Annotated in this window: 47 protein-coding genes and 1 tRNA gene (1 of these 48 cut by a window edge); 20 read left to right on the plus strand and 28 right to left on the minus strand. The window is 56.3% G+C overall.

Going from position 1 to position 57,671, the window contains the following annotated elements; all coding sequences use genetic code 11:
• Positions 1-290 (minus strand): AF_1327 family membrane protein (locus B3K78_RS14270; RefSeq protein WP_286695966.1); only part of this gene is annotated, 290 nt, incomplete at its 3' end.
• 214 nt (positions 291-504) lie between these two features.
• Between B3K78_RS14270 and B3K78_RS14275 the strand changes: the two genes are divergently transcribed.
• Both B3K78_RS14275 and B3K78_RS14280 read left to right on the plus strand, forming a co-directional pair.
• Positions 505-1,545, plus strand: a complete 1,041-nt coding sequence (locus B3K78_RS14275; protein WP_286695967.1) for an AraC family transcriptional regulator — start codon at positions 505-507, stop codon at positions 1,543-1,545.
• Between the two features lie 107 nt (positions 1,546-1,652).
• Positions 1,653-1,901 (plus strand): DUF2970 domain-containing protein, encoded by a 249-nt coding sequence (locus B3K78_RS14280; RefSeq protein ID WP_204996035.1) that lies wholly within the window; start codon positions 1,653-1,655, stop codon positions 1,899-1,901.
• A gap of 44 nt (positions 1,902-1,945) precedes the next feature.
• Here the strand turns inward: B3K78_RS14280 and B3K78_RS14285 are convergent, their stop codons facing one another.
• From B3K78_RS14285 to B3K78_RS14315, 7 genes are all read right to left on the minus strand, one after another.
• Positions 1,946-4,324: an efflux RND transporter permease subunit gene (locus tag B3K78_RS14285; protein ID WP_286695968.1), complete on the minus strand. Its 2,379-nt coding sequence runs from the start codon at positions 4,322-4,324 to the stop codon at positions 1,946-1,948.
• Positions 4,317-5,489 (minus strand): WD40/YVTN/BNR-like repeat-containing protein, encoded by a 1,173-nt coding sequence (locus tag B3K78_RS14290; RefSeq protein ID WP_286695969.1) that lies wholly within the window; start codon positions 5,487-5,489, stop codon positions 4,317-4,319. The genes B3K78_RS14285 and B3K78_RS14290 overlap by 8 nt, the downstream gene beginning before the upstream one ends.
• Positions 5,490-5,498: 9 nt before the next feature.
• Positions 5,499-6,887 carry a DUF1329 domain-containing protein gene (locus B3K78_RS14295; protein WP_286695970.1) on the minus strand — a complete coding sequence of 463 codons (1,389 nt, stop codon included), beginning with the start codon at positions 6,885-6,887 and terminating at the stop codon, positions 5,499-5,501.
• A gap of 12 nt (positions 6,888-6,899) precedes the next feature.
• The gene (locus B3K78_RS14300; RefSeq protein ID WP_286695971.1) at positions 6,900-8,786 is read right to left on the minus strand and encodes a DUF1302 domain-containing protein; all 1,887 of its coding nucleotides are present in this window, start codon (positions 8,784-8,786) and stop codon (positions 6,900-6,902) included.
• 337 nt (positions 8,787-9,123) lie between these two features.
• Positions 9,124-10,140, minus strand: coding sequence for a hypothetical protein (locus B3K78_RS14305; RefSeq protein ID WP_286695972.1), 1,017 nt, complete (start codon positions 10,138-10,140; stop codon positions 9,124-9,126).
• 364 nt (positions 10,141-10,504) lie between these two features.
• Entirely contained in the window at positions 10,505-11,005 is a 501-nt protein-coding gene (locus B3K78_RS14310) for a hotdog family protein (protein ID WP_204996805.1), read from the minus strand.
• A 77-nt stretch (positions 11,006-11,082) separates the two neighbouring features.
• The gene (locus B3K78_RS14315) at positions 11,083-11,562 is read right to left on the minus strand and encodes a hypothetical protein (protein WP_286695973.1); all 480 of its coding nucleotides are present in this window, start codon (positions 11,560-11,562) and stop codon (positions 11,083-11,085) included.
• Between the two features lie 139 nt (positions 11,563-11,701).
• Here B3K78_RS14315 and B3K78_RS14320 point away from each other — a divergent pair, with 139 nt between their 5' ends.
• A complete protein-coding gene (locus tag B3K78_RS14320) occupies positions 11,702-11,833 on the plus strand; it encodes a hypothetical protein (RefSeq protein WP_275587354.1) in 132 nt (43 codons plus the stop codon).
• A gap of 228 nt (positions 11,834-12,061) precedes the next feature.
• On the opposite strand, the gene B3K78_RS14325 is transcribed toward B3K78_RS14320, so the two are convergent.
• A tRNA-Arg gene (locus B3K78_RS14325) sits at positions 12,062-12,138 on the minus strand.
• Between the two features lie 105 nt (positions 12,139-12,243).
• The gene (locus B3K78_RS14330) at positions 12,244-13,338 is read right to left on the minus strand and encodes an SMP-30/gluconolactonase/LRE family protein (RefSeq protein WP_286695974.1); all 1,095 of its coding nucleotides are present in this window, start codon (positions 13,336-13,338) and stop codon (positions 12,244-12,246) included.
• Positions 13,339-13,510: 172 nt separating this feature from the next.
• Between B3K78_RS14330 and B3K78_RS14335 the strand changes: the two genes are divergently transcribed.
• The 4 genes from B3K78_RS14335 to B3K78_RS14350 all read left to right on the plus strand — a co-directional run bounded on the left by B3K78_RS14335 (position 13,511) and on the right by B3K78_RS14350 (position 17,006).
• Positions 13,511-13,939, plus strand: coding sequence for a hypothetical protein (locus B3K78_RS14335; protein WP_286695975.1), 429 nt, complete (start codon positions 13,511-13,513; stop codon positions 13,937-13,939).
• A gap of 67 nt (positions 13,940-14,006) precedes the next feature.
• Positions 14,007-14,483: a DUF411 domain-containing protein gene (locus B3K78_RS14340; RefSeq protein WP_204996801.1), complete on the plus strand. Its 477-nt coding sequence runs from the start codon at positions 14,007-14,009 to the stop codon at positions 14,481-14,483.
• Positions 14,484-14,493: 10 nt separating this feature from the next.
• A complete protein-coding gene (locus B3K78_RS14345; protein ID WP_286695976.1) occupies positions 14,494-16,329 on the plus strand; it encodes a copper resistance system multicopper oxidase in 1,836 nt (611 codons plus the stop codon).
• Complete coding sequence (locus tag B3K78_RS14350; RefSeq protein ID WP_286695977.1) at positions 16,326-17,006, plus strand: copper resistance protein B; 681 nt, start codon at positions 16,326-16,328, stop codon at positions 17,004-17,006. The genes B3K78_RS14345 and B3K78_RS14350 overlap by 4 nt, the downstream gene beginning before the upstream one ends.
• A 139-nt stretch (positions 17,007-17,145) precedes the next feature.
• Here B3K78_RS14350 and B3K78_RS14355 read toward each other — a convergent pair whose 3' ends face one another.
• A complete protein-coding gene (locus tag B3K78_RS14355; RefSeq protein WP_286695978.1) occupies positions 17,146-19,605 on the minus strand; it encodes a TonB-dependent receptor in 2,460 nt (819 codons plus the stop codon).
• Between the two features lie 274 nt (positions 19,606-19,879).
• Between B3K78_RS14355 and B3K78_RS14360 the strand changes: the two genes are divergently transcribed.
• A complete protein-coding gene (locus tag B3K78_RS14360) occupies positions 19,880-20,899 on the plus strand; it encodes an AraC family transcriptional regulator (RefSeq protein ID WP_286695979.1) in 1,020 nt (339 codons plus the stop codon).
• Here B3K78_RS14360 and B3K78_RS14365 read toward each other — a convergent pair.
• The 3 genes from B3K78_RS14365 to B3K78_RS14375 form a co-directional block, all read right to left on the minus strand.
• Positions 20,896-21,765: an alpha/beta fold hydrolase gene (locus B3K78_RS14365; protein WP_286695980.1), complete on the minus strand. Its 870-nt coding sequence runs from the start codon at positions 21,763-21,765 to the stop codon at positions 20,896-20,898. The genes B3K78_RS14360 and B3K78_RS14365 overlap by 4 nt on opposite strands.
• 14 nt (positions 21,766-21,779) lie before the next feature.
• The gene (locus B3K78_RS14370) at positions 21,780-23,324 is read right to left on the minus strand and encodes a flavin-containing monooxygenase (RefSeq protein ID WP_286695981.1); all 1,545 of its coding nucleotides are present in this window, start codon (positions 23,322-23,324) and stop codon (positions 21,780-21,782) included.
• A 121-nt stretch (positions 23,325-23,445) separates the two neighbouring features.
• A complete protein-coding gene (locus tag B3K78_RS14375; protein ID WP_204996795.1) occupies positions 23,446-24,084 on the minus strand; it encodes a DUF2959 domain-containing protein in 639 nt (212 codons plus the stop codon).
• A gap of 180 nt (positions 24,085-24,264) precedes the next feature.
• Between B3K78_RS14375 and B3K78_RS14380 the strand changes: the two genes are divergently transcribed.
• A complete protein-coding gene (locus tag B3K78_RS14380; RefSeq protein ID WP_204996794.1) occupies positions 24,265-24,741 on the plus strand; it encodes an Lrp/AsnC family transcriptional regulator in 477 nt (158 codons plus the stop codon).
• A gap of 25 nt (positions 24,742-24,766) precedes the next feature.
• On the opposite strand, the gene B3K78_RS14385 is transcribed toward B3K78_RS14380, so the two are convergent.
• The 5 genes from B3K78_RS14385 to B3K78_RS14405 all read right to left on the minus strand — a co-directional run bounded on the left by B3K78_RS14385 (position 24,767) and on the right by B3K78_RS14405 (position 35,278).
• On the minus strand, positions 24,767-26,116 hold the full coding sequence (locus B3K78_RS14385; protein ID WP_286695982.1) for a class II 3-deoxy-7-phosphoheptulonate synthase: 1,350 nt from the start codon (positions 26,114-26,116) through the stop codon (positions 24,767-24,769).
• 11 nt (positions 26,117-26,127) lie between these two features.
• On the minus strand, positions 26,128-27,201 hold the full coding sequence (locus tag B3K78_RS14390) for a Glu/Leu/Phe/Val family dehydrogenase (protein WP_286695983.1): 1,074 nt from the start codon (positions 27,199-27,201) through the stop codon (positions 26,128-26,130).
• 13 nt (positions 27,202-27,214) lie between these two features.
• Positions 27,215-30,694: an indolepyruvate ferredoxin oxidoreductase family protein gene (locus tag B3K78_RS14395; RefSeq protein ID WP_286695984.1), complete on the minus strand. Its 3,480-nt coding sequence runs from the start codon at positions 30,692-30,694 to the stop codon at positions 27,215-27,217.
• A gap of 173 nt (positions 30,695-30,867) precedes the next feature.
• Entirely contained in the window at positions 30,868-33,444 is a 2,577-nt protein-coding gene (locus B3K78_RS14400; protein ID WP_286695985.1) for an esterase-like activity of phytase family protein, read from the minus strand.
• Positions 33,445-33,565: 121 nt separating this feature from the next.
• On the minus strand, positions 33,566-35,278 hold the full coding sequence (locus B3K78_RS14405; protein WP_204996789.1) for an FAD-binding protein: 1,713 nt from the start codon (positions 35,276-35,278) through the stop codon (positions 33,566-33,568).
• Positions 35,279-35,431: 153 nt separating this feature from the next.
• Between B3K78_RS14405 and B3K78_RS14410 the strand changes: the two genes are divergently transcribed.
• A complete protein-coding gene (locus tag B3K78_RS14410) occupies positions 35,432-36,112 on the plus strand; it encodes a DNA-3-methyladenine glycosylase I (RefSeq protein WP_204996788.1) in 681 nt (226 codons plus the stop codon).
• Positions 36,113-36,120: 8 nt separating this feature from the next.
• On the opposite strand, the gene B3K78_RS14415 is transcribed toward B3K78_RS14410, so the two are convergent.
• The 6 genes from B3K78_RS14415 to B3K78_RS14440 form a co-directional block, all read right to left on the minus strand.
• On the minus strand, positions 36,121-37,974 hold the full coding sequence (locus tag B3K78_RS14415; protein ID WP_286695986.1) for a DmsC/YnfH family molybdoenzyme membrane anchor subunit: 1,854 nt from the start codon (positions 37,972-37,974) through the stop codon (positions 36,121-36,123).
• Between the two features lie 51 nt (positions 37,975-38,025).
• Complete coding sequence (locus B3K78_RS14420; protein WP_286695987.1) at positions 38,026-40,209, minus strand: molybdopterin oxidoreductase family protein; 2,184 nt, start codon at positions 40,207-40,209, stop codon at positions 38,026-38,028.
• Positions 40,210-40,510: 301 nt separating this feature from the next.
• Positions 40,511-41,620 carry an OmpA family protein gene (locus B3K78_RS14425; RefSeq protein ID WP_286695988.1) on the minus strand — a complete coding sequence of 370 codons (1,110 nt, stop codon included), beginning with the start codon at positions 41,618-41,620 and terminating at the stop codon, positions 40,511-40,513.
• Between the two features lie 220 nt (positions 41,621-41,840).
• The gene (gene hda / locus B3K78_RS14430; RefSeq protein WP_286695989.1) at positions 41,841-42,536 is read right to left on the minus strand and encodes a DnaA regulatory inactivator Hda; all 696 of its coding nucleotides are present in this window, start codon (positions 42,534-42,536) and stop codon (positions 41,841-41,843) included.
• A complete protein-coding gene (locus B3K78_RS14435; RefSeq protein ID WP_204996784.1) occupies positions 42,536-43,633 on the minus strand; it encodes an AI-2E family transporter in 1,098 nt (365 codons plus the stop codon). Before B3K78_RS14435 ends, hda begins: the two co-directional genes overlap by 1 nt.
• Positions 43,630-44,706, minus strand: a complete 1,077-nt coding sequence (locus tag B3K78_RS14440) for a DUF2066 domain-containing protein (RefSeq protein WP_286695990.1) — start codon at positions 44,704-44,706, stop codon at positions 43,630-43,632. Before B3K78_RS14440 ends, B3K78_RS14435 begins: the two co-directional genes overlap by 4 nt.
• Before the next feature lie 151 nt (positions 44,707-44,857).
• On the opposite strand from B3K78_RS14440, the gene purM reads away from it, so the two are divergent.
• The 3 genes from purM to B3K78_RS14455 are packed head-to-tail and all read left to right on the plus strand — an operon-like array spanning position 44,858 to position 47,261.
• Complete coding sequence (gene purM / locus B3K78_RS14445; protein ID WP_286695991.1) at positions 44,858-45,907, plus strand: phosphoribosylformylglycinamidine cyclo-ligase; 1,050 nt, start codon at positions 44,858-44,860, stop codon at positions 45,905-45,907.
• A gap of 3 nt (positions 45,908-45,910) precedes the next feature.
• A complete protein-coding gene (purN, locus tag B3K78_RS14450; RefSeq protein ID WP_286696204.1) occupies positions 45,911-46,561 on the plus strand; it encodes a phosphoribosylglycinamide formyltransferase in 651 nt (216 codons plus the stop codon).
• Positions 46,515-47,261 (plus strand): DUF3108 domain-containing protein, encoded by a 747-nt coding sequence (locus B3K78_RS14455; RefSeq protein ID WP_286695992.1) that lies wholly within the window; start codon positions 46,515-46,517, stop codon positions 47,259-47,261. Before purN ends, B3K78_RS14455 begins: the two co-directional genes overlap by 47 nt.
• A 14-nt stretch (positions 47,262-47,275) precedes the next feature.
• Here the strand turns inward: B3K78_RS14455 and dcd are convergent, their stop codons facing one another.
• Both dcd and apbC read right to left on the minus strand, forming a co-directional pair.
• Positions 47,276-47,842 (minus strand): dCTP deaminase, encoded by a 567-nt coding sequence (gene dcd / locus B3K78_RS14460; RefSeq protein WP_027873484.1) that lies wholly within the window; start codon positions 47,840-47,842, stop codon positions 47,276-47,278.
• A gap of 38 nt (positions 47,843-47,880) precedes the next feature.
• Entirely contained in the window at positions 47,881-48,951 is a 1,071-nt protein-coding gene (apbC, locus tag B3K78_RS14465; protein WP_286695993.1) for an iron-sulfur cluster carrier protein ApbC, read from the minus strand.
• Between the two features lie 214 nt (positions 48,952-49,165).
• Between apbC and metG the strand changes: the two genes are divergently transcribed.
• From metG to rsxE, 7 genes are all read left to right on the plus strand, one after another.
• Entirely contained in the window at positions 49,166-51,211 is a 2,046-nt protein-coding gene (gene metG / locus B3K78_RS14470; protein WP_286695994.1) for a methionine--tRNA ligase, read from the plus strand.
• A gap of 145 nt (positions 51,212-51,356) precedes the next feature.
• A complete protein-coding gene (gene rsxA, locus B3K78_RS14475; protein WP_027873481.1) occupies positions 51,357-51,935 on the plus strand; it encodes an electron transport complex subunit RsxA in 579 nt (192 codons plus the stop codon).
• 10 nt (positions 51,936-51,945) lie between these two features.
• On the plus strand, positions 51,946-52,551 hold the full coding sequence (rsxB, locus tag B3K78_RS14480; protein ID WP_027873480.1) for an electron transport complex subunit RsxB: 606 nt from the start codon (positions 51,946-51,948) through the stop codon (positions 52,549-52,551).
• A gap of 27 nt (positions 52,552-52,578) precedes the next feature.
• Positions 52,579-54,960, plus strand: a complete 2,382-nt coding sequence (gene rsxC / locus B3K78_RS14485; RefSeq protein ID WP_286695995.1) for an electron transport complex subunit RsxC — start codon at positions 52,579-52,581, stop codon at positions 54,958-54,960.
• Positions 54,961-54,962: 2 nt separating this feature from the next.
• Positions 54,963-56,012, plus strand: coding sequence for an electron transport complex subunit RsxD (rsxD, locus tag B3K78_RS14490; protein WP_204996777.1), 1,050 nt, complete (start codon positions 54,963-54,965; stop codon positions 56,010-56,012).
• A complete protein-coding gene (gene rsxG / locus B3K78_RS14495) occupies positions 56,012-56,650 on the plus strand; it encodes an electron transport complex subunit RsxG (RefSeq protein ID WP_286695996.1) in 639 nt (212 codons plus the stop codon). The genes rsxD and rsxG overlap by 1 nt, the downstream gene beginning before the upstream one ends.
• Complete coding sequence (rsxE, locus tag B3K78_RS14500; protein WP_286695997.1) at positions 56,643-57,356, plus strand: electron transport complex subunit E; 714 nt, start codon at positions 56,643-56,645, stop codon at positions 57,354-57,356. The genes rsxG and rsxE overlap by 8 nt, the downstream gene beginning before the upstream one ends.
• A 29-nt stretch (positions 57,357-57,385) precedes the next feature.
• Here the strand turns inward: rsxE and B3K78_RS14505 are convergent, their stop codons facing one another.
• Positions 57,386-57,671, minus strand: the 3' portion of a protein-coding gene (locus B3K78_RS14505; protein ID WP_286695998.1) for a nuclear transport factor 2 family protein. The gene runs 155 nt beyond the window's last position; only the last 286 of its 441 coding nucleotides appear in the window; the start codon falls outside the window, past its right edge; the stop codon is at positions 57,386-57,388.

Raw genomic sequence — 57,671 nt, forward strand, 5'->3', positions numbered from 1 at the left:
TCAATATTCAGCCCCGCCAGTATCAGAAATGCCGTGTCACTGGGCGCACCCCAAACCGGCGCGTAACCGCTGAAATGCAGCACCAGGCCGTTCCATATCTCATTTACCCAATCCATTAACCAGAATGCTAAACCACCCAGGATCACTGACCAGCGGCGAGCGTGCCACTGCTCGGAATACAGGTAGATGACCACCACCATCAACGGGATGACATACCACTGAAACTGACTGCTATCGCGCAGAATTTGTTGCGCCGCAGCCGCCGAAGGTGCCAGAGTCGCGTCAACCATAATTTTTATCTGCCTATCTAAATAGCAGCAAGATTACGGTTGTTTAGCAGCCGCTGCTTGCCGACCGCGGCCATTTATTTTTGCAATTCGGCCAACCCCATAGCGGTCGGCAAGATGAGCTAGCTGAGGGATGCCGGTATACTCTTGCCCTACATTGTGGTGTTGGGTGGCGCACTCGCTACCCACTAAAACATGCCGGGCCCGAACAATAACCGTGAACAATAATAAATTACTTGCCGCCTATGATGCCTGCCATCACACCGTATCGGCATCGTATGCCCAGTGTCTTATCGACGTGGCCACCCGCCAGGGCGCCGACCGCTCCTCCCTGCTAGAGGCTGCCGCACTGACTAGTGAAGCACTCGCCACGCCCAGCCAACGACTGCCACTGGGCAAAATGATCGCGCTATTCGAGAGCGCGATTGAGCAGTGCGCCGATCCACTGATAGGGCTGCATATGGGCCAGCAGGTGCAAGCGCGCACTTTCAGCGCACTGGGCTATGCCGCGATGAGCTGCGCAACACTCGGGGAAGCCATCGCGCTGATCCCGCGCTACGAGAGCCTGGTTTACGACGGCGGTAAAACGACCGTCAGCGCCAATCATCAGCAACTCACCGTCAGTTGGGACGCTGGCTTGCCAGCCTCGCTGGAATACCAAGCGCTCAACGAGGTCATTGTCGCTGGCTGGTTGAGTTTTGGCCGCTGGATAACCGGAGAGCAGGGCTGGCTGAGCGAAGTGCGCTTTCGACACAGCGCGCCTCTGGATTGCAGTGACTACGATCGCTTCTTCGGCTGCCCGGTGCATTTCGACGCGGACGACAACGCCCTGTGTGGCCCCGACTATTTCACGGACCTCCCCTTACTGCAGCACGATGGTGAGCTGAATACGCTGATGGCCAGACAAGCCGACTCGCTGCTCACAAAAATACAGGCTAAACAAACACTTGCCGACCGTATTAGCCATCTTCTTGACGACATGCTCCCCAAGGGCAAGCCGCAACCGTCGCACGTTGCCAGTGCGCTACATATCAGCGAGCGCACGCTGCGAAGGCGCCTTCAGCATGAGGGCGTTAGTTTCACACAGCTGCTGAATACCGCGCGGTTTGCCCGCGCTAAGCACTACTTGACCGAAACCCCACTAAGCCTGCTGGAGATCGCGTTGCTGCTGGGTTTCAGTGAACAGAGCTCCTTTACCAGCGCCTTTCAAAACTGGCAGGGCTGCTCCCCCAGCCAATACCGCAAAGATCGCAGCTGACCGCGGCTATAGTCTTGCGCGGCAATCAGGTAAACTCTCTGACAAGATGAGTTTGCCGCAAACTCAAAGGAAGACCGACACCTACTGAGAATCCCCGAGGTCGTATCATGGACAATGCACAAGAGAAAACGGAACCCGCAGAGAACAACCAAAAACCTTTGAGCTTCTTCGAGGTTTTCAAGCAGGCCATTTCGCTAATGTTCGCCCTGCAAAATCGCTCTGGGCAAAAGCGCTTAATGGACTTGGCAGAAACCAATCCCATGCCGCTGATCTTCGCCGGCGTGACGGCGATGGCGATCTTCTTCTTGTTCTGCTTTATCAGCTCGCAAATTGTGATCAGCCTGCTGACCTCGTAATCGCCACACAGGTCTGCGCTGCCAGTGCAGACCAGCCCTCTCGGCTATGCTTTGCCATCTGCCGCGCTCGTGACTTGCTGATGGGGCTTGGCGCCAAACAGCCACGCTAACGCGGGAAGAACCAGTAAGGCACCCACCATATTCCAGAAGAACATAAAGGTTAGCATTAGCCCCATATCGGCCTGGAATTTAATGGGCGAGTAGATCCACGTCCCTACCCCGACGGCCAGGGTTAAGCCCGTAAAGGCCACCGCGGTACCACTGGTTTTCAGTGCCGAAAAATACGCGCTGCGAAGGTCCTGACCCTCGCGCAAGAAATGCGCTAAAGCGGTATAAATATAGATGCCGTAGTCGACCCCAATTCCCACCCCAAGCGCGATCACAGGCAGTGTTGCCACCTTGACGCCAATGCCCAGCATCGCCATCAATGCCTGACCGAGTAAAGAGGTCAGCATCAGCGGCAGAATGATGCAGGCAGTGATTTTTAGCGACCGGAAATTGAGCAGGCACAGCACAATCACCACGCCATATACCCAGATCAGCATACGGTTCTGCGCGGTGCGAATCACAATGTTCGTTGCTGCCTCAACACCGGCATTGCCAGCCGCTAAGCGGAAGCTTATGTGTTCGCTATTGTACTGCTCGGTAAAGCCCTCTGCGGCAGCAATCACTTGATCAAGAGTGTCCGCCTTGTGATCCTCAAGGAATAGAATCACCGGCACCATCGAACAATCGGTATTCAACAAGTTGCTGGGCACGCGGCTCAGAGAGTTATTCAAAATATATTGATTGCGACTCAGCGCATACCACTGAGGGTTACCCTCGTTCATGCCCATGATCACCAGCTTGGAAATATCAACCAGCGACAACGCCGATTGCACCCCCGGCACATTTTCCATAACCGCTTGAAAATGGTCTATTGCCGCCAGCGACTGGTAGTTGCCACATTGCTGAGGCGGGGTATGCGCCATCACAACAAAGACATCGGTACTGGTCGAGTAATTATCGGTAAGAAAAGCGGTATCGAGATTGTAACGAGAGTGCGGGCGCAGCTCGGGCGCGCCGGGGTCGAGATCGCCAATCTTTTGCTGCTGGGCCAACCACCAGCCGCCTGCGAAAAGCACCGTGCAGGCCGCAACAATCAATTTGGCATTGCGCGGTAGACTCGCCGCCGACAGCTGGTGCCAATGACGATATTCGCTGTTGAGTTTGTCATCGCGGTAGCGGTGACAGCGCTGACTGATTCCGGTGTAGGACAACACCAACGGGAGTAAGATCAGGTTGGTTAACACCAGCACCGCGATGCCGGTACTGGCGATCAGTGCCAGCTCTTGAATAACCGGAATATCAATTACGCGAAGAGTAAGAAAGCCCACACCATCGCTAAGCAGGGCAATAAAGCCCGGCTTGCTCAACCGAACGAAGGTCAACTTAGCGGCTTCCCGCGTGTCGACGGCGCTGTGGCTCAGGTGTGCAAATCGGTTGATGATCTGCACCGAGTGGCTGATGCCCACCGCAAAGACCAAAAACGGCACCAGCATCGAATAGGGATCTAAGCCCAGGCCCATAATGGGCAACAGCCCCAGCTGCCAGACCACAGCAACCGTTGAACACAGCAACGCGGCAAACGTGCTCCAATGGCAGCGACTATACAAAAACAGCATCACCGCAGTGATCACAAAGGCAACCGCGAAGAAGGTCCCTACCAGTGACGCCCCGTCGATCAGGTCCCCCACCAGTTTGGCAAAACCGGTAATGTGGATACGCAGGTCTTCTGTCTGATATTTGTCGCGCACCAACGCTTCAAGGTCAGCCGATAGTTGCTGGTAGTCAAGGCGCTCGCCCGTCTTTGGGTCGCGCTCAACCAGCGGCGCCACAATAATGGTGGAGCGGAAATTGTTGGCCACCAAGCGGCCGATCTGGCCCGACTTAAGTGTGTTAGCGCGAAGCTTTTCCAAAGCCTGAGGCGAACCGTCGTAATCGTCTGGAATAACTGCGCCGCCGACAAAGCCCTCTTCGGTCACCTCCAGCCAGCGGACATTAGGCGTCCACAAAGACTGAAGGCCGGCGCGATCGACGCCGTTTATATAAAAAACCTCGTCGGTGATCTCTTGAAGGGTTTGTTGAAATTCCTGGCTAAATATATCGCCGTTTTTATTCTCAACGATGATGCGCACCGCATTACCGAGCCCGGACAGGTCTTCGCGGTTTTCCAGAAAATTAACAATATAGGGATGAGATACCGGGATCATTTTTTCGAAGCTGGCATCCGGTCGCAACCCCCGCAACTGCCAGCCAAAAAATACCGTCAGGATCACAAATAGCAGCATTAGCGGCGCTCTGGCGCGCAGTAACAGTGCCCCCAAAAACGGGCGTAAACGGCCATCCTCTTCCGTTAAGGTCAAGCTTTCTTCGCTACTCACTGGCCTCTCCTTCGGGAAGCGCCGCGGCGCCATTCATACCCACTGCAACGACTCGGCCACTGCCGTCGCCGCTTACCGACGAGAAGCTGCTGCGACTGGGGTGTAGCTTTGACGCGAAGGGGGCGCCCTCTGGGCCAAGCAGATAACCGCCTCCAGCGCCGACCAAAATCACCGTACCATCGGCCAAACGCGTACCGCCATACAGACTGAAAGGCGCAGCAGGCAGAGACTGCCAACGCGTGCCGCCATCTGTACTTTTAAAAATATGGCCGCGCAAGCCGTAGGCCATTACCTCCTCGCCCCGCGTAACAACGCCGAATAGACTGCCATCATAAAACGGCCCCAGGCGCTGCCATTGGCGACCACCATCCAGCGAGCGATACATCAGTCCCGCCTCGCCGCTAAGGTAAAGGCGGCCACTGCGATCGGCATCGACATCGTAATAGTGATAGCGGTCGGGGTTCTCAATTCCCGCCGCAGCGATCACCCAGTTTTCGCCGCCGTCTTCGGTACGAAAAACCATGCCGTATGCGCCAACGGCGACGCCGTTTTTGGCATCACCAAACCAAATATCAAGAAAGGGGTCCACCGGGCCGGTCTGCAACGCGAGCGCGGCATCCTCCAGCGCGTAATCAGCGTCGTCCAGACGATATTCAAGGTCGTCGCGCTCAGCCTGTTGCGAGTCGTCCAGCTCGTCGATTGCCTCGGCCAGCGAATCGCGACGTTGCTGAATAAAGTTCAACCACTGCCGGTTGGCCTGGTTACCGTCGAACTGTTTGTGCCATGTTTGGCCGCCGTCACCGCTGTGCAGGATGATGCCACCATGGCCCGCCGCCCAACCGTTTTGGGCATCGATAAACGTGACCGAAGTCAGCGTATTGCTGTGCGGCACAACGGCCTGCTGCCACGTATTGCCGCCGGTGTCTGAGTACAGAACAACGCCGCGCTCACCCACCGCGACCAGTCGGCCACCCGCACGGGTGATATCGAGCAAAACACGCTTCCCCGCCTCGGCCACGGTCAACGCGGGAAGTGCCTCAAAGTCGTTGGCGTAAGCGCTGCTGCCAGTGACTAAACCAGCCAAACTCAGGGCTAAGGCAGCGCAAACCTGGCGGACGATGCGCGGCCAATGCCGCGCAGTAACTTGTTTATTATTGTTTGTCATAAGCCGGACTTAACGTCGCCCAGCCCGGCGCAAAGCCGCCGGTGTGAAGTCTCTAAATTTACCTTGGTAATTAAAGTCGTACTGGTAGCCCTCTTCCTCATTATCGAGGCCAGTAACCAAATAGCGACCGGAGTTCAGGTCATACAGCGACTCGCACGCCAACCAGGGCACGGCCACTTGATAATGCATCACTTCATGGCCTTCTTTTACCTTCCACAACTCGCCGCGACCGTCGTAATGATCTGCGATGGCGATCTGCCAGGTGTCCTCGTCAACAAAGAAGGTGCGACGAGCATAAATATGTCGGGAACCCTCTTTCAATGTGGCCTCAACCACCCACACCCGGTGCAACTCATAGCGCAAATGCTCGGGATTCATATGCCCCTTGTTGAGAATATCTTTGTATGCCAGCTTGCCGTCTCTCAGGCGATAGCTGTTGTAGGGGATATATAACTCGCGCTTGCCCTTTAATTCCCAGTTGTAGCGATCCAAGGCGCCATTGAACATATCGAGGTCGTCCGAGGTGCGCAAACCGTCCGAGGCTGTGCCCGGGCCATCATAGGCAATGGTCGGAGCCAAGCGCACGCGACGCTGCCCGGCATTGTAGAGCCAGGCGGAACGCGGCTCCTTAATTTGGTCAATATTTTCATGCACCAGCAATACATCGCCCTCTAAGCGCGCTGGCGCCAAAATACGCTGCAAGAACACAAACAGGCGATTGGGATTGGGATTATCCGCGAAGCGGTTGGCAAACAATACCGACTCCTCGAATAACACTGGCGTAAAGCCGCCACTGGCCTGCACCGGGATCTGGGTATAGCGCCGCGACACACCCAGTGGGGTGCGGTAGCGAGTGATATGATTCCAGATAACCTCCTGGCCACTTTGCGGAATAGGGAACGGTACACTGGCCGAGAAATTCACCAAGCCATTCCCGCCCTCGACCATATCGGTTTGGGTAGCCCCGGTTTTAATCCGCTGGTACTCGGTATCGGGCAGGCGAGCGCTACGGTGGCTGGGATAGATATTCATCTTAAAGCTATCGGGATATCGATTGAGCAATGCCAGTTGCCCCGGCGACAGCTTGTCCTTGTGTTGATTGGCATTTGCTGCGGTGATCGCAAACAGTGGCGCTTCCCCGGCATAGGGGTCAACCAAACGCTCACCGGGCTTGTACGCGGCCGGCAATTTTTTTAAGCCGCCCGTCCAAGCCGGAATACTGCCATCGGCATTTGCCGCTCGCTCTGCGCCCATCGGCGTCAGCTGGGCACCGCCTAACTGCGCGGCTTTCTCAGGAGAGACCTTGGCAGAGGCGACGCTCGCCCCCAAGGCCGCAACGACGGTGGTGTAGAACAAGCCGGTCGTGATCGAGCGAATGCTGTGCTTGAAGCTCTGCATAGTAGCCCCCTCTTAAAATGCAACGGAAAAACTCAGCGAGATAAAATCCCTATCCTGCTGATCGTTATAATCGGCACCAAAGTAATTGGTGTATGAAATATCAGCCTGATAGGTGCTCAAGTAATCGGCACTCAGGCCAATACTCAATGCCTGACGGCCTTCAATAAAATTCGGTGGCGGTGAATAACCGCTCACATCGTGAGACCACGCCATATTTGGTGTTAGGTTCACACCCTTGAAAACATCGGAATAGGTCAGACGCGCTCGCACTCGGTAGCCCCAGGAGAAGTCCTCGACAAATCCGTCGTCGGTGCAGTTTTGCGGCTGTGAATTCGGCTGGACACCCGCTAACAGGCTCAACACAGGGTGCGAGTCACAACTCACCGGAATAATCCCCGGTAGCGGCGGTAATAGGTTCAGGATGGCCGGCGGTAGCGGCAGCCCACTGTTTATTGGCTCAAAGTCACCGATGCCAAAGGTTGCCGAACGACCATAGTTAATCGCCTCGTTCATCCCCCCTATCCACACCCCACCTACTTCGGCGGCGATCGCCAAGCGGTCTGCGCCCATTACCTGCTCAAAGAAGCGGATAAAGGTCATCTGCGCCTGGGTGTATTCAACATTATCGAAACCATGCACCACGCCGCCGGGACCAGCGGCAGCACCACGATCAGCAATCCGCGACCACTCGTTAAGCGAACCCAGCGCCAGTGTCTGGCTGATTTCTACGGTATTAATCTGCAAGGGAAGCTCAGGCCGGTAACTGACCTCACCCGACACCGCCCACAGGCCGAGGTTCGTTGCGAAGGTCAGCGCGTAAACTTCGATATCTTCAGGAAACTCGAAAAAGTACTGCGGATTTTCAGGCTGGCCGGTCAGCGGGCTGAAGCTGGTCGCATTAATACCGCTCAATATCGGCGTGCGGCTGTGATAGTTGACGTAATAGGCGCCAATTTCCGTACCGCCCAGCCAGTCAAAGAAATACCGACCCGCAATACCCCACTGCCCGGAATCGCCCGCCTCGTCATCGGCAGCGCGTGGCATAAAGCCCCCGGCAGCGACCTGATCAGCGTCCGGCGCCGCCGTCGACAAGGTCAGCTTGTCGCAACCCCCGCCATAGACATCCGCACTACTCCAGTAGGTGCCGCAGCCTTCAAGAACCGTTCGCTTCCATTCGTATTGATAAAAAGCCTCAATGCTTAATTCCGCGGTAACGCCAATATTGGCGTACAGCAGCCCCACCGGCAGCAGCGCCTCTTTGATCTCAGAGCCGGGGCGGTGCAGCGCAGTCACATCGAAGGGACTAATAATATTCACGCCGTTTTGAATAAACGTGCTTTCCCCCCAGCTCAACACCATATTGCCGGCACGCAGTTCTACGGGAGCGGAGCCAAGCTCAAAATTGCCGTAGAGGTAGTAATCCAAAAACTCAGCGCCCTGGCTTTGGGCCAGGTCATCAAAGCCCTCCGTTTCCAGAGTGCCGTCAACACGGTAATTGTTTGGCACATGGCCGTGAGCGACGTCACCCTCAGCCAAGGCATAGTCATACCAATATTTGAAACGCGTGAACAAACCGATGTTGTCCAGGCTCAACTCAAGGTCGTGCACCCCCTTGAACAACAGGGAATACATATCACCTTTGTCGTAATTTAAATTCCCATCATCGGTGGTACTCACCGACGCGCGCCCCTTACCATCCGTGTTACCCGGACTGAGATAGTCCTCATCCGGGTCCTCCGCACGCCAACTGGCACCGAGAGAAAGGGTCGAATTGAAACTGCCTTCAACCTCCCCCCAGTTAAACGTCAACGCCTGACTCTGGATGGGAACACCCAAGGTCAACGCACTTATACACACTGCTAAATAACGACGGGAACCAACTGCTGAAGTGTTCGCCATGCTTATTCTCCTCGCTTTTTGGAGAGCAAAGTCTCTGCTTATTGCAGTCAGGCTAATGCCCAAGACGAGGTCAGCACTTGTCCTAGATCAAGGAATGCGGCATCGCGTCCGCAGAAGTGAATACACAGGCGCACTAAGACACAGGATCGCCAAATGCCTAAACAATGTCGGCTTAGCGCGAGATTACTATCAAAGACAAGTGCATGAAGAAGGGGGATTTATACATAGAAGGGATGGTCTATGACCTGTTCACACCAACGACATCGTCGCTTTAGTGTGAACAGACCACCGACACACTCAACGCAGATATTGTGCGCCAAGGAAAAGTGTGACCTATTTACTGGGCAAGCAGCCCATTCACAATGCGGTCATTGGCCATATCTATCGCCTTAAGAACACCATATCGGTAATACTCAGGGGTAGCGACAACAGAGATTTCCGTTGTTTTAGCAGAACCTCCGGTGAACAGGCCCACAGCAGAACTAAAGGCATTGGCGGCTTTTTGACTGCCAGAAGTGGTGTCTTCGTTCCGCCCGTAGGCCCCTCCAACTACAATGGGGTCCTTGAGACTGACATAGCCGTTATCTGAAAAGGTCCCACCTAAGTCAACAAGGAACTGCGCGGCAGAACCCGTCGTCACCTGAATACCTTGCCCTACGGCCACCGAGGCGCTCAGCGTGGTGCTTGTGCCGCCACCAAGAGGCACATCCTTAAAGTAATTCACTTCATAGTCTGTATCACTATCAAAGTACGCGAAATGAACATTGTAGTTGATGGCAAATACTGGTGCGCCCGCAGCTTCAGCCAATTCAGCAAAGGCATAAGGCATCGGCTTAACTTGGCTAATTTGATCGGGCACCGAGTATATATTCAGTGAATTCGCGGAGAAGGTCACCTGCTCAGGAGACGATTTCTTCAAAAAAGAAGACAGCCCCGAAGGCGTATAGGGAGCCGCTAGAGGCTTTAATTTTTTCCAAGGTTTTAGCTTTTGCAAATCGCTGACCGGCCTAACATTGAAACCCTTTGCAGTTAAATCAGCGACAAAGTCAGCATATGCCTCGTCGGTAATTTTTTGGAAGGTGGTATCTGGCACGCCGGTTAAATTGGCCTTCAGGGTACTCTTTGCGTATTGCGAGCCACTGCTTTGACGAATCATGGGGCTTACAGACTTCGACGAGCTTGAGTCCTTAGTTACGAAAGAAACCGCAAACTGCGCAACATAGACATCTTTACGCGCCCCGAGCGTAGCAACATTCTTACTTTCGAGGCGATCACCACCGCCACCTCCTCCTACTGAAGCACACCCCACTATCAACGCGGCTATACCGACGACCACAATTAGCCTTTCTTTCATGCCTATCTCCTTGTCAAAATTATTTTCCAACGATAGGAGAAGCGCATAACGCTTGCACCCCCTTGTTCAGGGGGGATATGCAAAGTGTGTGATAAAAAGCTAAATCAAGGGCGTAAGCTACGGCGACGACGGTGACGAGAAATTTATGACGGTGCATTTAGTAATAACTTTTCCAACCCCGGAGGAAGTGGTTGTTGATCTTGATGCGCGAAATAAATACCTGCTCGAACCGAAGGACGAAAACCTATACTGCTGTGGCGGAGTCTCACCGCCATACTTGGTAACTCTTCATTCAGAGAGTTCGCCGTCAGCCGACTAATTATGGCCGGGCTACTGGGGGCAACACCGTAATTGTTCGTTAGCACTACTTCATCACGCGCGCTTGCACAGCAATTTTCTTCCCGCCGTCACACCGCAAATTGCCACTAAACTCCGCTTCATAGTGTTTTCGCGAGCTGTTAATCACCTTCGCCCGCTCGCTGCCATCTGGCTGTAAACGGCAGCTTGTACCGTCTGCTAAGGTAATGTCCAATTGCTTGAGCGATGAAGGCTGGCCCGGAAGTGTCATCACCTTGGCGGAGATCGCGGCGGCACCCATCGACTTCATATCCTCGCTCATACTCGCGCCGCCTACCATGGCAACCATAGATGTCCCGCCAGGAACGACAATACGGCCTCCAACGGTACCACTAAGGTCACCGGTGTAGTTTACCGTCCAGCCCCTCTCTGATTCGGCGCGGGCACTCCCAACACCCCCTATACACACTCCAAGAATGAGTGAAAAAAACGCACGTATCATCAAGTTAGGCTCAGCGCCAACATCTGGCGCCGTAGCGGTCTTGGCCTGCAGGGTGGTATGAATCATCCGTGATCTCCAATACTGTTTTAGGATGGACTTGATACCCGCTGTCCAGCGGAGTATCAACTCCTCATGAGTGGGGTTCAATGAACTCGGGTATATTCAAGGCGCATCAGCTGGTTTCCCTGAACCAAGGTATCTTTCCCCTTAATTCTCCAAGCCTCTTCACTCTCTCCCCGTTTGAAGACTAAGTAGGCGCGATCGCCCGAGTCACGAACAAATATATCATCGTATACCTGGCGGCTGCCGTTCGCTTCGACAAAGTCATGCCCAATGGTAATTTCCTCCACTCCCATTACCGAAGCCATGGATCCAATCAGGCCATCAGCGCGGTCTGCAGCAAGTCTGTATTGCCCTTCATAGCCGTGGTCACCACAGGCATGGAGTATAAGCAGGGCGGTAAAGGAGAAAATGAAGCGTAATAGATTCATAACAACACCTTCCTTGGCTAATGTCATTACGACATAGTAAAGCGCGGAAGCACCTTTTTGGCTAGCCATGACCCTGCCTTTTTGCTGTACCGGTGAAGCGTTCACTTTCGCCAACGCAGCACTTCGTATCACGTCTCGTTCCGAACTGGAGAATCAGAAAAACAAAGACAACGGGAGTATTTGTTTATCTAATTCAGATACTTAAATAGCGATTTGCTTTCAACTACCGCTATAGCGTCAAATGAAATGAACACTATATGTGGAGGTAGACATGGGAGAGTTTACGGGGCTGATTGCAGCGATCGCTTTAGTCGCGTCAGCTATCGCAATTCCTGTGGTGATGTGGCGGTACGGCGACAAAATCGCTCACTGGTTCGACCGTTCTGACAAGGACAAGAATTAAGGATCTTTTTGAAACCGTCTTGCAGACGTCTAAATTTGCCGACCTTAGCCCCAACGACCGAGAAACGGGCTCACATTAAAACTTGAGAGCTACGCAGTAACTGAGAGGTGAGCTTGAGCGAGAGGTCTTCAAAATGTGTCACAGAACCTATCACGGTCGTGCCACAACACCTTTATGGGAGCATAAAAAAACCCGGTGCTGCTTTCGCAATACCGGGTTCTTAAATAGTGGCGCGCTCGGGAGGATTCGAACCTCCGACCGCCTGGTTCGTAGCCAGGTACTCTATCCAGCTGAGCTACGAGCGCGTCGAGGTGGCGTACTATATTCAAGGTGGTTTTAGCTGTCAACGGGATTTTGAAAAAAAGCTTAAAAATCCTCGCGTTGAACGACTTTTAACCAACTCAACCGCGCTATTGCGCGGAATACGGCAGGCGCAGGATCCGGTCGCCAATAAAGGAGCCCACGTACACAGCATCGCCCACCCGCTGGGCAACGGTGCCTGCGCCCATAGGCGGCCCGGACACACTGACCACAACTCGGCTTTGCAGGGTGTCTGGGTCTAGCTCCACGATATCGAATGCCGCGGGGCAGGCTCCCTCCTCAATACTGGGGCACACAATGAAATCCCCCAGCGTGAAGTTGTGACTGGCGATTAGCAGCTTGCCGCGACCATCCCACTGACTGTTGTCCGGATGGCTAATGTCCACTTCCGCAAGCAGCTTGCCTGTGCGGCGATCCAGTTTTTGCAGCGTTGAGCCCGCCCAAAGGTTTACAAACAGGGTTTCGCCATCTGCCGAGATTTGAATGCCATTGGGGTAGTCACCGCTAAACCCTGGCAGTTTGCTAAATTGTTCACCGTCCCACACCCAGATATGGCCAGGGTTAAAGCCCGCCAGAGCGGTAATCTCCTGCCAACCAAGTGTGCCGACCGGCGCGTCGCCGCGGGTATACATGTGAGTGGCCATAAAGCCGCCCTCAGGCAAGGCCACAATATCATTCAAGAAGCTGCCCTCAGGAGGAATAACGCAGCCGCGCCAAAAGGGTTTAACCGCGCCGCCTTGGTCGCGCAACTCGAAGAATTCCACCGACTCACGGCCACCGTGGTTAACCACCAGCAATTGCAGTGTGCCGCTCTCGTGGCGCGAGAGGTGAATGCCGTGTGGCGCGAAGACGCTTGGGTTAGGCGCGGCACAATCGGCATCCCCCCAACCATCGGAAACCGCCACCTCCGCCATCGGCCATACCTGCTTGCTGCCATCCCGGGTATCCAGCAGGGCCAAAGACCCCGCAACGCTGCCGTGACCCGCTGCCATTTGACTGACGACCAAATGGCGGCCGTCGGGCATGAGCTCCATATCTTCGGGCTTCTGCCAACCACACAAAACCTCTCGCTCTGCCACGCCCTGGCAGTCACTAATTACCTGAGGGCGCTCAACGCAGCCAGCCAGCAAGAATGCTGTTATCAATAACGTTTTTTTCACCGTGTTGTCCTTATCGTTATTCACCGCAGTCCACCCTGCCGCAAGCGGTGTAGAAAAACCAGTTGTGTCGCGGTCAGTGTTTTTTCTTGACCCTATAGCAATGAATAGGCTTTAGCGTGGACAATATTGAACACTCTCGACCCCGGCACCTGGCAGCGTAATACCCTGCCTAACCAGAGCTTGTTACACTGTGGCCATGACACAACGATTGCACATTGCCGTATGGATTTTATTGGTGCTAAGCCAACCACTGCTGGCGCTGGAGAGTAGTGCTTTCAGTTTGGCCGGTGAACCCCAGACAAGCCCTACGGCAGTAGCAATGCAGCACTTGGCAAATGCCAACTGCTGCACTCACCCCAATCAGCAAATGGATTGCAAAGGCCACCAGCATTGCCAATCCACCGAAGAAGCGTCGGCCCACCACTCTGGCGATCATGCTGCACTCGACCACAGCCGTTGCTGCGAACAACACTGCGACTGCACCAATAGTAGCTGCGGGCCAAGCCTGCTCAGCCAACTGGTATTAGCGGTTGCAACATCAGGCGACAGTATGATCAACAGCGCCACCGCTGCTTCAGCAAAACGTTACAACGAGCGCCTGTTACGTCCGCCTATTGCTGCGTAATCACTTCCTGTGGCGCGGCAGAATGTACTTTGCCGCAAGTGATTATCGACTTTATAGGACGTTTCCAATGACACTTCGCACTACTATTTTGGCGGGCTTTGCAGCAGCGAGCCTAAGCATTTTAGGCAGCCCCTTACACGCGCAATCAACAAAGGCTGAGCTCACGGTTTATAAATCCCCTCAGTGCGGCTGCTGCACGAAGTGGGCTGACCACATGGATGAAAACGGCTTTGACAGCACCGCGATAAATCGTCACGACATGGCCACACTAAAGGCCAGCCTCGGCGTTCCGAGCGGGCTCCAGTCCTGCCATACCGGCCAAGTGAAGGACTATGTGTTCGAGGGGCATATACCCGCCGACGTAGTAAAACGCTTTCTTGAAAATCCCCCAGAGGATGCCTACGGCCTCGCCGTGCCCGGTATGCCAATCGGCAGCCCCGGCATGGAAATGGGCACGCGCCACCAAGACTACGATGTCATTTTGCTAAAACGCAGCGGCAAGCACGAGGTGTATACCCGCGTTAGTCAGCACAGCGCGCCGTAGGAGAACAACAATGAAACGTGAATATCCACCGGCCAACATCCCGCGCCGGCGCTTTGTCACGGGTGCAGCTAGCGTTATTGCCCTGACAGGCCTTACAGGCTGCGCGAGTCAGGCACCCCATCAGCAGGCGGAACGACGCCCTAGCGCAGAATTACGTGGCAATCGCTTTGACCTGCACATCGACTATCTACCGGTAAACATCACGGGACTCGACAGTCTGGCAACGGCGGTCAATGGCAGTGTGCCCGCCCCTACCCTGCGCTGGAAGGAAGGTGAAGAAGTGCATATCCGCGTGCACAATCACCTGCCACATACCAGCTCAATACACTGGCATGGCTTGATTTTGCCAACGGATATGGACGGCGTTCCCGGACTGAGTTTTGCCGGTATTCCGCCCGGCGGCTACTACGATTACCGATTCCAAGTAAAGCAGAGCGGCACCTACTGGTACCACAGCCACTCTGGGTTTCAGGAACAGACGGGGCTCTATGGCGCCATTATTATTGACCCTGCAGACGACGACCCAGTCGCCTATGATCGCGAGCACGTCATTGTACTTTCCGACTGGAGCGACGAAGCCCCCGAAGCGCTCTATGCCCGCCTGAAAAAGCAGAGCCATTACTATAATCGGCGCGAACGAACGGCCGTCGATTTGTGGCAAGACATTCGCAGACAAGGCATTGCCGCCACTTGGCGCGACCGCGCCATGTGGAACCGTATGCGCATGAGCGACAGCGACATTGCGGATATCAACGGCATCGCCTACACATTTTTAGTGAATGGGCTCAGCCCAGATGCAAACTGGCTTGGCCAATTCTCCGCCGGCGAACGCCTGCGCTTACGGGTGATTAATGCCGCGGCCATGACCCTGTTCGACGTTCGTATTCCCGGCTTGACGATGACAGTGGTTGCCGCCGATGGGCAAAATATCCAGCCGGTCAGTGTTGATGAATTTCGCATCGCACCGGCAGAGACCTACGATGTGATCATTCAGCCCAGCGCCGACCGAGCTTACACACTGTTTGCGCAGAGCATTGATCGCAGCGGCTATGCGCGGGCAACGCTCAGCCCCAATAAGCAGTGGCAGGCCGAAATACCTGCGATGGACCACATTGTGAGGCTCGACCACCGAGATATGGGAATGGCTCACGACAACAGCGCGCACACCTCGATGGCGGGCGACGCTATGCCAGCGATGCAGCACAAACGGCCTTCCCACGAGGCGCATGCTCACCACGGCCATCACGCGATGATGTCTGAGCCGCTGCCAGATACCCCAGCACCTGCTGGCCGGGGCAGCAAGCAAACAATCCAGCATGCCGCCACTGAATTTGGTGTAGGTGTGGACATGCGCGTAGGTATGCCTGCCAACGGCCTTTCCGACCCAGGCATTGGCCTGCGCGAGCACGCCCAGCGCTATGGCAGAAGGGTTCTGCGCTACAGTGACCTGTTCGGCCTTCACCCCACCCGCGACCCACGCGACCCGGAGCGAGAGCTGGCAATCCACCTTACCGGCAATATGTCTCGGTACATGTGGTCGATGAACGGCGTCATGTTCGACGACGCCGAGCCGATCATTCTGCGCCACAACGAGCGCCTGCGCTTTGTCGTCGTCAACGACACCATGATGACCCACCCCATTCACCTGCACGGCCTGTGGAGTGAGCTGGAGACCGGCGACAGTGGCCACATCCCGCGCAAACACACCGTCATTGTGCAGCCAGGGTCGCGTATCAGCTACCTCGTTAGCGCCGATGCCATTGGCCGCTGGGCCTATCACTGCCACCTGATGTTTCACATGCCTGGTATGTTTCGCGAAGTTCGCGTAGTGGGAGGCAAGGTATGAAAAAGCGCTATGTACTGTGCGCCGCGCTACTGGCGGGCCCCGCGTTGGCCGGGGGCAAAGCCGACCCCGTGCTGGCAAAGTTTATGGTCGACGAAGTTGAGCAACGCAGCGACCATCAGCAGGCGTTTAGCCTCCAGGGGTGGCTAGGGACTGACCTCAACAAACTGTGGCTAAAGGCTGAACGCGAAGCGCACGACGGCTCCACAGAGAGCGCGGAACTTCAGCTTCTGTACAGTCGCGCCATCGCGCCCTATTGGGATCTTCAAGGGGGGCTGCAACGAAGCTTCAGTGAAGATGGTAGCGACGACAGCGTGGTTATCGGCATACAGGGCCTTGCCCCCTACCACTTTGAAGTCGATGCCGCGGTGTTTATCAACGACCAAGCCGAGCTCTCGGCCGAGCTGGAGCTTAGCTACGAGCTGAGGCTGACCCAGCGTTGGATTCTGGAACCGGAAATCACACTTGAAGCAGCCGCTCAGGGCGACTCGGAAAATGGGGCCGGCCTGCGCCGGGAGGAGCACGCCTTGCGGCTCTACTACTATCCAGAGCGGGAATGGGCACCCTATATCGGCGCAGTGTGGCAGCAGCTGTATGGCGACACCGCGGACATTGCGCAACGCCGTGGCAACCCCCGCCAGCAGGAACAGTTTGTGGTGGGAGTGCGCGCCTGGTTCTAAGTGGCGAGCGACTATTCCGTAAACCTATAGCCCATAAAAAAGGCCCGCATTACGCGGGCCAACATAACCTGGAGAGGTTATTCGGTTGCCGAAGCACGCAGCCGTGCTGGCGCTTGGCTTAAAACGCTGTGATCACTTCCTAGAAGCGCACCATTAACTCTGCACCGTAGCTGCGCGGCTCACCCGCGAGATACTGGTCGAAACCAAAGCCAGCCTGCAGGTTGATCGCATAGCTATCGTATTCCTCATCGGCCAGGTTTTTGCCCCACACAGAAATACTGTAGCTGTCGTCATTGGCATACCAACTGATGCGACCGTTGTATAACCAGTAGGCATCCTGGCGAATTTCACCGTAGCCATAATCGTCGTTGTAGGCGCTGTACCACTGATCATCCTGGAAGTTGGCATTCACATTGACGCTAAGGTAGCCGTGCTGAGTGACGAGCACATCGTAGTCGGCCGAAATACTAAAGTTGAACTTGGGCGCCGAGATCAACTCATTGCCCGACAGGTCAACCGTATCGTCCTGATTGGCGATGGTCTCAGTATTTGCCAAGGTCAGTTCGGTGTACTCCGTATCTAGATAACCGGCTCCCAGTTGCAGGGTAAGACGCTCCGTCACCCGCGCCCACAGCTCGGCTTCCAAACCCTGAATAGTCGAACCACCGGCATTCTCCAAGAAGTTGGAGATGCCCACCACGTTAATGAACTGCTGATTGGTGTAGTCATAATGGAAGGCCGCGGCATTCAAGCGCATGCTGTTATCAAATAAATCGGCCTTAAAGCCCACTTCGAAGGCGTCGATATATTCTGGCGACGCATAGGCAGTTTCCAGCGGTCGCTCGATGTAATAAGCACCGCCGTTAAAGCTGCCGCTGCGATAGCCTCGGCTCGCGCTGGCATAGACCATCAACTCGTCGCTGAGTCGGTAATCCAGCCCCACTTTGCCCGTCCACTCTTTCTCAGTGGTATCCAGCTCGGGTGCCGAATCCAGGGTATAAGGGCCGTGGGTATAGCCGGTCTGAGTGATCTGCAGCAATTCCAATGGGTTTTGTAACAGACTCTGAATATCACTCACGGTGAGCGGCAGAGTGATCCACGCATTATCAACACCGGTGGTGTTGCCGGGTACATAGCTACCGCGCGGCGTGCCGTCGTTGGCCAGGCGCGAGATATTCAAATAACTCAGCGTGTTTTTGTCCTGGGTGTAACGCAGACCGATATCCATGCCAAAGTTCGCACTAAAGTCGAAACGCATTTGGCTGTATACCGCAGCGCTGCTCTTTTCGGTCGCCAAACGTTGGTCCAGCTTCCCGAAGTCGATCAAGTAGGGAAAAATGGGGATGGTATCTGGCTTCGCCAAACCCACCCGCAGATCGGGGATCTGATTGAAAATATCGTAGATATTGTTCATGTACAGGTCTTCCTGACCATAGAAGACCCCGGCAATGATGTTAAACATGCCGTCAAAATTCGAGGTAAAACGCAAATCCTGGCTGTAGCTAATGGAGTCGGAGGCCCAGGTTATTTCCAGCAGGCCATTGGGGCTGCCGTCGGTGTCGGCCTTTTGATAATAATCGGCATCCAAGTAGGAGCTGACCGACGTCAGGCTGTAGTTTTCGGCGTTGTAGTTAACCGTAAGCACGGCCAGGTCCGTGTTAGTGACCAGCGCGCCGGCGTTGTTCACCTCACTCTCATGGAAGCCCAGGCCACGGCTGGGGCGTGAATAACCGGTGTAGTCAATAAAGCCGTTGGAGTCGCCTTCTAGACCCGTGCCTCGCAGGTCGGTGCGTGGTTCATTACGCGGCGGCGTGCTGATCGCATCGTTATTCGAGGTGGTGTATTTCAGTACCGCGTCCCAGGCATCGCTAATGCGCCAGTTTAAGGCCAAGCGCGCGCCTTTAAAGTCGGTTTGTGCGGCATTCTCATCTTTGCCACGCACGTCAACGTAGCCGTCATTTTTCTTAATGCTGCCGGCCAAGCGGCCAGCCAACACACCGGGAATCAGCTCAGACTCGGCAGCGGCCTCGACGGTGGAGGCGTTATAACTGCCCGCGCCAAGTTTCAGGAAGCCACTCGCTGGCTCATCAAAGCCCGGTGTGCGGGTAATAATATTGATGGCACCACCAGTGGTGTTCTTCCCATAAAGCGTGCCCTGCGGGCCGCGCAAAACCTCCAGGCGCTCAACATCAAAAAAGTTGGCCCCGTGGCTGTATACCGGGCCGAGATAGGCCTCATCAACATAGACGCCGATCGGGCTCGCCTGATTGGAGCTGTAGTCAGACATACTGACCCCGCGAATGGAGAAGATCGGCTGAACGTCACCATAGGGGCCGCTGACCTGCATATTCGGCACCTGGGCCGAAACGTCATTGGCGTTTTCAAAGCCCAGTTTATCCAACTGATCCCCGCCCAGACCGGTGACTGCCACGGGAATATCTTGTGCACTCTGAGAACGTTTTTGCGCCGTGACCAGCACTTCTTCAAGTGCCGGTGCGCTGTGGGCCGTTAACGATACCGTCAGCGCGGCGGTCACTGCGCTGCGCATCGCCACTGCCGAACCACGGTGGGCAAGCCTTTTCTTCTGATCGCGGGACATGAACCACTCCTTACTCATCCGGCTGTGCGCCGGTTATTGCTTATTATCAAATGCCGTCATTGGCGATGCTTGTTAAGGACATCGCCCAGCGGCAGTGACGAAAGTCTACAGCACAAATAATTGATATTTTCGGACATTTATCCCAATCCTCGGACATATTTATCAAATTGAGCGCTACGTTCTGCACCTCTGCGGGGCAATGCCGTTGCACAAACGAGAACGATTAGCGATACTCAATTTATAATTTCGGACATAACAACAGATGGGTTAAGTGATGCAAAACTGGGACTTCTGCCGCAGTGTAATGAGCGCGCAAATTCTGGTGTCGTTGGGAGAAGAGCTAGGCGCCCCCATACACGCCCTGCTTCACAATAGCGGTCTGAGCCAAACCCACCTCAACAACCCTGAAACAGTGGTTGAAGCCCAGAGTGAACTTGCCGTTATCCGCAACCTGCTTGGAGCACTGCCGCCCATCGAAGGCTTGGGCCTGACCGCTGGGCAGCGCTACCAACTGTCTGCCTACGGCATATGGGGCTTTGCCATCGCCAGCAGCCCCACACCGAGAAAAGCCATTGAACTGGCGCGTAACTATCAGGAACTTACCTTCGTTTTTGCTGGCTTTACCATTGCAACGCGGGGCGATAAAACGTGCATTATCTTTGACGACAGCGATGTGCCAGAAGATGTTCGCCTGTTCTGCCTGGAGCGCGAAATGGCCGCCGCCGCGGTGATTATGCGCGAGCTGCTGGGCAGTGATTTTCAACCCGACAGGGTGTGCTTCCGTCACCCGCGCCCGTCATATGCCGAGCGCTACCACGACAGCTTCGGTGGGCCGGTTGAATTTAATGCCGAATACAATGCCCTGGAATTTCCCAATTCCTTATTGGATATCCCGCGCACCGTCGGCAATGAAAACACCGCGAATCTACTGGCAAAACAATGTGGCGAGCTGCTCGCCAGCCGCAGTGCCCGCCGCGGCCTTTCGGGAAAAGTGAGGGAATTGCTGTTGCGTCAGCGACCCATGGAGATGGATATGGAGGCGGTGGCAAGCAGCCTGCACATGACCTCCCGCACCCTGCGCCGCAAACTGGATGCCGAAGGTAGTTCATTTCGCCAACTCAGCGACGAGATCCGTCTCACACTGGCGGAAGAACTACTGCGCAGCACGCCCTTGAGTATTGAACAGATCGCCGAGCGATTATCCTACGCTGATGCCTCTAGCTTCTCGCAGGCTTTCAAACGCATGACCGGCAATACCCCCGGCGCCTTTCGCAAGACTCACCAACGCCGCTAGGCCAGTGAGGAGAGAAACTGCCGGTAGCACTTAGCACTGGCGGCGGGGCGCTCCAGCATCGGCAAGTGACCCGTCTGTTCCATAATGGTAACGCTCGCGTGGGGCAACATGGGTCGCATCACCTCCACGCTACTGACGTCGAGCACCCTGTCCTGACGCCCCCAGATAACCAGTGCGGGCAAAGACAAGGCAGGCAGTACAGCATCTAGCCCACCGTATATTTCCTGTTGGTACTGACGGAAAATAGCGGCGATACATTCTCGGCGCGCCATCGCCGCCCTGGCCATATAGTTGCGAACCAACCTGGGGAGAAAGGGCTGCTTCTCACACACGAGGGCTAAGAGTCGATCAAAGTCTGACTCCGACGACACCAGCAAGGGGTTTACCCCTTTCTCCAGGTCACGCTCCATATCGCAGCGTTCAGGCGCTTGAATACCGCCATTATTAAACAAGCAAATACTGCGCAACTGCTGTGGATAGCGCTGGGCATATACCGCCGTTAAGTGGCCGCCCATTGAGCTGCCTGCCATGTGGCAGCGACCGACGCCGAGCGCTGACAAGAGCCCTCTCAACCGCTCGGCCTGGGCAGCCATACTGTAGTCCAAGCCCTGTCGGCAGGGGTTTTCACCAAAGCCAGGCAGGTCCACCGCAATTACGTGGTAATTTGCGCGCAGCCGACCGGCGAAACGCGTCCAGTTATCTTTGTCGGCGCCAAAGCCATGCAGCAATACAATCGTCTCGCGCTTCCCCACGCCACCTTCAAGATAGTGCCAAGGCTGTTCGCCCACCATGCAAAACTTTGCTCGCAGGCCACAGCGCCAGCGGTCAGCAGCCAGCGCTGCACGCGCCAAGTGATCACTTAACATCGCATGCTCCCCGGCTAATTGATCGATGGCGACGCATGGCTTTCTGCCATATGCGCTGCGCTGGCGGGGCTGAACTGGTAGTCATCAGGCGTAAAACGCCGGTGCATCGCCCGAAAACGAAAGGTGAAATCCGGCCATAGCTGAGTGATTTTGCCGCTGCGGTGCTTGTACCAGCTGTCGCAGCCCGTGGCCCATATTGAGGTATCAAGCCGTTTGTGCAGCGCGCGGTTAAACTGCTTCTGCACCGCCTCACGCACTTCAACTTCCGCACAGTGGCGCTGCTCGCATTCGTCTAACAGCCGGCTGATCGCCTGTATTTGCGTTTCGATCATATACACCATGGAGCTATGCCCCAGGGTTACGTTCGGGCCAACGATCAACATCAGGTTGGGAAAGCCGTTAACCGTTGTGCCCAAATACGCTTCTTCGCCATCGCGCCATGCCTCTGCCAGAGACTGGCCCCCGCGACCGTGAATGATCTGGGCAATGGGGTTTTCGGTGGCATAGAAGCCCGTGCCGAAAATAATACAGTCCACCTCGCGCTCGGTGCCGTTAGCATCGACGATACTGTGCTCGCGAATCTCTTGTATGCCATCGCTCAACAAGCTGACATTCGGCCGCTGCAGGGCGGGGTACCAGTCGTTGGAAATCAGCACACGCTTACAACCCACCGGGTAGCTTGGCGTGACTCGCTCGCGCAGCGCCGGGCTTTTTACCTGACTACGTATGTGCTGCAGTGCCATACGCTCATACAGTTTCATTAGCGAGGGGTGCAGTACCATTCCCAGGATGCGGGTTTCATTGTGGCAGTAAATCTTGCTGCGCAGCGCCAGGCGTACGCCCGGCAAGTAGCGAAAGGCTGCCTTTTCCAACTCACTGTATGGCCGGTCTTTGCGGGGAATAATCCAGTTCGGTGTGCGTTGGTAAACATCGAGTTGCGCGGGCTGGTCGGCAATTTCAGGTACAAATTGGATGGCCGACGCGCCGGTGCCAATCACCGCCACGTGTTTACCGCGCAGGTCGTAGCTGTGATCCCAGTTGGCCGAGTGAAAGCACTTTCCGGCAAAGCGCTCCACCCCCGGAATATCCGGCAGGCGCGGCTCGGCCAATCCACCGTTGCCGCTGATCAGCATGCCGACATTGTAATTTCCGCCCGTAGTCTCCAGCTGCCAGCGCTGGCTGTGCTCACAGTAATGGGCAGCGTTGAGTTGGTGGCCAAAGCGAATATGAGGCAGCAAATCCCACTTTTCCGCCACCTCCCGCAGGTAGCGCTTTAACTCTGGCTGGGTGGGGTATACCCGCGACCAGTCACAGTTGGGTTCGAATGAAAAAGAGTACAGATGAGAAGGCACATCGCAGGCGGCGCCGGGGTAGTGATTATCTCGCCAGGTACCACCGACATCCTCGGCACGCTCAAGGATGATGAAGTCTTCCCGTCCCTTTTTTTTCAACTCTATCGCCATACCCAGACCGGCAAATCCGGTGCCGACGATGGCATAACTGTGACGTGTTGCAGAGGAACCGCTCGATGGCGCGAGCGACGGTGCAGCAGATGGCATAGGCGTTACCTGTTATTTCTTTTATGAACTACCGCCAAGCTTAGGGGCCGCTAGTCCTTCACCCAATGTCTGCGAAGGACACATCATTTAGTTATTCGGACAGGCGCAGACCGGGCTGCCACTACCGCAATTGCGCGATAAACCCTTCCGACTCGGCGATAGCAGCCTCCATGGTTGCAATTAATGCGGTGACATCGCGGTCGATGGTGGCCAATTCACCCTTGATGGCTGAGATCGCCGAAGCATTGAGGTTGTGCTTCAAATACAGCACATTGTCTTGCAGGTTATCCAATACGGGCGCCAAGCTTTTCTCTGAGCGCCGCAGACTTTTGCGCAGACGGTTGTAGCGATTTTTTGTGTCGCGGAGTTTGGCTGCACTGTCATCGCGCAGGCGCGCATTACTGTACAGCGAGAGCTCGTCCTCCCACTCCTCAAACAGGGCCTCAGCCACGCTTTCCACTGCGTCGATACGGTCGCGGATGTCGTCCGCTGCCGCGCGACTGTCTTCAAAGCTGGCATTGAGACGATCGTAAAGTTTTTCTAAGTCGCCGCCGTCAAAACTCACCACCGAGCGAAACTCACCCAAGGCGTCGCGGAATTGTTCCTGCGCCTCACGCTGCGATTCCGTTGCCTCTTCCACGCGATCAACCAAAATGTCTCGCTTGTGGATACCCACCTTTTCCATGGCGTTGTAGTAGGTGGATTCACAGGCGACAAGAACCAGTGCAGCAATGACAAGAAATAAGCGCTTAGCGACCATAGGGCATTCCAGTTAGTGGGCGGAGAACAGACCTTGTGTTGTGTGGAGTAGTGTTCTGTGCAAAAGCATAGCGCCCCGCCGCGCTGCGCACAAATCGCATTGCGCACAACTCCACAACGGCGACTATAGTTAGACGCAAAGCGATAAAGCCTTATCTTATTTATGCATTGGAGGGCGCGAATGCCAACAGAACTCGCCAAACAAGATATCACCATCCTGCGTATTCTTCAGCGCGACGCCAGCAAGACATCCAGTGAGATTGCCGAAACCCTCAACATGTCCCAGTCGCCCTGCTGGCGGCGGATCAACCGGATAGAGCAAGCCGGTATCGTGCGTAAAAAAGTCGCCATCCTCGACCGCGAAAAACTGGGTATGGAATTAGTGGTTTTTACCACCGTAAACCTGAGCATTACCGGGCGGCAGCAACTTGAAGAATTTGAATCGTCGGTGAGCGACTTTCCCGAAGTCGTCGAATGCTACACGATGACGGGCGTGTGGGATTATATGTTGAAGATTATCACCCGCGATATTCGCCACTACGAAAGTTTCGTACGCGAGCGCCTACTGAGCCTGCCAATGATCGGCGAAACGCACTCACACATCGCGGTAACCGAAATCAAAAACACGACCGAGCTCCCGCTGGAAACCCAGCTGTGAACCCCGGCCGTTTTGGCCCTCGACGTTAACGGCCGTCGTCGCGCAGGAAATCCGCCACGCAAAAGGCAAGTTCCAGCACTTGGTCGGCGTTTAAACGCGGATCACACTGAGTTTGGTAACACTTGTCCAGGTCCGACTCGGACAGCCGGTACGCCCCGCCAGTGCACTCGGTCACATGCTGGCCAGTCATCTCCAAATGAATGCCGCCGGGGTGCTGCTGCTCGCTGCGCAACACGGCAAAGAAGTGGCGAATTTCCTCCAGAATGCGATCAAAAGAGCGTGTTTTGTAGCCATTACCCGCCTTCACGGTATTGCCGTGCATGGGGTCACAGGACCACACCACGCTGCGTCCCTCCTGCTGCACTCGTCGCGCCAGCGCCGGTAGGCGCTCAGCCAGCACGTCGGCGCCCATGCGGGTAATTAGGGTTAGACGACCGGGAATATTGTCTGGGTTCAAGGCGTCAATTAAGGCGATCAACTCGTTGCCTGTCATCGACGGGCCAACCTTTACGCCAACCGGGTTTTTAAGGCCGCGAAAGAACTCGATATGAGCACCATCGAGCTGACGAGTGCGCTCACCGATCCACAACATATGTGCCGAGCAATCGTAGAAATCGCCGGTTAAATGGTCCTGGCGAGTCAGGGCCTCCTCATAGTTGAGGAGCAACGCTTCATGGGAGGTATACAGCTGCGTTTCACGTAGCGTGGGGGTGTTGTCGCTATTGATGCCACACACCTCCATAAACGCCAGTGCATCTTGAATGCTGTGCGCCAAGGCCTGATAGCGCTCGCGCAGAGGGTTGCCGTCCAAGAAGCTGAGGTTCCACTGGTTAACCTGGTGCAAATCAGCCAAACCGCCGGTAGCAAAAGCCCGCAGCAAATTCAACGTGGAGGTGGACTGGTGATAGGCTTGCAGCATGCGCTGCGGGTCAGGCGCACGGGCCGCCGCATCAAACTCGGGCGAGTTGATGATGTCACCACGGTAACTGGGAAGCACCACGGCGTCGCGCTCTTCTGTTTCTGCCGAGCGCGGTTTGGCAAACTGCCCCGCCATGCGGCCCACTTTCACCACGGGTAAACGCCCCGCATAGGTGAGCACGATGGCCATTTGCATCAACACTTTGAAGGTATCGCGGATACTGTTCGCCGAAAAGTCACCAAAACTCTCGGCGCAATCCCCCCCCTGAAGTAAAAACGCTCGCCCCTCGGCAACCTCAGCCAACTGGCTGTGTAAGGCGCGGGCCTCCGCGGCAAACACCAGCGGCGGCTTTGCAGCCAGACTTTGCTCCACTGCGCTTAGCGCCGCAGCGTCGCCATACCTCGGCTGTTGCAAGGCGGTCTTATTTCTCCAGCTATCTCGGCTCCACGTTGTCACGTATACCCCCTTCAGTTTTCTGTTGCGGCTTGCCTACCCTGTGCCAACAATACCTCTTCAGCCATCGCTTCGGCCACCATATAGGGCGGGCACAATTGCTGCGCTGCGCGCTTGAAGATCAGCCCCAGCTTGTCGCCAATGCCCTCGACATGCTGCAACAGGGTCGATTCAGCATCGGCTGACAGCGCCCCGCCGTGCTGGCGCTGATGATAGACAGCAATAATACCCCCGGCATTAATAACAAAGTCCGGCACGTATAAGACACCGCGATCGGCAAGCTGCTGCGCCTGAGCCGGTGTTGCCAGCTGGTTATTCGCGGCACCGGCAATGATCGATGCCCTCACCTGTTGCACTGTTTCCGCATTTAGCACAGCCCCCATTGCGCAGGGCGCCAAAACATCCACCGGCTGACTCAATATGCTTGCTGGCTCGACTACCTCTGCCCCAAGTGCCTGCAGGGGTGTCAGTAATGTCGGGTTCACATCGGCAACCAGTACGGTTGCACCGTCTTCGATTAACCGCCTCGCGAGGTGGCTGCCAACGGCCCCCGCCCCCTGAATTGCCACCCTCACGCGATCGAGATTATCGCTGCCGCGTTGCTGGCGCAGTGCCGCGCGCAAACCGCAGTAAACACCGTAAGCAGTGTATGGCGACGGGTCGCCGCCGCCGTGGCTGTCGAGCCCGGAAACATAGCAGGTGTGTTTGGCAATTTGCGCCATGTCGGCCACCGTGGTGCCGGAGTCTTCAGCCGTGACATAGCGACCGCCCAAGCTGTCGATAAAACCGGCCATTGCCTGAAGTAGCGCCGCATTTTTGTCGCGCGAGGGGTCACCAATAATCACGGCTTTGCCACCACCCACTGGCAGTCCGGCAAGCGCAGACTTATAGGTCATGCCACGCGACAGCCGCAGCACATCGTCAAGCGCCGCCGCATCGTCCACGTAGGGGTACATTCGCAAACCGCCCACCGCCGGTCCAAGCTGGCTGCTGTGCACAGCAATAATTGCCCGCAAGCCCGTGGAGCGGTCTTCGCAGAATGCGACAAGCTCGTGTTGATCAAAAGAGGGGGCGCTAAACACTGCCATAAACGACACCTTTTTATGTTTGGTTTGTGGCGCTAGCCAGTTCGACAAAGGGCAACGCATCGCCATTAAATTTTGCCAACAGGCTGCGGCGAGCGGCTGCATAGCGTTGAGCGTTCGCCTGCTTCACATGACCAAAGCCCCTCACCTTATCCAGGCTGCTTACCAGCTCTAGCGCATAGTCTCTGTTTTCGAACGTTAATTGCGCGGCGATATCGGCGAGATCTGCGAGAAATTGCTCGCATAATTCTCGCTCCATGCGCCGCTCCGCCGTGTAGGAAAAAATATCCCAGCGACTTCCTCGCAGGCCCTTGGCCGCGGCGAGTAGTTTAAACGCCGGCAGGCACCAGCCCGGGAGACTACGTTTTCTAGGCTCGCCAGTATTCGGGTCTACACGACTTAGCAGGGGCGGCGCCATATGAAACTGCAAAGTGAAATCCCCTTCGAACTGCTCGCGCAGTTGCCGCATAAACTCCCCGTTAGTAAATAAGCGGGCAACCTCGTATTCATCTTTATATGCCATGACATGGTAGAGCGTACGGGCCGCCGCGATACTCAGCGACAACGTCTGGCCACCCACCACCGCGCGCTCACTATCGGCAAGCTGCGTTATTGCGTCGCGGTAACGCTGGGCATAGCCGGCGTTTTGATAATCACACAGCTGGCCGTAACGGTGCTCGACAATCTCGTTCAGGCCGGACAGTGGTTGCCAGTGCTCTGCTGCCAGGCCACTGGCCCGTCGCACAGCCAACTCGTCGATTGCCGCCCTGCGCCCCCAACGGAATGCCCGCTGGTTAAATTCCACAGCAACATCGTTCAACTCTATCGCCGCGTCTACCGCCTCGCTGGAAACGGGAATTAAACCGCGTTGAAAGGCGTAGCCGAGCATAAAGAAATTACTGGCGACGGCGTCGCCCATCAGGTGAGTGGCCATGACCGTGGATTCAATAAAGTGAACCTTTCCGGCGCCGACCTCCTCTTCAATAATTTGCTTCATTTCACGGGCAGGAAAGGCCGCATCGGGGTCAAATATCGACGCCGATGTTGGCGCCTCGCTATCATTAATCACCGCATGCGAGCGCTCTATATTCACCTTCGCCATCGCCTCGTCGCTGGCACTCACTACCAGGTCGCAGCCCAACAAAAGATCGGCGTCACCAGCGGGAATACGCACCGCATTGATATCGTCCTGACGGCGGGCAATACGCAAATGGCTTACCACCGGACCAAACTTTTGCGCTAGCCCGGTCTGGTTCATCGTCGCGCAGCCCTTGCCTTCAATATGCGCCGCCATCGCCAATACCGCGGTAACGGTAAGCACACCCGTACCGCCAATGCCTGTAACGACAATATTCCAAGGTTGCTCAAGACTGTGCTCTGCTGGCTCCGGTAGCGCGGCAAAGTCATCCTCTGCTGTTGCCGTGCTCTGCCTTAAACGGCCGCCGATCACCGAGACAAAACTGGGGCAAAACCCCTTCACGCAGGAGTAGTCTTTGTTGCAGGCGCTTTGATCAATCTCGCGCTTACGACCCAGCTCCGTTTCTACCGGCACCACCGATAGGCAGTTGGATTTTTTCGCGCAGTCACCACAGCCTTCGCATACCGCCTGGTTGATGACCACGCGGCGATTGGGGTCATCCATCAACCCACGTTTACGCCGCCGGCGCTTTTCCGCCGCGCAGGTTTGCTCGTAGATCAATACGCTGCAACCTTTTACCCGGCGCAGCATTTCTTGCACCGGGAGCACGGCATCGCGATGGTGAATACTCAGCCCTTCGGTCTCGGCGAGGGTGTGCTTTTCAGGTTGATCAGAAACGAGCGCGATGCGCTCAACGCCCTCCCCGCGCAGCTGCAAAATAATTTGTTCCACACTGAGCTGACCGTCTACCGGCTGGCCGCCGGTCATTGCCACGGCATCGTTATAGAGCAGTTTATAAGTGATATTCACGCCGGCAGCGATGGCCTGCCGGATCGCTAAAATTCCCGAGTGGAAATACGTGCCATCACCGAGGTTTTGGAAAACATGCTCAGTGTCGGTGAAGGCGGCCTGTCCGATCCATGTCACACCCTCGCCGCCCATTTGCGTAAACGTTTGCGCGGGGCGGCTTTCCATAAACGTGCTCATGTAGTGGCAGCCAATACCCCCCATGGCAATGCTGCCCTCCGGCACTTGTGTAGAGGTATTGTGGGGGCAGCCTGAGCAGTAATGGGGTTTGCGATCAATCTTGTTGCGTTTGCTCGCCAGCGACTGCTCCTTCTGCTGGTAAAAACTCAGGCGTTTTTCAATGTCTTCACTCTGATAAAAACGGCGGATCCTCGCTGCAATGGCCCGGGCCACCATTGCCGGGGTGAGTTCGGACACATTGGGCAGCAGGTCTGCGCCGTGCTCGTCAAATTCACCGATCACCCGCGGCCGCTTGTCGACGGCCCAGTTGTAGAGCTGACCAGTGAGTTGGTCTTCGATGATTGAGCGCTTCTCCTCGACGACCAGAATCTCTTCCAGGCCGCTGGCGAACTCGTGAGTAAGCACTGGCTCCAGTGGCCACGGCATCCCCACTTTGTATACACGCAAACCGATTGCGGCGGCGCTGTCGTGATCGATACCCAAATCCTCCAGCGCCTGCATAACATCGAGGTAGGCTTTGCCGCTGGTGATAATGCCCAAACGCGGCTTGGGACTATCAATAACAATGCGGTTGATATGGTTTGCCAGGGCAAAGGCGCGGGCCGCATAAATTTTGTATTTATTCAGCCGGCGTTCCTGATCCAGGGGAGTGTCGGGCCAACGCAGGTGGACACCATCAGCGGGCAAAACAAAGTCCTCGGGCAACACGATATTGATGCGATGGGGATCTATCTCGGCTGAGATCGCCGAATCCATATTCTCGGTGATCGCTTTTAAGGCCACCCAGCTACCGCAGTAACGCGACAACTCCCAACCAAAGACGCCGAGATCTAACACTTCCTGTACATTTGCCGGGGCCAGTACCGGAATCGAGGCACCGATAAACATATGCTCCGACTGATGGGGCAGCGTAGACGACTTGGCTGCGTGATCATCCCCCGCCACCGCGAGTACACCGCCGTATTGGCTGGTGCCGGCAGCATTGGCATGTTTGATGACATCCATGCTGCGGTCGACACCCGGCCCCTTGCCGTACCACATGCCAAACACGCCATCGTACTTCGCATGGCCGTTTAACCCGAGCTGCTGGCTGCCCCAAACGGCGGTTGCCGCTAAGTCCTCGTTGATGCCCGGTACAAACTTGATATGGTGGCGGTCCAGGTAATCCTGAGCCTGCCACAGCGTCTGATCCAGTGTGCCCAGTGGCGAACCACGATAGCCCGAAATGAAGCCCGCGGTATTCAGGCCTCGCTCCTGGTCGCGCTGATGCTGAAGAATGGGTAAGCGCACCAAGGCCTCTATCCCGGTGAGATAGGCCCGGGTCGTGTCCAATGCGTATTTGTCTGCCAGCGATACCTTGCGCAGTGCCATGCTGCTACCTGCCTGTTATTGTTTTGACTTGGACTAATAATAGGCAGCGAAACGCGAATTTTTTATGTTATTCAGACAGACTAAACGCAGATAACGGTCTAATTTAGACCCAAAAATAAGCGACGCAAAAAAAGCCCGCTTACGCGGGCTGAGTGATTAGGGCCTGTTATTGTTTACTTCACAATATTGCCCAAGTTCAATAGCTGGATTTCGCCACTGTTGTCATCGACGCCGTCGTTGTCATTGATGATCAGCACGTCGCCATTGGCCATCAGGGCAGCCCCCTCTATTTTTTCGGGCACCAGTCCGCCTGGCATCTGCAAATCATCCATCAGGTCACGCACCAATGTTTTGGTCACAGTATCGCCGGTTACCAAGCCACTAAGGTCGAACTCATAAAGGCGTTTAATTGCCGCATCAGGGCCGCCTTGATTATCGCGCTCGATGACCATGAAGCGCTCGCCACCCAGTGCGGTAATCTCAGACAAACCAACCCAACCACCGTTTTGGGAAAGCGCAGCATCCAGGGGGTAGAAGAAGAAGTTCCAGGTACTGGTGGCCAGATCGTAAACACCGATGCGCGGTTCGGTGTCACCTTGCCAGGCGCGCTGGAAAGCCACGTAGACTTTACCGCCCTGCTCCGCCACGCCTTCAAAACCGAAGCGCTGCTGCGTGGCGTTGACGCTGCCAGGCAGGGTGATTACCTGCTCGATCACCGCCTCAGCCGATAGCTTGATAAGCATATTCAAACTGTTGATCGGCCGGTTGTCATCGCCGATGGTTCCGCTGCCCTCTGAGACCAACCAAAAGCCCCCGTCGCTGGCTTGAGCCAAACCTTCCGGGTCGAGGTTGACCGTTTTATCATCGTTCACCAGCGCCGCGCGGTCTGCGACATCAAAGACGCCAACGCGACTGGGGTGGTCGTCATCAACACCGCTATCCGCGAGCGCGATGGCTGGTAATGACGCGAGTACATCGTTGCTGTCGAGAATGCGCATTTCTTTATTCAAACGCGCTGGTTGCTCGGCGGTGTCGATGGTAAAGATGCGGCTGCGCTGATAGAAACTGTCTTCAACGGCATATACCGTGGTGGCATGGAGGCGGTCAGCGGCGAGCGCCGACATCGCCGAGAAGGGAATCGGGCTGCCATCTTCACGGTCAGTGGAGAGCACAGTGGGGTACTGCGCAGCAGCGGAGTCGTAGCGATAGATATTGAGCGCCGCGCGGAATTTGTCATCGCGGGCATCTTCTTCACTGGCCACCACCAGCAAATTTCTCGAGGGGATCGCAAGCGCTCCCTCGGGCCCCAGTGCCGTGGGTAATACCTGCTTTAATACCGGCTTGCGCAGATCCGCCACATCGTAAACGAAGGCAACACTTGAACGCTCCGAGTTCACGAACAAATAGCGCTCACTGCCAAACACAGCAAATTCCGCATTCTCTGGTTCGTTACCTTTATTGCCGGAACGCCCGTCGGGGTAATGCCCAAGTCGCGCCACCCAGTGATCGAGCTGCTCAGCACTGTCGAAATGCAGTTCGCCCTCTTTATCGAAAACGCTGAACCCGCGGCTACCGCCATTAAGGTCACCCTCGTTGGCCGTAGCGAAATACTGGCTCGACAACCACGTCACCCCATCGGGCTCACGGGGAACCGCGCTGAGTGAGTCGACCTGACTGATTAACGCCGGCTCCTCTTCCTGGGTATCAACGCCGTTTAGATCGACGGCGCCAGCACTAAAATGATTAACGATGCTGCCATCTGTCAGGTCGATTAATACCAAGTGGTTGTTTTCCTGCAGGGTAACCACCGCGATGTTGTCAGCGTTGATGTCCACATACTCTGGCTCGGGGTCTTCCGGGAACAGCGTGGCAAGACCGGTCAGGACGACATTGCGCACCGCCCACGACGCCGGATCAGCCGCGGCAATATCGACAATATCGACACTGCCCGCCGGTAATTGGGGAGGCTCGCCATTTCCGAGGTCCTCGTCGCGCTCATTCTCAATGGCCACGGCGGCGTAGCGACCGTCCGGGCTTACTGCGACTGAATCGGGCTGCCCAGCGAGATCAAGCTGTTGAACGATGCTGCGGCTAGCGATATCCACCACCGCCAGTTTGCCGGATACGTTGACAAAACCCGCGGAGGTATTCACGCCCACTAGCGCATAACCGCCCTTCACCGCCACCGAGGTTGGCTCGCCGCCAAGCGGCAGTGCGCCCAGGCCCGTGGGTTGGTCTGGCGTGGTGATATCGACAAAACCAATACTGTCGCTGGGACTGTCGGTGTAAATCAGTACGTTGCCATCTTCACTGGCGGCAACAATCTCTGCCGCCGTTTCGGTGTCGGTATCACAGCTGGCATCCAGCTGCTGACAAACGGCGTAGGTGGCGATGCGATTGAAATTTTTGTCGTCATTGAGCTGAGTTGGATCACACAGGGTGGTCGACTGATCAACCTCTGCGGTATCTAATACGCCGTCGCCGTTATCGTCCAAACCTGAATCAATGCGCAAACCGCCGTCGAAACACTGGAGGTCGCCCACCGGCAGCCGGTGTTGGCTAATTAGGCTGTTTATGCCGTCGCTGCCATTCTGACCGTCGCTGCCATTGCTACCATTTTGACCGTCACTGCCGGCAACACCCTGCGGACCCTGAGCACCGTTTCGGCCATCGTCACCACCACAGGCCACCAACATCAGCGATGACGCAATTAGCACCCCACTGGCGATCGCATTCTTTGTAAAACGCATTATTGTTCTCTCCAACTCGGAATAAGGTTGGGGAGCAGGCTAATAGAGCAGAACTACATTTTGACGACGGTTTTGTTGCAGGAAAGAGACAGCGGCGAGGATTGCCCTCGCCGCGGGTATTTTAGTCTTGGTAACCGCTGATGTGCTTGGCGGCCTGGTAGGCGAAGGTCATTGCAGGCCCCAATGTTGAGCCCGGGCCCGGATAGGTTGGCAGCACCGCCGCGCTACAGTTGCCCACCGCGTAAAGGCCATCGATTGCCTGGCCATCCTCTTTCATCACCTGTGCGTTGGGGTTCGTGGCCAGCCCGCCCTGTGTGCCAAAGTCACCGGCGTCGACACGAATCGCATAAAACGGCGCTTCGTCAATGGCGCCCAAACAGGGGTTGGGCTCGAAGCGCTGATCGCCATAGTAGCGGTCATAGGCCGAGTCGCCGCGCTGGAACTCAGGATCTTTACCGGTTTTCGCATAGCCGTTCATTTTTTCAACGGTCTTTTCGAGGTTGTCGGCGTTAATGCCCAGCTGCCCGGCCAACTCGCGAATACTGTCAGCCTTGCCGACCAACTTGGTGTCAAACCAATTCTTGGGAATCGTCCAGTCCGGTTTGAGTTGGGCCGTCATTAATGGGCCAACAATGTAGTCGCGGCGAAAACGCGCGTCGAACACCTGGTACATCGGTGAGCAGGGGTTCTCTTCGCTGTGCACTTGGTAGAGGTCTTTCTGGAAGGCCATATAGTTTTGCGACTCATTGGCAAAACGCTCGCCATTCATATTCACCACACAGGAGCCAGGGAAGGATTTCTCCATAATGCTCAACCGCGGTGCCGGCTCTCCTGGCACGGAGATCGTGGTACACCACCAGGCGCCATCCATCAGTCGGGTAGCCGCTCCCAGGCGCATACCCTCGTTGATCGCATCGCCAGTATTGCCGTCCACCCCACCGCTCCACTGAGTACTGGTGGGCGCGGGCAAATATTTTTCGCGCATAGCCTGATTCTTCTCAAAGCCGCCAGCCGCCAGCACCACGCCCTTGCGAGCCTGAATGCGCATACGCTTGCCTTGCTTGCTAACTTCGGCACCCACCACGCGACCATTCTCTTCGATCAGCGATAGCATGGGGCTTTCGGTCCACAGCGGAATGTCACGCTTCTTCAGCGAATACCACAAGCGCGCCACTCCCGCAGCCCCGGTACACACCTTGCGGCTTGTTTTACGGCCGCGCAGCAGCCAGGCGAAATCCAGGAAATAGCTGGCCATCAGTTTTAGCGTCAGCTTTACCCAACCCGGCCCCTGAACAGTTAGCAACGCCGCCTCAACCTGGGTGAAATAAATACGATCAAACAGGCGCATCATGTGATGCGAGGGGCGCAGGCGTTTGACATCGTCGCCCAATAGCGAAGAATCAAAACGCTCCGGCTCCATTGAGCGGTGGCCCGTGCGCGAGCCTTCGACATTGGTGTAGTAATCAGGATAGTGTTCCAGAGTTTCGTAGCGCACATCACTGCGCTGGTGCAGAAACTCGACCATCTTCGGGCCGTTCTCCAGATAGGCATCGACCATTTCTTCAGGCACCGCGCCCTCGGGCGTGGTATTCAGCAAGTATTGTTTTGCATCCGCGATGCTGTCCTGCGCGCCCGCCGCCTTTGCATAGCGATTATTGGGAATCCAAACACCGCCACCCGACGTTGCGCTGGTACCACCAACAAGCTCGGATTTTTCAAGCAATAGGACATCGGTAACACCCATTTCGTAGCAGCTGAGAGCGGCGGTCATGGCGCCATTACCACTGCCGACCACCAAGACGTCGACGCTGTGATCCCAGTTTTGTTCTGTCATAGTTCTTATTCCGGCGTGCTGGCCCAGTTATCGCGGTCGAACTGCGTCCATCGGGCGTATTTAAAGTGTATGATCGGCCATCATGGTAGCCCCACGCCCCGCAGCACCCAATCATCCGTCTGCATGAGGCTGGCCCGCACTCGGAGAAATCACATGTCGACGCTCTATGACCGTTATTTATCGCGCGCTATTGATCAACACGGCAGCATCGCTGCCATAGAAGCGCAATTGCCCAGCCATAAGAGCCCCGCTGAACTGATCGGCACACCGGACGACCGCTACCTCGCTGAAATGGCGGCCTGTATTTTTCGTGCGGGCTTTGTGTGGCGCGTTGTCGGCCAAAAGTGGCCTGGCTTTGAGGAGGTTTTCAATCGCTTTCTGCCCATCTGGGTGGCGATGCGCTCCCCCGAGCAGATAGAGGAGATGGCCAGCGATACGCGAATTATTCGCAACCTGAGCAAGGTGCGCGCGGTACAGGAAAACGCCCATTTCGTTTTAGAGCTGCAGGAGAAGCATGGTGGCGTGGGCCAATTCCTCGCCGATTGGCCCAGTGATGACACCATCGGTCTTTGGGCATATCTGAAAAAACATGGCTGCCGACTCGGCGGCAATAGCGGCCAATACTTCCTGCGCTTTGTCGGCAAGGATACGTTCGTATTGAGCCGTGACGTGGCCACCGCCTTGATGGCCGAGGGAATTGTTGACCGCACCCAGATCACTGCCAAACGCGACCTGATCAAGGTGCAGGATGCCTTTAATACGCTGCAGGCCCAGAGCGGCCGACCACTGTGCGAGATCAGTATGATTCTCGCACTTTCTCTGGGCCCGCGCTGAACCTTCGCTTAGTGCAGGTCGGCGACCACACCGACATGCGGCAGGTTGGCTAAGCCGATGTCCCGGGCGTGCTCCTCGAAGTCTTTGTTCTTCCAGAAGAATGCGCCGGGCATCGTGGTCGGAACAACCAATACATAAAACAGCGCCCGCCCAATTACCGCATAGGCCAACACACACAAGCTCAGCGCCGCCGCGATCAAGCCTGTGGCGACGCCACCCTGCGTGAGGGTAAGGCCCAGAGCAATCACCGCGCTAAGCAACAACAGCGTATTGCGCAGCAGATAACTTTTGGCAAACACCGTTGTTTGAATGTAATGGGAAACGCTGCCCTCGTTGTTGGCAACATTCATTGCTCGGGCATGTTGCCACAGACCCAGCCCCTCGATTAGCGCAGCGACCACAATCAGCCCGCCCCCCAGGGCAAGCATGGCGACGGTTTTTTCAGCTGCGCCGCTGGCCGGCGCGCTAAGCAACATAAACCACAAGCAAACAATACCGCCGAGAGCCAGGGCAGAGCCAACAAAGCTGCTACCTGTTTGCCAGTGATTCCAAAAGGGCCGTGCAGGAATCCGATAGCAGCGATACATGTAATACAGGCCAACGGCGCCAGACACCAGTGCGAGAGTACTCAACACAGCGGCTGCGACCGGGTAGTGCCCCCAATCGCCAAACCAACGCTGAAATACCGCATTATCGGGCAGCACGCTCAGTAAATGCAGGCCGGCAAACACCATGTATAGCAGCATGCCCAAGCCCTCGCGGCACACTGGGGAATGGCGAAGATTATTGAAGCCGCGGTAAAAGCGCAGCGGCTTGCCCAAGTGGGTTGCCGACATCAGCATACCGACACCTGCCAGGGCGACAACCAGCGCAACAAACGGCACATACAGCGCCGATGAGCGCAGCGCGAGTATCGGCTCAAGGGCGAATGCCGAACCCAGCGTACTGATAGCAAAGGCCCCCAAGGACGCCTGACTAACCAGTGTAAAAATCACCAAGGGGTTTTCGCGAGAGCTAAGCTTGTCCAGCCCCCAACGCTTTTCAACGCCCTTTTTCTGGTCCACAACCGGGCGGTACTCACCCTGCTCATCTTTGTGATACTTCACCGCCATACCGTCGGTGCGTGTCACCTCATCCGGCATGCGTTTAGTTTGCTGGAAGCGAATATTCGGATGCGTAATTTCCGGGCTGGGAAAACCGGGAATACTGAGCTTCGCCTGCTCGCGATTCTCCGGTAGATCTTCCACGACACCAAAATTAAGCGCGTTACCCAGGCAGGCAGAAACACAGGCCGGTTTTAAATTTACTTCCAGGCGATCAACGCACATATTGCATTTGCTCACCTGCCCTTTTATTGGGTCTAACTGCGGCGCATTGTAGGGGCACACCCACGTGCAATAACCGCAACCAAAACAGGTTTCCGGGTCTTGCAATACCGCGCCATACTCAACATGTTTGGTATAGGCGCGCGTTGGACACCCCTTCAGACACACCGGATCGTCGCAGTGATTACAGGCCATTGAGATATTCATGCGCTTGAAATCGGGGTAACTGCCTCCCTCGACATAGCCCACTGACCGAAAGCTGATATGCGCTGGGTTATCATTTTTTTCACTGCACGCAGCCTCACAGGCGTGGCAGCCAATGCAGTTGTCGGCGGTAAAGTGAAAGGCGTGTTGCTTGTTGCGATTCGGGTTGCTGCCCACGCCAGGCTCTTCATTGATAAACATTTCGCGCCCGGCAGGCACGGCGCCGCCGCTGCGGGCGATCAGATCAATGGGCGCCTCATAGTAATTCACCTCAGGCGCGCCAGACTCTTTCAGGAAAGCGTACTGCGGCTCATCGTCTCGAACCTTCCACATAAACTAAGCCCTTCTTGGTGTAATGGGGGATGTCACAGCTAACACGGCCAACTAGAAAGCCCGGCGCTCAACGTTGAGTCGCGCCGCCTCCTTTTGATCAATATGTTCAATGCGCACGGCACACTGCTTGAACGCTGGCTGGCGGGAATAGGGATCAAGTAATCCCAGCGACAGCCGGTTAACGCAGTCGTGATAATGCATGGGGATAAACAGCATATTGCGGGGAACCCGCTGCGTGAGCTGCACCATAACGACAGCGTCGCCACGACGCGACACCAAACGCACATAGCTCTGGTGGCTCACCCCAGCCGCGCGCGCGGAGTCTGGATTCATTTCCATGTAAGGCGTTGGACTGAACTTATTGAGGTTTCCAATTTTTCCGGTTTTAGTGCGGGTGTGGAAATGCTCCACGACACGGCCGCTGTTCATCCAGAAAGGATAGTGCTCATCCGGCACCTCATTGTCCTCGATGTAGTCCATGGCCAGCAGGTTGGCGCGCCCGTTTGCAGTGGGAAACACGCCGTCGCTGTACAACCTTGGGCTACCCGTTTCATCGCCCTCGCGCATCGGCCATTGGATGCCGCGCTGCGCTTCAATCAGATCATGGCTCATGCCGGAGATATCCAAATTCCGGCCGCGACCTTTTGACAACTGCTTCATTTCATCGAAGATTTCAGAGGTCGTCTCGGGAAAAGCAATCTCCCTGCCCCGCTCAAAACGTTTGGCCAGTTGCGAGAAAATCCAATGATCGGGCTTGGCGTCCCCCGGCGGCGAGGTAAACTTGCGCACCAAATTTACCCGCCGCTCAGTATTCGTTTGTACCCCTTCTTTTTCCCCCCACACGGCAGCAGGAAGGTAAACATGGGCATAGTCGACCGTTTCACAGTCGCGGTAGCCGTCCTGCACTACCATAAATTCGAGCTTCTCCAGCGCCTTTTTAATTCGCGGTTGGTTCGGCATGGAGGTCAAGGGGTTGGTGGCAACGATCCACAAGGCCTTAATCTCGCCCGACTCTATCGCCGGAAAAATATCGGTCTGTTGCAAACCGCGCTTTGCCGGGAAGAAGGATTCATCAACCCCCCAAAACTGGGCCACCTCCTTGCGGTGCTCCGGCTTCTCAAGCATACGATAGCCCGGCAGGCCCGAGCAGGATGACCACTCCCGGGTGCCCATGGCGTTGCACTGCCCGGTAATAGACAGGCTGGTCCCGCCGGGCACGCCGATATTGCCAGTAATCAGGTTGAGGTTATTAATGCCGCACACGCCGTCGGTGCCGTGGGTACTCTGATTGATACCCATCGTCCAGATACTCATTGCCGACGGTGCCTTTGCGTAAATGCGGGCCACATGCTTGATGGTGTCTGGGTCGATACCACATATTCGCGAGGCAGTGATGGGGTCATATTTTTCTACTGTCGCAGCAAGCTCATCAAAGCCGTTGCAGTGGGCGTCTATATAAGACTGATCCTGCAAGCCCTCCTTCAAAATGACATGAGCTAAGGCGTTTAGCAGAACCAGGTCAGTACCCGGTGTTATCGGTAAGTGGATATCGGCAAATTGCGCCAGCATGGTCACGCGCGGGTCGACAACAATCAGTGGAAACTTGCGCTTCTCCAACGCCTCTTTTAGTCGCCAATAAATAATGGGGTGTTGCTCAGGGAGGTTTGAGCCAAAGGCCATCAGGCAGTGAGTATTTTCGAAGTCCTCGTAGCAGCCGGGCGGCCCATCAGCGCCGAATGAGCGTTTATAACCGGACACTGCCGATGCCATACACAGTGTGGTGTTGCCATCGTAGTTGTTGCTACCAATTACCCCGCGAACCAATTTTCCCAGGGTGTAAAACTCTTCTGTCAGCAGTTGGCCGGTAGACACAATCGCCACGCTATCGCGACCGTACTTCTGCTGGATTCGCATAAACTCCTCAGCCGTGCGATCGAGCGCGCTATCCCAACTGGCTGGAGAAAACGCGTCGTATATCCGATCGCGCATCAGCGGCTGCGTACCACGACCAGCGGTGCCACTCAGTTCATGCTCAAAAATACCCTTTATGCACAGCTTGCCCTGATTAACAGGCGCATTGCCCTTGCCGCGACTCGCCACCGGCTTCCCGTCGGCATTCAAACCGACCTCAATTGAGCACCCCGTGGAGCAATAACCACAGACGGCGTACTTCCAGTCCACTACCTGCTTGTCAGCAATCGTAATGGGCTTGCGTTTTCTGCGACCGAATATCATGAAATCCCTCATTGTTGCGCACTGTTTGTGTGCTAAACCGAGCCCGCGGGGGCTAAAAAAGCGCACCAACTTGGTGAATTGCCAAGCAAATCACCGCATCTACTCTGGATTTAACAAGAACTATGCCAACTAACTAAATCAGGCTGGAAGCCAGTAAATACGGCGGGCTATTCGGCAACACAGAACAACTCGCCCTCAATTGGGGCATGACAAGTTCGGGAGTATTTAACAGGAGGGGGTCGAAATTCAGGCAAAAAAAAGGGGCCCTCAGGGGCCCCTTCCGGTATGCACTAGTCGCGATTTATTTAGCGACTTCTGCTTCCATTACTGCAACAACGCGGCGGTTAGCCTGACGGCCTGCCTTGGTGCTGTTGTCAGCGATAGGACGCTCTTCACCGTAACCAATCGCACTCAGGCGGCTGGCATCAATGCCGAACTCTTTAATCAGAGCACTGCGAACGGCGTCGGCGCGACGCTGAGACAGCTGCTTGTTGTAGGCCGCAGCACCAGTGCTGTCAGAGTGACCTTCAACAACGGCTTTAACACCACCGAAGCGCTTCATGAACTCAGCGACTTTCTTCAGCTCGCTGATTTGCGAAGCAGGAATCGCATCGGAGTTCAGTGGGAATTTCACGTCCATTTTGATCGACTCGGTGTGCTTGAGTACAAACTTACAACCGAATTTATCAACCTGGCGGCCCGCTGGTGTGTTAGGGCACTTGTCGCGGTAGTTAGGTACACCGTCACCGTCTTTGTCCAAGGCACAGCCTTTGGCGTCAACGGCAACACCTGCTGGTGTGCCTGGGCACTGGTCAGCACCATCTTCAACACCGTCAGCATCGCTGTCATTGCTTTGAACAGGCGCTGGAGCAGGAGCCGGCTTAGACTCGCCGCCGAACGCGTAGCTCAGGCCCAGAGAGACGATCCCGTCGTTAGTTTCATGATCGAAACCGTAGAAGTAACGAGCATCAGCACGCAGAGACAGAGGACCAGACAGTGCGTAACGGAAACCACCACCCAAGTTGGCCTGAGTAATTTCTTCTTCGCGTACCACGTCAAAGTTCACCACACCCATGCCAAGACCAATGGCCGCGTAGGGCTCGATCTTAGACTCAGTGTTGTAGTAGCGAATCGCGTTAGCAGAAATGAACGTTACTTCAGCGTCAGCAGCACTGTTGTTGTAACGGTTGTCAGCGTCAGCGTAGCTAACACCCACTTCCACACCCCAGTCCTTGCTGAGCTTTTGTTCAACGCTGAACAACGCCGCAGCAGTTTCTTCCAGGTCCCAAGCAGAATCGAAAACTTGATAACCTACGCCGGCATTTAAGTACCACTTGTTGCTGTGGTCATCTGCCATCGCTGGTGCGGCAATTACCGCAGCAATCGCAGCACCCATTAATTGTTTACGCATTTTGTAGCTCCCCTGATTATCACTTAGGTCTTCCGTCGCCCTACCTTAATGGTGGGTCTTGGCTCAAGAATAACACGCAAGTATGCCCTTGCACGCCTGCTTTTCAGTAATTTTACCGCGACGGCGTTGCAAAGAGTTATAGAAGCTCCGCAAGAAAGAAGCAACCACTATTCGCAACGCCACGCCCGCATCGAGAGTCTGGATTGAGTGAAAAGTTCACTCACCAAGACATTATTTCTTTTACAAACGGGATCGTCAGTCGCCGTTGTCGCGCCAGGCTGTGACGGTCTAAGTCGCTTAGTACGCCAAATAGCGCTTTTAGATCACGCTGGCAACGGCGATAGATAAACTCTGCGAGGGCCTCGTTAATATCCAGGCCCATAATTTGAGCACGGTGACAAAGCGCGGCGATTCGCTCCTCCTCGCTAAGTTCAGAGAGTCGATAAACGCTAAAGCTTTGCAGGCGAGACGCCAGGTCAGGCAGCTCAATCGCCAACTGATCAGGGACCTCGGTGGATGCAAAAAGCAGCGAGCAGCCCCCGCCAAGCGCGCGATTATAAAGACTAAACAGCGCCACTTCCCAGTCGCTGCGGCCGGCAATGGCTGACAAACCGTCAATGCACACGAGGTCTGCCAATTCGGCATCTTCCAGTACCATTTCAGCGGGATAGTCCAGCAATTCTGCAGCGGGGATATAGCGCACCGAACGCCCCTGCGCGTCGGCCAACTGGCAACAAGCCTGCAACAGGTGCCGCCGACCACTGCGCCCAGCGAGGTAAACCAGCTTCTCGCCCTGTCCCGTTGCCACCCCCTTTAAGACTGCTACCGGAAGCTGCTGCGACGGGGCGACATAGTAATTATCAAAGGTCGCTTCCGTATCGAGGCTAAGCGCGAGGGGCAACTGCGTTGACGCCATCAGTCCTCGTCCTCGTCTTCAAGCACCAGGGGAATTTCTCCACCTTCTTGATACCACTCGCTGCGCAAATAGGCGTCGTGAAGATAGCCGGCCATCACCTTCATTACCGAGGCAACCGGCAGCGCTAATAAAATGCCAAGAAAGCCGAACAACTGCCCCCCTGCCAATATGGCAAATATCACCATTACCGGGTGCAGGCCAATCTTGTCACCCACCAGCGACGGGGTTAAATACAAACTTTCTAACAGTTGGCCAATACCAAACACCACTGCAACGCCCAGCAATTGCCAGGACAGGTCAAACTGAAAATACGCCGCCAAACCCGACGCGGCGATACCTACGATAAATCCTAAGTAGGGGACAATACTGGCCAGGCCTGCAGCTAGGCCCAACACCAATGCCAGATCGAGCCCGAGGATAAACAAACCGACGGTATATATCGCACCGAGCGATAACATCACCAAAAATTGCCCGCGCGCGAACGCGCCTAATATCTCGTCGCATTGGCGCGCGATATCAACATACAGCGCTTCGTGGGAGCGCGGCAGCAGCTTGCGAATTGCCGCCATCATCACATCCCAATCGCGCAACAGATAGAACGTAACAACAGGGATGAGCGTGATGTTCGCCACCCACGTCATCACCGCGACACTGGAGCCACTTATTTTTTGCCACACATAGACAAAAATGCCGCCTGCCGCATCCCAGTGTTTGCTGATCGCTTCTTTAGCCGTATCGATTGGCTGGGCCTGCTCAGGCAAATCCAAAAATCCACGCAACCCGGGCAGTGCCGTCTCTTGCAACCATCCAACCAGCGCGTATAAACGCTGCACCAGCAGTTGCATTTGATCCAGCAACAACGGCAAGGTGATTAAAAACATCAGCAGCGAGAACAGCGACAAGCCGCTGAAGACCAACACCACCGACATGGTTCGACCCACGCCTCTGGCCTCTAAGCGGTCGGCGAGCGGATCCCCCATATACGCCAGCACTGAGGCAATGGCGAAAGGCATTAATATTGGGCTGAGGGCATTGAGCAACCACGCCAGCAGTAAAAGCCCCCCCAGCCACCATAACCAGCGAACATTCACTGTCATGGCTGCCCCTGCCAGATATAGTTGCCTTGCGTCGCCAGTGGCGACCGGCTGCGGCCTACGCCCTCAGCGGCGCGGCGCAGGCGGCCGTCCAGTTGCAGATAGCGCTCGACTTTATCCATATCATCTTTCAACACCAATTCCAGCACCAACTCCTCGCCAAACGCCCACGCCGCATTCGCGTGCTCTATGACCGCAAGAGATTCCAGATAACTCACCATCTGCGCGTAGTCGTCAAAGCGCGCGAGGCCACTCACATGGATCAGCGTGCGCCCACCGGCACCGGCAACACTGTTGACCGCGTAGCGACGCGCTTGAACATCGGCAACCCGATCGACCGCTGCCGCCAGAAAGCCACTGTCTTGCTGACTCTGGGTATCAAAGCGTTCGTCGCTCTGCTCATCGAGCAAGGCCCAGCTCGCCAACCACTGGCCAGTGGACAATTGGGAGGCCCGCCCCATAAGAATGAAGGGCGGCGCATAGCGTTGCGAGGCTTCGCGAACTCGGGCCTCGGGCATTTGCCACAAAGCCTGCGCACTCAGATTACCCGCATCAATCAAGTCAAATAACGGCAGCTGCAATGCCAGGCCACGACGTGCCACAGCATCCTGGAGCGCCTTTTCTAGGTCCGGGTGGCTACCGCTGCCGAGGAAGCTTCGCCCCTCTGGCGTGTCGACAACCAGCCACAGTAATACCGTGGGACGATTTGCCGACCACACCGGCAAACCGGCTGATTGAAGCACCGCATTGACCTGCCGAGGAGAGAACTTCATGTCCAGCCAAAGACGCTCTTCGCCATCGGTGTTTTCACGGCGATAACTGTATCGAGTCAAAAATGGTTCGGGGGAAGCCAGTGCTTCAGAAAGTGCGGAGGACTGTGGCAGCTGGCCCTGGCCGGACACACGCACAAAGACTTGCTCCAACGCACTGGCCGCGCCGCGGCGGAGGGTCGCAGAGGACTGTTCAGCAACGGCCTCGCGCCCCTTGTAGAGGTCATCGACACGGCCCGCGACAGCGGCCGAGCACAGGCAGGCAGCTAACAACAATAGCAGCGGCCGCTTTAGCGCATTAATCACAGTATTAAAATCCCTCTACCTGAAACTGGCGCCACAGTTTAGCAAGGCGCGCCTACCAAGTCCTGAAGCAGCGCAAAATTCCCGATTTAGCTGCTGAATTGCGCGACCAACCAAGCTAGAATAGCGCCCTCAAAGAGGACAGCCAAGCACTATGACTGATACCAACAAGCCCAGCCTGAGTTACAAAGATGCCGGTGTAGACATTGACGCCGGAGATGCACTCGTCGAGCGCATCAAAGATGTTGCCAAACGCACGCGTCGCCCAGAAGTCATGAGCGGCCTCGGTGGTTTTGGCGCCCTGTGCCAACTGCCGACCGGCTATAAAGAACCCGTCCTTGTGTCGGGCACAGACGGTGTCGGCACCAAGCTAAAACTGGCGATGGACACAGGCATTCACGACAGCATTGGTATCGACCTCGTCGCAATGTGTGTCAACGACCTGCTAGTGACAGGCGCTGAACCGCTGTTCTTCCTCGATTATTACGCTACAGGCAAGCTCAACGTCGATATTGCCAGCAGTGTCGTTACCGGCATCGGCGCCGGTTGCGAACAATCGGGCTGCGCACTGGTCGGCGGTGAAACCGCAGAAATGCCCGGCATGTATGAAGGTGAAGACTACGACCTGGCTGGCTTCTGTGTTGGCGTTGTGGAGAAGTCCGGCATTATTGACGGCAGCTCTGTTCGCATCGGCGATGCACTGGTTGGCATCGGCTCCTCTGGCCCTCACTCCAACGGCTATTCGCTGATTCGCAAAATCATCGACCACAGTGGTCAGGCTCTCGACAGCGAGTTTGGCGACAGCACACTGGGTGAAACCCTGCTCGCGCCCACGCGCATCTACGTGAAGCCCGTGCTGAATATCATCAAACAATTCCAGGTTAATGCACTCGCCCACATCACTGGCGGTGGATTACTGGAAAATATCCCTCGCGTACTGCCGCGCAATACCCGCGCAGTTATCGACAGCGACAGCTGGCAGCGCCCCGCCATCTTCGACTGGCTGCAAGAGCAAGGCAATGTCGAAGCACGCGAAATGTACCGCACCTTCAACTGTGGTATCGGCATGGTCATGGCCGTATCAGCAGAGCAAGCCGATAGCATTGTCGACATGCTTCACCAGCACGGTGAGACAGCCATGGTCATTGGCCGCATTGAGGCCGGCGATGACGACGCAGACCGAGTGGTTATCAGCGACCTGTAAATGATGGGCTGTCGTATAGTAGTTCTGATCTCCGGTGGCGGCTCGAACCTGCAGTCCATTATTGATGCCGCCCAAGCGCAGCAGCTGGGCGGTGGCGACGTCGTCGCCGTTATCAGCAACAAGGCTGACGCTGGCGGCCTGCAGCGGGCCGAACGCGCCGGAATAGCCACGAACTGCTTGCCACACACCGACTTCAGCAGCCGCGAGGCGTTTGATGCCGCCCTGCAGGAAACCATCGACCAACACCGGCCCGACCTCGTGATCCTCGCTGGTTTTATGCGCATTCTCACAGGCGGCTTCGTGCGCCACTACCTGGGGCGCCTGCTGAATATTCACCCCTCACTGCTGCCGAAGTACCCCGGCCTCAACACCCACCAGCGCGCGCTGGATGCCGGTGACCGCGAAGCTGGCGCCACGGTGCACTTTGTTACCGAAGAGCTGGATGGCGGCCCGGCGATAATTCAGGCAAAAATACCGATAAACGCTGGCGATGATGCTGCAACTCTTGCCAACAAGGTCTTGTCCAAAGAGCATCAAATTTATCCTTTGGCGGCTCGCTGGTTTGCCGAAGGGCGATTGTCTCTCGTGGCTTCAAAGGCGGTACTCGATGAACAGGAACTTCCTCAGCACGGCGTTATCTTTAACGAGCATTAAGGCCCTGGCGAGCGCTCTACTGCTTGCCTGCAGTGTCGGCCTTGTCCACGCCGACGCCGATGCCGATGCCCTCACCCCCTATCGCGCGCAATACCAAATCAGCCACGACGGCCTCAGCACCAAGGCTGAACGTATTCTGGAGCGCGACGGCGACCACTGGCGGCTCAGCCAACACGCGAAATTGTTTTTCTTTAAAGTCGACGAAGAAAGCAAACTGGAAGTGCACAAGGGCAAGTTGCGCCCCCTGTCTTACCGCTACGAAAACAATGTCAGCAGCAAGAAAAACCTCGAACTGACCTTCGACTGGGCCAAGCAAACCGTTTCCGACAAGCAAGCCAAAAAGCCCTGGCAGAAAGCCCTCAAGCCTCACTTCAGCGACCAACTGAGCGCCCAACTGCAGTTGCGTGAAATGTTGATCAAAGGCCAGCTGGATTCACAGCAGAATCAGACGGTAGTAAAAAGAAAGGGCAAGCTCAAAACCTATGGCATCAGCCGCATCGGTGAAGAGCGTATTGAGACGGCAATGGGCACATTGCAAACCGTGAAGCTGCGCAAGCATCGCGACGGCAGCAGCAGCGAAACGTTTATCTGGCTGGCGCCGGAATTGAACTACTTGATAGTGAAACTAGAACAACGCGAAGACGACGAGCTTTATTCGATGAACCTGCTCAGCGCCGAGTTCGACACGCCCTCGCGCTGAGCAATCACGCACTATCAGGTTTTTGGCAGCGTCACGCCGCGCTGTCCCTGATACTTGCCGCCCCGGTCGCGGTAACTCACCTCGCACACCTCATCAGATTCAAAAAACAGCATCTGCGCGACACCTTCATTGGCGTATATCTTCGCCGGCAGCGTGGTGGTGTTGGAAAATTCCAAAGTCACGTGACCTTCCCACTCGGGCTCCAGTGGCGTGACATTCACGATGATGCCACAACGCGCGTAGGTGGACTTACCCAAACACACCGTCAATACACTGCGCGGAATCCGAAAATACTCAACGGTGCGCGCCAGCGCGAACGAGTTGGGCGGAATAATGCAGGAATCGCCCGTAATGTTTACGAAACTGCGGTCGTCAAAGGCCTTGGGGTCAACCGTTGCCGAGTAAGTATTGGTAAACACCTTAAACTCATTGGCACAGCGCACATCGTAGCCGTAGCTGGAAGTACCGTAGCTGATGATTCGATTGCCATCCTGCTCGCGCACCTGCCCCGGCTCGAAGGGCTCGATCATCCCTTCTGACTCGGCCATTCGACGAATCCACTTGTCTGATTTAATCGCCATTGCTTTCCCCTGAGCCGCCGCATTGGCAGCAAATAGTATTAATCGTCGCTAATAGAAATCTGTGGTGCCGCCGCACTGCTGCGCTGGCGTCGGGCCAACTCGACCGCAGTGGCCGTGGCCATATCGCGATACAATTGTGCCGCTTCACTGTCAGGCGCCTGCGTCACCACCGGGGCGCCGCGATCCGCTTGTTCGCGAATCTGCATCGACAACGGCAAGGCGCCCAGCATCGGCACAGCGTAGTCACGAGCGATATGCTCGCCACCGCCCTCACCAAATATATGTTCGGCATGACCGCACTGACTGCACACATGCACCGCCATATTCTCGACCACGCCCAGCACCGGCACCGACACTTTGGCGAACATCTCAATGCCCTTCTTGGCATCGAGCAAGGCGATATCCTGTGGCGTCGTGACCACAACAGCACCCGCAACAGGTACCTTCTGTGACAGCGTCAACTGAATATCACCGGTTCCCGGCGGCATATCGATAATCAGGTAATCCAGATCCTGCCAATAGGTTTGGTATAACAACTGCTGCAGCGCACCGGTTGCCATGGGGCCGCGCCATACCATCGGTGTTTTCTCGGTCACCAAATACGCCATCGACATTGACTGGATACCCTGCGCCTCAATGGGCAACAGATACTGTGTACCGTATTGCTTGGGACGCACACCCGATTCAACGCCCAGCATCATCTGTACGCTTGGGCCATATATATCGGCATCCAACAGGCCAACTCTCGCGCCTTCTGCGGCCAGTGCCAGGGCAAGATTCACCGACGTGGTCGACTTACCCACGCCTCCCTTACCCGATGCCACCGCAATAATATTACGGACATTTTCCATGTTTTTAATGCCCTGTGACGCCTGGTGAGCGCCGATTTCCCAACTCACACTCACCTCACAAGACAGCCCCTGCGCCGCCAAACTGTCGAGCAAAAATGCCTCGTACTGCTGTTGGTGGCTGCGCGCCGGAAAGCCCAGCACCACCTCGCAAACACCCTCGGCAGGCATGCGAATGTTGGCAATACTTGCCAGCGGCTGACTGAGCCCCGGCAGGGTTACGGCTGACAAGCACTCTTGAATGGCGTGTTCAGATGGCAAAACAGGCTCCTATATGGGCGGCCTCGGCGAGGCGTCACTACAGCGGCTAAGCGGGCGAGTATACGCCGCAGCAGGCGCCCTCACAACGGCCGCATAGATGCGTCGGCAACGTAAAAACGCTATAGTATCGCCCCCCGACGGCAACGCCGCCGGACAGTCTACACCGCGGTAAACGCCGCTACGTCTCTGACTCATTGTTTTATGAAGGATTAGCATGTCGCGCAAGATTCTGGTTACCAGTGCCCTGCCCTACGCCAATGGCCCACTGCACCTGGGGCACCTCCTCGAATCGATACAAACCGATATCTGGGTGCGCTTTCAAAAATTGCGCGGCAACGACTGCGCCTACCTCTGCGCTGATGATGCCCACGGCACCGCGATTATGCTGACGGCGGAAAAACTCGGCATCACCCCGGAGGAGCAAATCGCTCGCGTCAAGGCTGAGCACGAGCGCGACCTCCGCGGCTTCCTGATCGAGTTCGACAACTACTACAGTACCCACTCCCCCGAGTGCCAACATTATTCGGAAGAAATATACCGCCGCCTCGAGGCCAATGGGCATATCGAAAAACGCGAAATCACCCAACTATTCGACCCCGAAAAGCAGCTCTTTCTGGCCGACCGCTATATCAAAGGCAGCTGCCCGAAGTGTAAAACCGAGGACCAATACGGCGACAATTGCGAAGCCTGTGGTGCCACCTACACCCCCGCCGAGCTGATCAATCCGCGTTCGGCCATCTCCGGTGCCACTCCCGTCGAGAAAGCCTCCACCCATTACTTCTTCAAACTGGGCGACTTCGAGCAACTGCTCCGCGACTGGACCAGCAGCGAGGCCCTGCAGCCACAAATCGCCAACAAGCTTCGCGAATGGCTCGATGCCGGCTTGCAAAGCTGGGATATATCCCGCGATGCGCCGTACTTTGGTTTTGAAATTCCCGGCGCACCCGGCAAGTACTTCTACGTTTGGCTGGACGCGCCCATCGGCTACATGGCCAGCTGCGCCAACTGGTGCGAGCGCGAGGACCGCAGTTTCGATGACTACTGGGCAAAAGGCTCAACGGCCGAGCTGTACCACTTCATAGGCAAAGACATCATCAATTTCCACGGCTTGTTCTGGCCAGCCATGCTCGACTCTGCGGGCTTCCGCCAGCCCACGGCCATCTATGCCCACGGCTTCCTTACCGTCAACGGCAAGAAGATGTCCAAAAGTCGCGGCACCTTTATTAAGGCAGAAACCTATCTCAAACACCTGCCCGCCGAGTACCTGCGCTACTACTTTGCCGCCAAGCTCTCCGGCGCGGTCGACGACATCGACCTGAACCTGGAGGATTTCACCAAACGGGTGAACGCCGATTTGATCGGCAAGCTGGTCAACATTGCCAGCCGCAGCGCCAAATTCGTTCACAAAGGCAATGAAGGCCGCCTGAGCAGCGAACTTCACAAGCCGGAACTGTGGCAACAGGTAACCGGCGCCGCCGACGACATCGCCACGCACCTCGAGCGCCGCGATTACGGCAAAGCCGTGCGCGAAATTATGGCTCTGGCCGACGCGACCAATGAATACTTCGACGCCTGTGAGCCCTGGAAGCTGGCAAAACAGGAAGACGGCAAGCAAGAAGCGGCGGCGGTCGCCTCGCAGTGCATCAACGTGTTCCGCGTACTGGTTACCTACCTCGCTCCGGTGCTGCCGAAGCTTGCCGAGCAGGTTGAGCAATTCCTGAATATTCGCCTGAGCTGGTCAGAGGAATTCACCCCACTACTCGACCATAAAATTGAAAACTTCAAAGCCATGATGGCTCGCGTCGACAGCGACAAGGTGCAAGCCATGGTCGACGACAGTCGGCAATCCATCGAGGCGGCGAAGACCGTACAAAAAGCCAGCAAAAAGCCAGAGAAAAAGGCGGCCCAGATCAATGACGATGCCATTGCGGACACGATAGAGTTTCCAGACTTTGCCAAAATAGACCTTCGCCTGGCCAAGATTGTCGATGCCCAGGCCGTTGAAGGGGCCGACAAACTGCTGCAACTGACGTTGGATCTCGGCGAGCACGGTCAAAAACACGTGTTCTCGGGGATCAAAGCCGCCTACAGCCCTGAGCAACTGATCGGCAAACTCACGGTGATGGTGGCCAATCTGGCGCCGCGCAAGATGCGCTTCGGTGTGTCTGAGGGCATGGTGCTGGCCGCAGGCCCCGGTGGCGACGAACTGTGGCTGCTGGAACCCCACGAGGGCGCCAAACCCGGCATGAGAGTCCAGTAAGCATTATCGATTTTGCCGATAATGCATTGTGGATTAAAAGATTTTAAATTGAACACTTGATCGAAATAAAATAGCATCTCGATCACAATAAATAGCGGGCGGTCATTTGTAGCCGCCCTGCTCCACGGCAATAGAGGCAAGCGCTTTGCTAGCGGATTACACAATACTTTTGCTCGGCGCCATTTTAGTGAACAACTTCGTGTTGGTTCAGTTCCTTGGCCTGTGCCCCTTTATGGGCGTGTCCAGCAAGCTGGAAACCGCTATTGGCATGTCGAGTGCCACTACCTTTGTACTGACACTCGCCTCTATCTGCAGCTGGATGACCTACGAGTGGCTGCTGCAGCCGCTCGGTTTGGAATACCTGCGCACCATTACCTTTATCCTGGTGATCGCCGTGGTTGTGCAATTCACCGAAATGGTCGTGCGCAAAACCAGCCCCCTGCTCTACAAAGTACTGGGCGTTTTTCTCCCGCTCATCACCACCAACTGCGCGGTACTCGGTGTCGCCCTGCTGAACATTAACAAAGAGCACAACTTCGTCGAATCCGCGCTCTACGGCTTCGGTGCCGCGGCGGGCTTTTCCATGGTGTTAGTGCTGTTTGCCGCCATGCGCGAGCGCATCGCCGTTGCCGATGTACCGGTGCCCTTCAAAGGTGCCGCGGTTGGCATGGTAACCGCCGGGCTGATGTCTCTCGCCTTTATGGGCTTTGCCGGACTGGTATAGCGGAGCCTTTATGATCGAGCTAATTACTCAACACCCCTTCGCTGCAGCGCTACTGGCACTGGTCAGTCTGGGCCTAGTATTCGGCGCACTACTGGGTTTTGCTTCGGTAAAATTTAAGACCGAGGGCGACCCCATCGCCGATCAGGTAGAAGCGCTGCTGCCGCAAACCCAGTGTGGCCAATGCGGCTACCCTGGCTGCCGCCCCTATGCCGAAGCCATTGCCAACGGCGACGACATTAACAAGTGCCCGCCCGGCGGCGAGGCGACCATCGCAGCGCTTGCCGACCTGCTGGGTGTGGAGGCCAAACCCCTCGACGCCGCTGAAGAAGCCGTACCCTCGGTGGCCTATATTCGCGAGGACGAATGCATCGGCTGTACCAAGTGCATTCAAGCCTGCCCCGTCGACGCCATACTCGGCGCCGCCAAGCATATGCACACCGTTATCGCGAGCGAGTGCACTGGCTGCGACCTCTGTGTTGAGCCCTGCCCGGTGGATTGCATAGAAATGCGGCCCATCGAGACCACATTGCAGACCTGGCACTGGGACAAACCGCAGCCGACAGAAGACCTAATCGCCAGCGACCGCCGCGGCAACTCGCCGATTGAAGCGGCCTGAACGCACGCCCGAGGATAGTCACGAAGCATGAGAAAGATTTGGGACATTCACGGCGGCATTCACCCGCCCGAGAATAAAACACAATCACTGCAAGACAATATCCGCGCCGCCGGTATTCCGGCCCAATTGATTGTGCCGCTGTCACAGCACATCGGCGCACCCGCCGCGCCCATTGTTAATGTCGGCGACCGCGTATTAAAAGGTCAGATGATTGGCGAGGCCAAGGGCTTTGTCAGTGCGCCCGTGCACGCGCCCAGCTCTGGCACAGTTGCCGCCATTGAACCGCGCGTTATCCCCCACCCGTCGGGCATGAGTGCGCCCTGCGTGGTAATCAACTGCGACGGCAAAGACGAATGGATCAGCCACCAGGGCATTAGCGACTACCGCAGCCTCGACAAAAACACCCTGGTCGACACCATCCGCAACGCCGGTATTGCCGGGATGGGCGGCGCCGGTTTTCCAAGCTCGGTAAAACTCAGTGGCGGCAAAGACAAACCCATCGACACACTGATCCTCAACGGCACTGAGTGTGAGCCCTATATCACCGCCGACGATATTTTAATGCAGGAACGCGCCGCCGAAATTATCGCCGGCGCAGAAATCCTGCGGCATATTGTCGAGCCAAACGAAACCCTGATCGGCGTTGAAGACAACAAGCCAGAAGCGCTGGCAGCCATGCGCGCTGCCGCCGAAGGCACCGGCATTGAAGTGGTTAGCTTCCCCACCAAGTACCCGTCAGGCGGCGAAAAGCAGCTGATTCAAATTCTCACCGGCAAGGAAGTCCCCTCCGGCGGCCTGCCCGCCGATATCGGTATTGTCTGTCAGAATATCGGCAGCGCTCGCGCCATCTATCGCGCCGTTTGCCACGGTGAACCGCTGATCTCCCGCGTAACTACCGTCACCGGTGAGGCCTGCAGCACACCGCGCAACTACGACGTGTTGATCGGCACCCCGGTGCAATATCTACTCGACCTCAGCCACTTCGACGCCAGTCGCTGCATTCGCCTGATTATGGGTGGACCGATGATGGGCTACACCCTGCAAGATACCGCGGTGCCCATCGTAAAAACCAGCAACTGCGTGCTGGCACCCACCGTTGAGGAACTGCCGCCACCGCCACCTGCACAAGCCTGTATTCGCTGCGGCATGTGCGCCGAAGCCTGTCCGGTATCGCTGCTGCCTCAGCAAATGTACTGGTTCTCACGCGCGCAAGAGCACGACAAACTCGAGGAACACAACCTCGCCGACTGCATTGAATGCGGCGCCTGCTCCTACGTCTGCCCCAGCAATATCCCGCTGGTGCAGTACTACCGCGCCTCCAAGGCAGAAATTCGCCAGGCCCAGCAAGACAAGATAAAGGCCGAGCGTTCAAAAGAGCGCTTCGAGGCACGGCAGGCACGTATCGAACGCGAGGCCGCCGAGAAAGAAGCCAAGCGCAAGGCGCGCCTGGAGGCCGCTAAGGCCAAGCAACAATCTGCCACCAAAGACGGCAGTAAAGACGACATTATCCAGGCTGCGATCGCCCGCAGTAAGGCGAAAAAGTCCGGTGGCGCCGACAACCCGCCGCAAGACCCCGCCCAGGCGGCCATTGCCCGCGCCCAAGCCGCGCGAAGTGGCGACGCCGTCAGCGAAACTGCCGAAGAAAAAACCGCCCGCCTGGAAAAACAGCTGGCCAGCACTGAAAAACGCCTGGCAGCGGCCCAGCAAAAATTACAGCTGGCCATCGACAATAATGATGACAATGTTGAGGCCTTCCGCAGCGGCGTAGAAAAAACCGAAGGCAAGTTGCAAGCACTGCGCAAGGAGCTCGACGCCCACCGCGCCAGCCAGGCACCTGCGCCCGCCGAAAGTGCTAGCGACGACCCGGCAGCCGCGGCGATCGCCCGCGCCCAGGCCAAGCGTGCAGGTGGGGCTGAAACGGAAAGCCCGGATGCCGCCCGCGAGCGCCTGACGACGCAAATTGCCAGCACCGAAAAACGCCTCGACGCTGCCCAGCAAAAATACGCTGATGCGCAGGCCCAGGGCGATGCCAATGCTGCCGCCTTTGCCACTGCCGTAGAAAAAACTCAGGCGAAGCTGGACAAGCTGCGCGCTGAACTAGCGGCGCTTCCCGCCGCCGAGCCTGAACCGGCCGCCGAGGCAAGCAATGCCGACGACCCCGCCGCTCAGGCCATTGCCCGGGCACTGGCCGCACGCAACGCCAATGCCGAGTTGAGCGAGGCGGACAAGGCGCGCAACGCGGTCAGCTCGCTGGAAAAACGCATTGCCAAAACCCAGCAAAAACTCGACCAAGCCCAGGCTGATGGCGACGACAACGCCGCGATTCTGTCCGACACCCTGGCCAAATTGCAGGGCAAGCTGGACGAGGCTCGTCAGGCCTTGGACGCCCTTAGCCAGGAAGAGAACTAATCATGGCGTTTTTGAAAGTAAGTTCCCCCCACGCCCACGGCCCGATGAGCACCGGCCGCGTTATGCGTCTGGTGTTAATGGCGACCATTCCAGGCTTGGTGGCACTCACCTGGTTTTTTGGTTTTGGCACCCTCACCAATGTGTTGTGGGCCAGCCTGAGCGCCCTTGCTTTTGAAGCACTGGCCCTGAAGCTGCGCAAACGCCCCATCGCGTTTTATCTAAACGATTGCAGTGCACTGGTCACCGCGTTCTTACTCGGTATCGCCCTGCCACCCGGCTCGCCCCTATGGCTGATTTTGGTGGGCACCGGTTTCGCCATCTTACTGTGCAAGCACATGTACGGCGGCATGGGCTACAACCCGTTTAATCCGGCAATGGCAGCTTATGTATTGCTGCTGATCTCCTTCCCGGTTGAAATGACTAACTGGCTGGCACCGCGCGGCGCCGTGCCGGCATCCGAGCTTCTCGGCCCCATCGACGCACTGTTGCGCAGCCTCGGCATTGGCAGTGCCCCCATAGACGGTGTGAGCATGGCCACACCGCTGGATATCCTCAAGCAAAACGACGCGCTACTGGTCGACGACCTGTGGGCACAAACCCCACAATTCGGCACCGTAGCGGGCATCGGTTGGGAATGGGTCAACCTGGCCTTTTTGCTCGGCGGCCTGTATCTACTCTATCGCCGCGTCTTCACTTGGCACGCGCCCCTGAGCATGCTGCTGGCGATTGCCATTATGGCTCTGTTGTTTAACGACGGCGGCAGCTCTGCCTCCGGCGGCGGCGCACTGTTCAATCTGTTCAGCGGCGCCACCATGTTCGGTGCGTTCTTCATTATCACCGACCCGGTAAGCTCGGCAGTGTCCAATCGCGGGCGCGTGATCTACGGCGCGTTGATCGGCGTGCTGGTCTACATTATTCGCGCATGGGGTAATTACCCCGATGCCGTCGCCTTTGCGGTGCTGTTAATGAACTTTGCCGCGCCCTTCATCGACCACTACACTCAGCCGCGCACTTACGGGCATAAAAAGCCCAACGCGCAGGAGAAAGCGTAATGCTCGGCCAATCCATTACGAAAAACGGTTTGCTGCTGGGACTGTTCGCCGTGGTGACCACCGGCGTAATCGCCGGCACCTATCTCTCTACCCGCGGCTTGGTGCAGGACAATATTCGCGCCGCCGAGGAACGCGCCCTGCTGGAAATTATCCCCCGCGATCGCCACGACAATAGCATGCTCGACGACGCCGTTGCGCTTGGCGACGATGCCCTCCTCGGCCTTCGAGAGCCGCGCAATGCCTACCGCGCCAAACAAAACGGCGAGGTAGTGGCGGTGATTCTTCCGGCGACCGCCCGCGATGGCTACACCGGCGATATCGACCTGATCATCGGCGTCAATCGCGACGGCAGCGTGGCCGGTGTGCGGGTACTAAGCCACCGCGAAACACCGGGCCTGGGTGACCAGATCGACTACAAGAAAAGCCAGTGGGTAGACGGCTTTATTGGCCGCAGCCTGCTTAACCCCAAAGCAGAAAAGTGGACAGTGAAGAAAGATGGCGGCGTCTTCGACCAGTTCACCGGCGCCACTATCACGCCGCGCGCCGTTACCGCTGCCGTGAAACGCAGCCTGGAATTCTATGCGCAGCAGCGACCCATGTTGCTAGACGAAGTGAAGCAGGAGAAAGGCGATGAGTGATGTGAACTACCGCGAGATCTCCCTGAATGGCTTATGGAAAAACAACCCCGCCATCGTGCAGCTGCTCGGCCTGTGCCCACTGCTGGCCGTTACCGGCTCGGTGATCAACGCCATCGGCATGGGGCTCGCCACCATCTTCGTACTCACGGTATCAAATACCTGCGTGTCGCTGATTCGCAACATCACCTCCGATGCCGTGCGACTGCCGGCCTTTGTAATGATTATTGCCGCCGCCGTAACCTGCATAGAACTGTTGATGCAGGCCTTCGCCTATGAACTGTTCCAGATCCTCGGCATCTTCCTGCCGCTGATTACCACCAATTGCGTGATTCTCGGCCGCGCCGACGCCTTCGCCAGCAAGAACCGCCTGCTGCCGTCTATGTACGACGGTTTCATTATGGGGCTGGGCTTTTCAGCGGTGCTAATTCTGCTCGGCGCCATCCGCGAAGTGGTTGGCACGGGCCATATCTTCGCCAACATGGAGCTGTTATTCGGCGAGTCCGCAAAGGCCTGGAAGATTGTTTTGGTTGACGACTATAAGGCCTTCCTGGTGGCGATACTGCCCCCCGGCGCCTTCATCTTCACTGGCCTGATTATCGCCCTGAAAAACGTGATCGACGGCGAGATTCAAAAGCGCGAGGCCGCCAAAGCGAAAAACACCGCGCCGACCAGTCGCCGCGTACGGGTCACCGGCAATATTAGCTAAGCCAGCGCTAAGGCGGGCTTAGCCCCGCCTTAAAGCTCAAATAACAGGTGCTGGCTGAGATCGCCCACCAAATCCACATGCATCTCGCGGCGGGCAAAGCCCCACACGCCCTCCCGCTTGCACAGCTCATCCCGGTATCGACCGCTGATAATAGGCTGTAAGGCCAGTGCATCGGTGGCCTGCAGCACGGTATAGCAGGAACGCGCCGTCGCGCTGGCCGCGCCCGGCGAATGTTCGATAATCACATTACTAATCAGGTGGCGAGTTTTCGGTGTGTTGCCATCGGCATAGAGGCGCGTCGACTGCTGGTACATC

This window comes from Spongiibacter sp. UBA1325, from assembly GCF_002306875.1.
Taxonomy (GTDB): Bacteria; Pseudomonadota; Gammaproteobacteria; order Pseudomonadales; family Spongiibacteraceae; genus Spongiibacter; species Spongiibacter marinus.

What these genes read in the sequence shown, in the direction of transcription:
- B3K78_RS14290 (WP_286695969.1), bottom strand. Translation starts at nt 5,489, where the DNA reads ATGACAAACAATAATAAACAAGTTACTGCGCGGCATTGGCCGCGCATC.
- B3K78_RS14400 (WP_286695985.1), bottom strand. Translation starts at nt 33,444, where the DNA reads ATGCGTTTTACAAAGAATGCGATCGCCAGTGGGGTGCTAATTGCGTCA.
- rsxB (WP_027873480.1), top strand. Translation starts at nt 51,946, where the DNA reads ATGATCGAGCTAATTACTCAACACCCCTTCGCTGCAGCGCTACTGGCA.
- purM (WP_286695991.1), top strand. Translation starts at nt 44,858, where the DNA reads ATGACTGATACCAACAAGCCCAGCCTGAGTTACAAAGATGCCGGTGTA.
- rsxE (WP_286695997.1), top strand. Translation starts at nt 56,643, where the DNA reads ATGAGTGATGTGAACTACCGCGAGATCTCCCTGAATGGCTTATGGAAA.
- B3K78_RS14340 (WP_204996801.1), top strand. Translation starts at nt 14,007, where the DNA reads ATGACACTTCGCACTACTATTTTGGCGGGCTTTGCAGCAGCGAGCCTA.
- B3K78_RS14320 (WP_275587354.1), top strand. Translation starts at nt 11,702, where the DNA reads ATGGGAGAGTTTACGGGGCTGATTGCAGCGATCGCTTTAGTCGCGTCA.
- B3K78_RS14350 (WP_286695977.1), top strand. Translation starts at nt 16,326, where the DNA reads ATGAAAAAGCGCTATGTACTGTGCGCCGCGCTACTGGCGGGCCCCGCG.
- B3K78_RS14360 (WP_286695979.1), top strand. Translation starts at nt 19,880, where the DNA reads ATGCAAAACTGGGACTTCTGCCGCAGTGTAATGAGCGCGCAAATTCTG.
- B3K78_RS14310 (WP_204996805.1), bottom strand. Translation starts at nt 11,005, where the DNA reads ATGATTCATACCACCCTGCAGGCCAAGACCGCTACGGCGCCAGATGTT.
- B3K78_RS14405 (WP_204996789.1), bottom strand. Translation starts at nt 35,278, where the DNA reads ATGACAGAACAAAACTGGGATCACAGCGTCGACGTCTTGGTGGTCGGC.
- B3K78_RS14370 (WP_286695981.1), bottom strand. Translation starts at nt 23,324, where the DNA reads ATGCCATCTGCTGCACCGTCGCTCGCGCCATCGAGCGGTTCCTCTGCA.
- B3K78_RS14435 (WP_204996784.1), bottom strand. Translation starts at nt 43,633, where the DNA reads ATGACAGTGAATGTTCGCTGGTTATGGTGGCTGGGGGGGCTTTTACTG.
- rsxD (WP_204996777.1), top strand. Translation starts at nt 54,963, where the DNA reads ATGGCGTTTTTGAAAGTAAGTTCCCCCCACGCCCACGGCCCGATGAGC.
- B3K78_RS14455 (WP_286695992.1), top strand. Translation starts at nt 46,515, where the DNA reads ATGAACAGGAACTTCCTCAGCACGGCGTTATCTTTAACGAGCATTAAG.
- rsxG (WP_286695996.1), top strand. Translation starts at nt 56,012, where the DNA reads ATGCTCGGCCAATCCATTACGAAAAACGGTTTGCTGCTGGGACTGTTC.
- B3K78_RS14305 (WP_286695972.1), bottom strand. Translation starts at nt 10,140, where the DNA reads ATGAAAGAAAGGCTAATTGTGGTCGTCGGTATAGCCGCGTTGATAGTG.
- purN (WP_286696204.1), top strand. Translation starts at nt 45,911, where the DNA reads ATGGGCTGTCGTATAGTAGTTCTGATCTCCGGTGGCGGCTCGAACCTG.
- B3K78_RS14300 (WP_286695971.1), bottom strand. Translation starts at nt 8,786, where the DNA reads ATGGCGAACACTTCAGCAGTTGGTTCCCGTCGTTATTTAGCAGTGTGT.
- B3K78_RS14420 (WP_286695987.1), bottom strand. Translation starts at nt 40,209, where the DNA reads ATGATATTCGGTCGCAGAAAACGCAAGCCCATTACGATTGCTGACAAG.
- B3K78_RS14395 (WP_286695984.1), bottom strand. Translation starts at nt 30,694, where the DNA reads ATGGCACTGCGCAAGGTATCGCTGGCAGACAAATACGCATTGGACACG.
- B3K78_RS14335 (WP_286695975.1), top strand. Translation starts at nt 13,511, where the DNA reads ATGACACAACGATTGCACATTGCCGTATGGATTTTATTGGTGCTAAGC.
- dcd (WP_027873484.1), bottom strand. Translation starts at nt 47,842, where the DNA reads ATGGCGATTAAATCAGACAAGTGGATTCGTCGAATGGCCGAGTCAGAA.
- B3K78_RS14365 (WP_286695980.1), bottom strand. Translation starts at nt 21,765, where the DNA reads ATGTTAAGTGATCACTTGGCGCGTGCAGCGCTGGCTGCTGACCGCTGG.
- rsxC (WP_286695995.1), top strand. Translation starts at nt 52,579, where the DNA reads ATGAGAAAGATTTGGGACATTCACGGCGGCATTCACCCGCCCGAGAAT.
- B3K78_RS14380 (WP_204996794.1), top strand. Translation starts at nt 24,265, where the DNA reads ATGCCAACAGAACTCGCCAAACAAGATATCACCATCCTGCGTATTCTT.
- B3K78_RS14410 (WP_204996788.1), top strand. Translation starts at nt 35,432, where the DNA reads ATGTCGACGCTCTATGACCGTTATTTATCGCGCGCTATTGATCAACAC.
- B3K78_RS14375 (WP_204996795.1), bottom strand. Translation starts at nt 24,084, where the DNA reads ATGGTCGCTAAGCGCTTATTTCTTGTCATTGCTGCACTGGTTCTTGTC.
- B3K78_RS14415 (WP_286695986.1), bottom strand. Translation starts at nt 37,974, where the DNA reads ATGTGGAAGGTTCGAGACGATGAGCCGCAGTACGCTTTCCTGAAAGAG.
- hda (WP_286695989.1), bottom strand. Translation starts at nt 42,536, where the DNA reads ATGGCGTCAACGCAGTTGCCCCTCGCGCTTAGCCTCGATACGGAAGCG.
- B3K78_RS14280 (WP_204996035.1), top strand. Translation starts at nt 1,653, where the DNA reads ATGGACAATGCACAAGAGAAAACGGAACCCGCAGAGAACAACCAAAAA.
- metG (WP_286695994.1), top strand. Translation starts at nt 49,166, where the DNA reads ATGTCGCGCAAGATTCTGGTTACCAGTGCCCTGCCCTACGCCAATGGC.
- B3K78_RS14355 (WP_286695978.1), bottom strand. Translation starts at nt 19,605, where the DNA reads ATGTCCCGCGATCAGAAGAAAAGGCTTGCCCACCGTGGTTCGGCAGTG.
- B3K78_RS14295 (WP_286695970.1), bottom strand. Translation starts at nt 6,887, where the DNA reads ATGCAGAGCTTCAAGCACAGCATTCGCTCGATCACGACCGGCTTGTTC.
- B3K78_RS14390 (WP_286695983.1), bottom strand. Translation starts at nt 27,201, where the DNA reads ATGGCAGTGTTTAGCGCCCCCTCTTTTGATCAACACGAGCTTGTCGCA.
- B3K78_RS14345 (WP_286695976.1), top strand. Translation starts at nt 14,494, where the DNA reads ATGAAACGTGAATATCCACCGGCCAACATCCCGCGCCGGCGCTTTGTC.
- B3K78_RS14425 (WP_286695988.1), bottom strand. Translation starts at nt 41,620, where the DNA reads ATGCGTAAACAATTAATGGGTGCTGCGATTGCTGCGGTAATTGCCGCA.